The organism is Actinoplanes sp. NPDC049598 (assembly GCF_040675435.1).
Lineage (GTDB): Bacteria > Actinomycetota > Actinomycetes > Mycobacteriales > Micromonosporaceae > Actinoplanes.
This window is the reverse complement of the sequence record NZ_JBFAOX010000006.1, coordinates 395,880-453,371: the sequence shown is the minus strand read 5'-3', so window position 1 is coordinate 453,371 and position 57,492 is coordinate 395,880. Positions and strand designations below refer to the sequence as shown.

The 57,492-nt window shown below is 71.4% G+C and carries 51 protein-coding genes and 1 riboswitch (1 of these 52 cut by a window edge); of the genes, 27 read left to right on the top strand and 24 right to left on the bottom strand.

Features of this window, described 5'->3' with window-relative positions; all coding sequences use genetic code 11:
- Nucleotides 1–61 precede the first annotated feature (61 nt).
- The 8 genes from AB0J66_RS17580 (at nt 62) to AB0J66_RS17545 (ending at nt 9,255) form a co-directional block, all read left to right on the top strand.
- Nucleotides 62–844 (top strand): L-type lectin-domain containing protein, encoded by a 783-nt coding sequence (locus AB0J66_RS17580; RefSeq protein ID WP_364661174.1) that lies wholly within the window; start codon nt 62–64, stop codon nt 842–844.
- 85 nt (nt 845–929) lie between these two features.
- The gene (locus AB0J66_RS17575; RefSeq protein WP_364661172.1) at nt 930–1,760 is read left to right on the top strand and encodes a glycosyltransferase family 2 protein; all 831 of its coding nucleotides are present in this window, start codon (nt 930–932) and stop codon (nt 1,758–1,760) included.
- Nucleotides 1,757–2,860, top strand: coding sequence for a glycosyltransferase family 4 protein (locus AB0J66_RS17570; RefSeq protein ID WP_364661170.1), 1,104 nt, complete (start codon nt 1,757–1,759; stop codon nt 2,858–2,860). The genes AB0J66_RS17575 and AB0J66_RS17570 overlap by 4 nt, the downstream gene beginning before the upstream one ends.
- Nucleotides 2,857–4,764 (top strand): hypothetical protein, encoded by a 1,908-nt coding sequence (locus AB0J66_RS17565; RefSeq protein WP_364661167.1) that lies wholly within the window; start codon nt 2,857–2,859, stop codon nt 4,762–4,764. The genes AB0J66_RS17570 and AB0J66_RS17565 overlap by 4 nt, the downstream gene beginning before the upstream one ends.
- Complete coding sequence (locus AB0J66_RS17560) at nt 4,761–5,591, top strand: hypothetical protein (RefSeq protein ID WP_364661164.1); 831 nt, start codon at nt 4,761–4,763, stop codon at nt 5,589–5,591. Before AB0J66_RS17565 ends, AB0J66_RS17560 begins: the two co-directional genes overlap by 4 nt.
- Entirely contained in the window at nt 5,585–6,892 is a 1,308-nt protein-coding gene (locus AB0J66_RS17555; protein ID WP_364661162.1) for a sugar transporter, read from the top strand. The genes AB0J66_RS17560 and AB0J66_RS17555 overlap by 7 nt, the downstream gene beginning before the upstream one ends.
- Nucleotides 6,840–8,057: a glycosyltransferase family 4 protein gene (locus AB0J66_RS17550; RefSeq protein ID WP_364661159.1), complete on the top strand. Its 1,218-nt coding sequence runs from the start codon at nt 6,840–6,842 to the stop codon at nt 8,055–8,057. Before AB0J66_RS17555 ends, AB0J66_RS17550 begins: the two co-directional genes overlap by 53 nt.
- On the top strand, nt 8,038–9,255 hold the full coding sequence (locus tag AB0J66_RS17545; protein WP_364661156.1) for a glycosyltransferase: 1,218 nt from the start codon (nt 8,038–8,040) through the stop codon (nt 9,253–9,255). Before AB0J66_RS17550 ends, AB0J66_RS17545 begins: the two co-directional genes overlap by 20 nt.
- Here AB0J66_RS17545 and AB0J66_RS17540 read toward each other — a convergent pair.
- From AB0J66_RS17540 to AB0J66_RS17525, 4 genes are all read right to left on the bottom strand, one after another.
- Complete coding sequence (locus AB0J66_RS17540) at nt 9,189–10,754, bottom strand: glycosyl hydrolase (RefSeq protein WP_364661153.1); 1,566 nt, start codon at nt 10,752–10,754, stop codon at nt 9,189–9,191. The two genes, AB0J66_RS17545 and AB0J66_RS17540, sit on opposite strands and share 67 nt — an antisense overlap.
- 170 nt (nt 10,755–10,924) lie before the next feature.
- On the bottom strand, nt 10,925–12,418 hold the full coding sequence (locus AB0J66_RS17535; protein ID WP_364661151.1) for a precorrin-2 C(20)-methyltransferase: 1,494 nt from the start codon (nt 12,416–12,418) through the stop codon (nt 10,925–10,927).
- Between the two features lie 97 nt (nt 12,419–12,515).
- Nucleotides 12,516–13,136: a precorrin-8X methylmutase gene (locus AB0J66_RS17530; RefSeq protein ID WP_364661223.1), complete on the bottom strand. Its 621-nt coding sequence runs from the start codon at nt 13,134–13,136 to the stop codon at nt 12,516–12,518.
- A complete protein-coding gene (locus tag AB0J66_RS17525; protein WP_364661148.1) occupies nt 13,133–14,347 on the bottom strand; it encodes a precorrin-3B synthase in 1,215 nt (404 codons plus the stop codon). Before AB0J66_RS17525 ends, AB0J66_RS17530 begins: the two co-directional genes overlap by 4 nt.
- 129 nt (nt 14,348–14,476) lie before the next feature.
- Nucleotides 14,477–14,550: riboswitch (cobalamin riboswitch) on the top strand.
- Between the two features lie 52 nt (nt 14,551–14,602).
- Here AB0J66_RS17525 and cobN point away from each other — a divergent pair.
- Nucleotides 14,603–18,187, top strand: coding sequence for a cobaltochelatase subunit CobN (cobN, locus tag AB0J66_RS17520; RefSeq protein ID WP_364661145.1), 3,585 nt, complete (start codon nt 14,603–14,605; stop codon nt 18,185–18,187).
- On the opposite strand, the gene cobF is transcribed toward cobN, so the two are convergent.
- Entirely contained in the window at nt 18,184–18,933 is a 750-nt protein-coding gene (gene cobF / locus AB0J66_RS17515; protein ID WP_364661143.1) for a precorrin-6A synthase (deacetylating), read from the bottom strand. The genes cobN and cobF overlap by 4 nt on opposite strands.
- Nucleotides 18,934–18,998: 65 nt before the next feature.
- On the opposite strand from cobF, the gene AB0J66_RS17510 reads away from it, so the two are divergent.
- Together AB0J66_RS17510 and AB0J66_RS17505 are read left to right on the top strand one after the other, a co-directional pair.
- Complete coding sequence (locus tag AB0J66_RS17510; protein WP_364661140.1) at nt 18,999–19,391, top strand: hypothetical protein; 393 nt, start codon at nt 18,999–19,001, stop codon at nt 19,389–19,391.
- On the top strand, nt 19,388–20,797 hold the full coding sequence (locus AB0J66_RS17505; protein ID WP_364661138.1) for a caspase family protein: 1,410 nt from the start codon (nt 19,388–19,390) through the stop codon (nt 20,795–20,797). The genes AB0J66_RS17510 and AB0J66_RS17505 overlap by 4 nt, the downstream gene beginning before the upstream one ends.
- On the opposite strand, the gene AB0J66_RS17500 is transcribed toward AB0J66_RS17505, so the two are convergent.
- The 5 genes from AB0J66_RS17500 to AB0J66_RS17480 all read right to left on the bottom strand — a co-directional run bounded on the left by AB0J66_RS17500 (nt 20,794) and on the right by AB0J66_RS17480 (nt 26,388).
- The gene (locus AB0J66_RS17500) at nt 20,794–22,026 is read right to left on the bottom strand and encodes a hypothetical protein (protein WP_364661136.1); all 1,233 of its coding nucleotides are present in this window, start codon (nt 22,024–22,026) and stop codon (nt 20,794–20,796) included. The genes AB0J66_RS17505 and AB0J66_RS17500 overlap by 4 nt on opposite strands.
- Complete coding sequence (locus AB0J66_RS17495; RefSeq protein ID WP_364661134.1) at nt 22,013–24,733, bottom strand: bifunctional diguanylate cyclase/phosphodiesterase; 2,721 nt, start codon at nt 24,731–24,733, stop codon at nt 22,013–22,015. The genes AB0J66_RS17500 and AB0J66_RS17495 overlap by 14 nt, the downstream gene beginning before the upstream one ends.
- 155 nt (nt 24,734–24,888) lie before the next feature.
- Nucleotides 24,889–25,335, bottom strand: coding sequence for a hypothetical protein (locus AB0J66_RS17490; RefSeq protein WP_364661132.1), 447 nt, complete (start codon nt 25,333–25,335; stop codon nt 24,889–24,891).
- Nucleotides 25,332–25,904 (bottom strand): sigma-70 family RNA polymerase sigma factor, encoded by a 573-nt coding sequence (locus tag AB0J66_RS17485; protein WP_364661130.1) that lies wholly within the window; start codon nt 25,902–25,904, stop codon nt 25,332–25,334. Before AB0J66_RS17485 ends, AB0J66_RS17490 begins: the two co-directional genes overlap by 4 nt.
- A gap of 79 nt (nt 25,905–25,983) precedes the next feature.
- Nucleotides 25,984–26,388, bottom strand: a complete 405-nt coding sequence (locus AB0J66_RS17480) for a hypothetical protein (protein WP_364661128.1) — start codon at nt 26,386–26,388, stop codon at nt 25,984–25,986.
- Between the two features lie 319 nt (nt 26,389–26,707).
- Here AB0J66_RS17480 and AB0J66_RS17475 point away from each other — a divergent pair, with 319 nt between their 5' ends.
- The 6 genes from AB0J66_RS17475 (at nt 26,708) to AB0J66_RS17450 (ending at nt 32,689) form a co-directional block, all read left to right on the top strand.
- A complete protein-coding gene (locus AB0J66_RS17475; RefSeq protein WP_364661126.1) occupies nt 26,708–28,423 on the top strand; it encodes a discoidin domain-containing protein in 1,716 nt (571 codons plus the stop codon).
- Nucleotides 28,420–29,676, top strand: a complete 1,257-nt coding sequence (locus AB0J66_RS17470) for a DUF1996 domain-containing protein (RefSeq protein WP_364661124.1) — start codon at nt 28,420–28,422, stop codon at nt 29,674–29,676. Before AB0J66_RS17475 ends, AB0J66_RS17470 begins: the two co-directional genes overlap by 4 nt.
- A 29-nt stretch (nt 29,677–29,705) precedes the next feature.
- Nucleotides 29,706–30,728, top strand: coding sequence for a LacI family DNA-binding transcriptional regulator (locus AB0J66_RS17465; protein WP_364661121.1), 1,023 nt, complete (start codon nt 29,706–29,708; stop codon nt 30,726–30,728).
- A 35-nt stretch (nt 30,729–30,763) separates the two neighbouring features.
- Nucleotides 30,764–31,513, top strand: a complete 750-nt coding sequence (locus AB0J66_RS17460; protein ID WP_364661118.1) for a tetratricopeptide repeat protein — start codon at nt 30,764–30,766, stop codon at nt 31,511–31,513.
- A 30-nt stretch (nt 31,514–31,543) separates the two neighbouring features.
- On the top strand, nt 31,544–31,933 hold the full coding sequence (locus AB0J66_RS17455) for a hypothetical protein (protein WP_364661117.1): 390 nt from the start codon (nt 31,544–31,546) through the stop codon (nt 31,931–31,933).
- Nucleotides 31,934–32,014: 81 nt separating this feature from the next.
- A complete protein-coding gene (locus AB0J66_RS17450) occupies nt 32,015–32,689 on the top strand; it encodes a DUF6766 family protein (RefSeq protein WP_364661114.1) in 675 nt (224 codons plus the stop codon).
- Here AB0J66_RS17450 and AB0J66_RS17445 read toward each other — a convergent pair.
- The gene (locus AB0J66_RS17445; RefSeq protein WP_364661112.1) at nt 32,686–33,588 is read right to left on the bottom strand and encodes a GNAT family N-acetyltransferase; all 903 of its coding nucleotides are present in this window, start codon (nt 33,586–33,588) and stop codon (nt 32,686–32,688) included. The two genes, AB0J66_RS17450 and AB0J66_RS17445, sit on opposite strands and share 4 nt — an antisense overlap.
- A gap of 114 nt (nt 33,589–33,702) precedes the next feature.
- On the opposite strand from AB0J66_RS17445, the gene AB0J66_RS17440 reads away from it, so the two are divergent.
- The 7 genes from AB0J66_RS17440 to AB0J66_RS17410 all read left to right on the top strand — a co-directional run bounded on the left by AB0J66_RS17440 (nt 33,703) and on the right by AB0J66_RS17410 (nt 42,891).
- Nucleotides 33,703–35,367: an Hsp70 family protein gene (locus AB0J66_RS17440; protein WP_364661109.1), complete on the top strand. Its 1,665-nt coding sequence runs from the start codon at nt 33,703–33,705 to the stop codon at nt 35,365–35,367.
- 640 nt (nt 35,368–36,007) lie between these two features.
- Nucleotides 36,008–37,033, top strand: coding sequence for an ABC transporter permease (locus AB0J66_RS17435; protein ID WP_364661107.1), 1,026 nt, complete (start codon nt 36,008–36,010; stop codon nt 37,031–37,033).
- Between the two features lie 31 nt (nt 37,034–37,064).
- Nucleotides 37,065–38,810, top strand: a complete 1,746-nt coding sequence (locus AB0J66_RS17430; protein WP_364661104.1) for an ABC transporter substrate-binding protein — start codon at nt 37,065–37,067, stop codon at nt 38,808–38,810.
- 169 nt (nt 38,811–38,979) lie between these two features.
- Nucleotides 38,980–39,957, top strand: coding sequence for an ABC transporter permease (locus AB0J66_RS17425; protein WP_364661101.1), 978 nt, complete (start codon nt 38,980–38,982; stop codon nt 39,955–39,957).
- A 49-nt stretch (nt 39,958–40,006) separates the two neighbouring features.
- Nucleotides 40,007–41,098: an ABC transporter ATP-binding protein gene (locus tag AB0J66_RS17420; RefSeq protein ID WP_364661099.1), complete on the top strand. Its 1,092-nt coding sequence runs from the start codon at nt 40,007–40,009 to the stop codon at nt 41,096–41,098.
- 13 nt (nt 41,099–41,111) lie between these two features.
- Complete coding sequence (locus AB0J66_RS17415; protein WP_364661096.1) at nt 41,112–42,170, top strand: dipeptide ABC transporter ATP-binding protein; 1,059 nt, start codon at nt 41,112–41,114, stop codon at nt 42,168–42,170.
- A 4-nt stretch (nt 42,171–42,174) separates the two neighbouring features.
- Nucleotides 42,175–42,891 carry a carbohydrate-binding protein gene (locus AB0J66_RS17410; RefSeq protein ID WP_364661093.1) on the top strand — a complete coding sequence of 239 codons (717 nt, stop codon included), beginning with the start codon at nt 42,175–42,177 and terminating at the stop codon, nt 42,889–42,891.
- 29 nt (nt 42,892–42,920) lie between these two features.
- On the opposite strand, the gene AB0J66_RS17405 is transcribed toward AB0J66_RS17410, so the two are convergent.
- Nucleotides 42,921–43,319: an Hsp20/alpha crystallin family protein gene (locus tag AB0J66_RS17405; protein WP_364661090.1), complete on the bottom strand. Its 399-nt coding sequence runs from the start codon at nt 43,317–43,319 to the stop codon at nt 42,921–42,923.
- A gap of 208 nt (nt 43,320–43,527) precedes the next feature.
- Between AB0J66_RS17405 and dinB the strand changes: the two genes are divergently transcribed.
- Nucleotides 43,528–44,703, top strand: a complete 1,176-nt coding sequence (dinB, locus tag AB0J66_RS17400) for a DNA polymerase IV (protein WP_364661087.1) — start codon at nt 43,528–43,530, stop codon at nt 44,701–44,703.
- On the opposite strand, the gene AB0J66_RS17395 is transcribed toward dinB, so the two are convergent.
- The 4 genes from AB0J66_RS17395 to AB0J66_RS17380 are packed head-to-tail and all read right to left on the bottom strand — an operon-like array spanning nt 44,704 to nt 48,068.
- Nucleotides 44,704–45,774, bottom strand: a complete 1,071-nt coding sequence (locus AB0J66_RS17395; RefSeq protein ID WP_364661085.1) for a crosslink repair DNA glycosylase YcaQ family protein — start codon at nt 45,772–45,774, stop codon at nt 44,704–44,706.
- Nucleotides 45,771–46,292 carry an adenylate kinase gene (locus AB0J66_RS17390; protein ID WP_364661082.1) on the bottom strand — a complete coding sequence of 174 codons (522 nt, stop codon included), beginning with the start codon at nt 46,290–46,292 and terminating at the stop codon, nt 45,771–45,773. The genes AB0J66_RS17395 and AB0J66_RS17390 overlap by 4 nt, the downstream gene beginning before the upstream one ends.
- Nucleotides 46,293–46,297: 5 nt before the next feature.
- Nucleotides 46,298–46,948 carry a response regulator transcription factor gene (locus AB0J66_RS17385; protein WP_364661079.1) on the bottom strand — a complete coding sequence of 217 codons (651 nt, stop codon included), beginning with the start codon at nt 46,946–46,948 and terminating at the stop codon, nt 46,298–46,300.
- Nucleotides 46,949–46,958: 10 nt separating this feature from the next.
- The gene (locus AB0J66_RS17380) at nt 46,959–48,068 is read right to left on the bottom strand and encodes a histidine kinase (RefSeq protein ID WP_364661077.1); all 1,110 of its coding nucleotides are present in this window, start codon (nt 48,066–48,068) and stop codon (nt 46,959–46,961) included.
- 112 nt (nt 48,069–48,180) lie between these two features.
- Here AB0J66_RS17380 and AB0J66_RS17375 point away from each other — a divergent pair, with 112 nt between their 5' ends.
- Nucleotides 48,181–48,708, top strand: a complete 528-nt coding sequence (locus AB0J66_RS17375) for a hypothetical protein (RefSeq protein WP_364661075.1) — start codon at nt 48,181–48,183, stop codon at nt 48,706–48,708.
- A 210-nt stretch (nt 48,709–48,918) separates the two neighbouring features.
- Here AB0J66_RS17375 and AB0J66_RS17370 read toward each other — a convergent pair whose 3' ends face one another.
- Nucleotides 48,919–49,494: a TetR/AcrR family transcriptional regulator C-terminal domain-containing protein gene (locus AB0J66_RS17370; protein WP_364661073.1), complete on the bottom strand. Its 576-nt coding sequence runs from the start codon at nt 49,492–49,494 to the stop codon at nt 48,919–48,921.
- Nucleotides 49,495–49,513: 19 nt separating this feature from the next.
- Between AB0J66_RS17370 and AB0J66_RS17365 the strand changes: the two genes are divergently transcribed.
- A complete protein-coding gene (locus AB0J66_RS17365; protein WP_364661070.1) occupies nt 49,514–50,743 on the top strand; it encodes a beta-ketoacyl-[acyl-carrier-protein] synthase family protein in 1,230 nt (409 codons plus the stop codon).
- Nucleotides 50,744–50,752: 9 nt separating this feature from the next.
- Here AB0J66_RS17365 and AB0J66_RS17360 read toward each other — a convergent pair whose 3' ends face one another.
- The 7 genes from AB0J66_RS17360 to AB0J66_RS17330 form a co-directional block, all read right to left on the bottom strand.
- Nucleotides 50,753–51,724: an ATP-dependent DNA ligase gene (locus tag AB0J66_RS17360; protein ID WP_364661067.1), complete on the bottom strand. Its 972-nt coding sequence runs from the start codon at nt 51,722–51,724 to the stop codon at nt 50,753–50,755.
- 18 nt (nt 51,725–51,742) lie between these two features.
- Nucleotides 51,743–52,093 carry a hypothetical protein gene (locus AB0J66_RS17355; protein ID WP_364661064.1) on the bottom strand — a complete coding sequence of 117 codons (351 nt, stop codon included), beginning with the start codon at nt 52,091–52,093 and terminating at the stop codon, nt 51,743–51,745.
- Nucleotides 52,094–52,229: 136 nt separating this feature from the next.
- Entirely contained in the window at nt 52,230–53,123 is an 894-nt protein-coding gene (locus AB0J66_RS17350) for a carbohydrate ABC transporter permease (RefSeq protein ID WP_364661062.1), read from the bottom strand.
- Nucleotides 53,124–53,208: 85 nt separating this feature from the next.
- Nucleotides 53,209–54,105 (bottom strand): sugar ABC transporter permease, encoded by an 897-nt coding sequence (locus AB0J66_RS17345; protein WP_364661220.1) that lies wholly within the window; start codon nt 54,103–54,105, stop codon nt 53,209–53,211.
- A 59-nt stretch (nt 54,106–54,164) separates the two neighbouring features.
- The gene (locus AB0J66_RS17340; protein WP_364661059.1) at nt 54,165–55,475 is read right to left on the bottom strand and encodes an extracellular solute-binding protein; all 1,311 of its coding nucleotides are present in this window, start codon (nt 55,473–55,475) and stop codon (nt 54,165–54,167) included.
- Between the two features lie 128 nt (nt 55,476–55,603).
- Nucleotides 55,604–56,620 (bottom strand): LacI family DNA-binding transcriptional regulator, encoded by a 1,017-nt coding sequence (locus tag AB0J66_RS17335; RefSeq protein WP_364661056.1) that lies wholly within the window; start codon nt 56,618–56,620, stop codon nt 55,604–55,606.
- Between the two features lie 78 nt (nt 56,621–56,698).
- Nucleotides 56,699–57,492: the 3' portion of a DUF1932 domain-containing protein gene (locus tag AB0J66_RS17330; RefSeq protein ID WP_364661053.1), read on the bottom strand. It continues 226 nt past the right edge of the window; 794 of the gene's 1,020 nt are visible here — the last part of the coding sequence; its start codon lies beyond the right edge, outside the window; the stop codon is at nt 56,699–56,701.

Sequence of the window (57,492 nt, the reverse complement as noted above, 5' to 3'; positions counted from 1 at the left end):
TGCTGACCTACCGTGGCCACGTCCCACTTGGGGCAAATCATCCGATTTGGAGCGCAGAACCGTGTCTTCTTCACGTTCCACGAGAGTCGTTCGGGGAGGGTCGGTCGCCGCCTTCGCGTTGTCGATAGCGGCTGCCCTGTCCCCGACGGGGGCCTCGGCGGCCGCCGACGACCCGCTCATCGACTATCCGACCTTCAAGGGCGCGTCGACCTCGCTCGACCGCAACGGCAGCGCCGACCTGATCTGGTCGTCCGGCAGCCGCGTCGACCAGCGGGTGCTCCGGCTCACCGCCGGCGGTTTCAACCAGATGGGCTCGGCCTGGTCGACCACGAAGCTGGACGTCTCGCAGTCGTTCGAGTCGACCTTCAAGGTCTACCTGCACCACGGCCGGCCCGGCGCGGACGGCATCGCCTTCGTCGTGCAGTCGAAGGGGCCGCGCGCCCTCGGCGGCTGGGGCGGTGGCCTCGGTTACCGCGGCATCCGGCCCAGCGTCGCCGTCGAGTTCGACACCTGGCAGAACACGAACGACCCGAGCAGCAACCACCTGGCCGTCGTGCTGGGCGGCAACCCCGACCACCAGGCCGGTACGGCCGAGTCGGGGATCCCGCTGTTCGGCAAGCCGTTCGCGGCCCGGGTCGTCTACGACGCCGACGAGTCGCTGCTGCAGGTCTACGTCAAGTCGCTGAGCGCGGGCGCCGAGGAGCAGCTGGCGCTCGAGCAGGAAGTGAACCTGGCCGACGAGGTCGAGGACTCCGAGGCCTGGGTCGGCTTCACCGCCGGCACCGGCACGGCCCTGTCCAAGCAGGACGTCTACAGCTGGTCCCTCGACGGTTCAGGGGCCTGAACAAAAACACGAGCGCCGGTGCCGCCGGGCGTGAAAGGCGGCGCCGGTGCGCCAGGCAAGTACCACCGACCCTTGGAGAACAGACATGTCGACGGTCCCCTACGTCCGCCCCGAGGCCGGGACGGGAACCGAGCTGCCGCCGCCGGTGGTCGTGCCTGCGAGTGAGCCCCTGGTCAGCGTCATCATCCCCGCCCTGAACGAGGCCCGGAACCTGCCCCACGTGATGGCCCGGCTGCCCGAGGTCGACGAGGTGATCCTGGTCGACGGCGGGTCGACCGACGACACCGTGGCCACCGCGCGCCGGCTGATGCCCGGCATCCGCATCGTGACCCAGAACCGCAAGGGCAAGGGCAACGCCCTGGCCTGCGGTTTCGCCGCTGCCACGGGCGACATCATCGTCATGATCGACGCCGACGGGTCGACCGATCCCAAGGAGATCCCGGCCTTCATCGCCGCGCTGCGCTCCGGGGCCGACTTCGCCAAGGGCTCGCGCTTCAGCAGCGGCGGCGGCAGCGCCGACATCACCCGCCTGCGCAGCCTGGGCAACCGGTGCCTGAGCCTGATGGTCAACGTGCTGTTCCGGACCCGGTACAGCGACCTCTGCTACGGCTACAACGCCTTCTGGTCGCGCTGCCTGGACGTCTTCGACCTGGACAGCACGAGCCCGGTGCCGGTCAAGAGCCGCGACGGCCGGTTGTGGGGCGACGGCTTCGAGATCGAGACCCTGCTCAACCTGCGCGCGGCCCGGGCCCGCCTGCGCATCGTCGAGGTGCCCAGCTTCGAGCAGCAGCGCATCCACGGCGAGAGCAACCTGAACGCGCTCACCGACGGCCTGCGCGTGCTGCGCACCATCGCCCGCGAGTGGCCGCGCCGGCGTGCGACCGGGGCCCGGCGGGCGCCGGAGCGCGCGCGGTGAGGATCGGCGTCGTCACGAACGCCTACCACCCCGACATCGGCGGGGTGGAGACCCACGCGCGCCGGCTCTGCGCGGCCCTGGTCGCCGCCGGCGATCAGATCGAGGTGCTCACCCAGCACGCCACCGGCTCCGAGGAGGAGATCGACGGGGTGCTGGTGCGCCGCTTCCCGCTCACGGTGGCGTCGGCCAACTACCGCTTCTCGCTTCCGCTCTGGCGGTGGTTGCGGCGCAATGCCGAGCGGTACGACGTGTTGCACGCGCACAGCTATCACGCGCTGGCCGCCCTGCCGGCCGCCCTGACCAACAGCACGCCGCTGGTGTTCACCCCGCACTACCACGGCACCGGGCACAGCCGTCTGCGGGCCGCGCTGCACCCGATCTACCGCCCGGTCGGGCGCCGGATCATCGCGCGCTCGGCCCGGATCATCTGCGTCACCCGGGCCGAGCGGGAACTGCTCGTCAGCCACTTCCCGGAGGCGCGGGAGCGCATGGTGGTGGTGCCCAACGGCACCGACCCGGCGCCGATGGTCGAGGGCGAGCCCGAGGACGGGGTGTCGATCCTCTGCGTCGGCCGGCTCGAGCGCTACAAACGGGTCGACCGGGTGATTCGGGCCATGGCCCACCTGCCGGCCGACCACCGGCTGGACGTGGTCGGCTCCGGCCCGGCCCGTGACGAGCTGGAGCAGCTGGCCCGCCGGATCGGCCTCGGCCCGCACCGGGTCGCCTTCCACGGGCGGCTGCCCGACGACGCGTTCGCGGCCCGGATGGCGACCGCGGCCGCCCTGGTCTCGGCCTCGGAACACGAGGCGTTCGGGATGGCCGTGGCCGACGCGCTGACCGCCGGCCTCCCCACCGTGGCCTCGTTCATCCCGGCCCACCGCGAGCTGGCCGCGATGGCCGGCCCGGGTGTGCCGCTGTGGCTGGTCAACCCGGACGACGAGGCGGCCCTGGCCGAGGCGCTGGTGACCGCGGCCGAGGCCGAGCGGGCCACCCACGGCCGCAACCCGTTGCCGACCTGGCACGACGTCGTCGTGGCGACCCGGGAGGTCTACGCCGCGGTCGCCCCGCCGGTCCGCGTCATCCAACAGGCCGGCCGATGACCCTGACCCTGCTGGCCCGATCCGACGAGCAGACGCGCCCGGCGCCTGCTCCGGGGAGAAGCCGGGCGGAGCTGTGGTGCGCCGTCTCCCTGACCCTGGCCGGGGCGGCCGGGGCGGCGCTGCTGGTGGCCGCGAACCGGGCCGCCGAGTGGGACCGCGGCTCCCGGTTCGGCCTGTTCTGGCTGGGCATGCTGGTCTTCACGCTGCCCGCGGTGGCCTGGGCGGTGCGCCGGGCGACCGGCGCCCGGCTGCGGATCGCCGTGCTGGCCGGGTACGCCGGCTTCACGTTCCTGCCCAAGCTGCTGCGCAACCCGTTCGGGCCGCTTTACCACGACGAGTTCGCGCACTGGCGGCAGAGCAAGGAGATCCTGCTCGACGGCCGCCTCTTCGAGCAGAACCCGATCGTCAAGGTGGTCGGCGACTTCCCCGGTCTGCACTCGACGGTGGCCTCGGTCAGCGCGCTGACCGGCATCTCGATCTGGCACGCGGCGCTGCTCGTGCTGGCCGCCGCGCACGTGCTGGTGGTGCTGGGCGTGATGGTGCTGGCCGAGGAGATCTGGCAGGACGGCCGGATCGCCGCCGTGTCCGCGATCGTCTACAGCCTGAACAGCTCGTTCCTGTTCTTCGACACCCAGTTCGGCTACGAGTCGCTGGCCATCGCCCTGATGGTGTGGACGCTGGTGGCGCTGCACCGGGCCATGCGCGGGCCGGCCCGCCGCTCCCGGGCCGGCTGGGCCGCGGTGACCGTGATGCTCTCGGCCGCGACCATCGCCACCCATCACCTGACCGCGCTCGCGCTGATCGCCGTCATGATCATCATCTGCCTGGTCGTCACCGTGCGGGCCGTGCGCCGGGGCACCCCGGTCGCGGTGCCGATGACCGCGTGGGCGCTCACCTTCGCCGCGGCCGCGCTCGTGGTGGCCTGGCTCGCCCTGGTCGCCCCGCGCACCGCCGGCTACCTCGACCCGTACCTGGCCCGGGCCCTCGACCAGATCGCCGGGATGGCCGGCGACGGCGGCGGGGGCGGCCGGACGCTGTTCCGCGCGTCGATCACCCCCTGGTGGGAGCGGGTGGCCGCGTTCGGGGCGCAGGGCCTGGCGGCGGTCGCGATGGCGTTCGCCGCGCTGCGGCTGCGGCGCGGCACCGACTCCGAGCCGGTGGCCCGCAGCGGCGCCCTGGCCATGCTCGTGCTCGGCTCGTTCTACTTCCCGGCCGCGCTGCTGATCCTCACCCCGTCCGGGGCCGAGGGCGCGCGGCGGTCGTGGGCGTTCAGCTACCTCGGCATCGCGCTGGTCGTCGCGCCGCTGATCGTGGCGCTGCTGGACCGTGCCTCGACCAAGGCGGCCCGCGGAACAGTGGCCGGCCTGCTGCTCGGGGCGTGCGCGATCGCGCTGGTCGGCAACACCACGGCCGGGATGAACCCGTCCTACCGCTTCCCCGGGCCGCCGGCCTTCGGCTCGGACACCCGCTCGTCGATCCCCGAGGTGCGGGCCGCCTCGGCCTGGCTGCGGTCCACCCAGGGGCGCGAGCTGCGGATCGTGGCCGACCGCTACTCCGGGTTGATCTTCGGCTCGTACGGCGGGCAGAACCCGGTCACCGGCTCGGTCAGCTTCCCCACCTACGAGCTCTACCTGAAGCAGCCCGGCCAGGCCCCGCCGGCCCGGCTGATCGAGCAGCTCAGCTCGTGGCGGTTCGGCTACCTCATCGTCGACAAGCGGATGGCCCGGGAGGTGCCGGAGATCCAGATCTACTTCGAGACCAACGAGCCGATCGCGCACGACGGGCGGCCCGCGTTCACGCTCGGTCAGCTGACCAAGTTCGACCGCACCCCGTGGACCATCAAGATCTACGACAGCGGGAACGTCGCGATCTACCGCTTCGACTTCGCGCAGGTCCAGCGATGACCACCCTGCGCCTGGTGGCCGTGGCCGGGGCCGCGTTGGTGGTGCTGGCCTTCGGCCGCGGTCTGCCGCTGGTCTTCCCGGTCGTCCTGCTGGTGGCGCTGCTCGTGCTCGGCGAGCTGTGGCTGCGCGCGCTGGCCGGCGAGACCATGCCCGCCCTGGCCCGGCTCGGCCTGGCCACCGCGGCCGGGCTGGTCAGCCTGCCGTTCACCGCGATCGGCCTGCACGCGGCCGGGGTGCCGATCCAGGCCCGGTCGATCGCGGCCGGGCTGGCCGTGATGGTGCTGGTCGTGGCCCTCGTGGTGCTGATCCGCGAGCGGGCCGGCCGGGTGGCCGACGATCCCCGTCTGGCCCGCACGGCCGTCGCGGTCGCCGTCCCGGGGGTGCTCACCCTGATCGTGGGGGTGGCGGCGGTCCAGGTGTACGACCGGATGCCGCACCCGCCCGAGCCGGGGTACACGAGCCTCGCCCTCAACGGCTGGGCCGCTGACGTCACCGGCCCCGTGCCGATCCCGGCCGGCGGGCTGATGCTGCCGTTGCGGGTGAGCAGCGCCGGCACCCCCGCGGCGGTCGAGCCGCTCCGGGTGCGCGTCGGCGAGCGGCTCGTCTCGGCCCGCCCGCTGCGGGTCGCGGCGGACACGACCCGCGCCGTCGAGGTCTTCGTCCCGTCGCCGCCCGACGCCTGCCTGCACCGCATCGAGGTGAGCCTGGGCGGAGTGAGCACTGTCCTCTACGGCCGCGGCCCTGCGGTGAAGGGCGGCCCTGCGGCGAAGGCCGGCCCAGCCGTGAAGGGCGCGGCGGCGAGTGGGCGGGGGGCCCGCCCGTGCTGAGGGCCGTCGCGCGGGACTCGCTGGCCCGCAACAGCGTACTGATCATGGGCAGCACGGTCGGCACGGCCGGGCTCGGCTACCTCTACTGGCTGCTCGCCGCGCGGCAGCTGCCGCAGCCGGCGATCGGCACGGCGACCGCCCTGATCTCGGTCGCGACCGTCGTCAGCATGGTGTCCAACCTGGGCATCGGGCACATGTTCATCCAGCGGCTGCCCGGCGCCGGCCGGGCCGCCTGGTCGCGGATCGTGAGCGCCGGCCTGGCCGTCGGCTGCGCCTCGACCTTCCTCGCGTCGTTCGTCGCGGCCGCCCTGCTGTCCGCCGCCGATGCGAACTTCGGCTTCCTGGCCAGCGCCGAGGGCTCGGCCGCGCTGATCGCGACCGCGGTCGCGCTGACCGCGTCGACGCTGCTCGACTATGTCTTCATCGCCCACCGGGCCAGCCACGGGATGCTCGGGCGCAACCTCGGGGTGGCCGGCGGCAAGGTGGTGACGCTGGCCGCCCTGACGGGGGCCGGGGTCGGCGGATCGGGGGCGGTCCTGCTCGCCTGGACCCTCCCCTCGCTGGTCGTCACGGCGTACACCCTGGTTGTCAGCCTGACCCGGCTCCAACCCGGAGCGAGGCTGCGGGGCGCCGGAATCGGGGCCGAGCTGGGGCACGTGCGCCGCTCGGCGACCGGGCACCACCTGATCAATCTGGCCCAGGCCGGGCCCAGCGCGCTGCTGCCGGTGCTGGTCACCGCGCGGCTCGGGGCCGAGGCCAACGGGCACTTCTACGTGGCCTGGATGACCGCCTCGATGCTGTTCATGGTCTCGCCGGCGGTCGCCTCCGCGATGTACGCCGAGCGCAGCAACCAGGCCGCGGCCGGCCTGCCCCGGGCCGCCCTGGTCGTGCTGACCGTGATCGGGCTCCCGGCGCTGGCCCTGTTCACCGGCGGCGACCTGATCCTGGGCCTGTTCAGCGCCGGCTACGCGGCCGAGGGGGAGCTGCTGCTGCGGATCCTCGTGCTCGCCGCCGTGCCCGACGCGATCACCAACCTGGCCGTGGCGCACTGGCGCTCGCTCGGCGAATACCGCCGCTGCCTGCGCCTCAACCTGCTGATGGCGACCACCTGCCTCGCCCTGACCTGGCTCTGGCTGCCCGGCAGCGGCATCGAGGGGGCCGGGATCGCCTGGCTGGTGGGCCAGTCGGCGGGCGCCGTCGTGGTCGCCGTGCACGCCCTCCGCCACCGTCGTCCCCCTGGGAGCCGAGATGAGAATCCTGCATCTGTCCAACCTGTACGCGCCGGTCATCGGCGGTCTTGAGCGCAGCATCGCCACCAGCAGCGAGGAGCTGGTCCGGCGCGGCCACGAGGTCACCGTGCTGACTCTGGCCACGCCCCGGGCGGCGCACGACGAGGAGGTCAACGGGGTCCGGATCAAGCGGGTCCGCAGCGTCGCCACCAGCGTGCTGCCCGGCATGAACGCGGACGCCGCGAAGCCGTTCCACCCGACCGCGCCCGACCCGCTGACCACCGCGGCGATCCGGTCCCTGCTGAAGACCGGCGCGTACGACGTCGTGCACAGCCACGACTGGATGATGTACAGCTACCTGCCGCTGCGCTTCGGCCGCTACGGCCGCCCGCACGTGCACACCGCGCACGACTTCGGGCTGACCTGCGTCAAGAAGACGTTCTCCCGCAACGGCGGCACCTGTGGCGGGCCGCGGCTCGGCCGCTGTCTGCCGTGCGCCTCCGGCCAGTACGGCCGGCCCCGGGCGGCCCTGCTCACCACGGCGCTGCGGTCCCAGCGGCACCGCGGCATCGACGCCCTGACCGCGATCTCGCCGGCCGTGGCCCGGGCCGTCGCGCAGGGCCGGGTCCCGGGCGACCTGCCGGTCAAGGTGATCAGCAGCCTGGTCCCGGACGGGCTCGACGAGCTGGCCCGGCGTACCCCACGACCGTCCTGGCTGCCCGATCGGCCGTACCTGCTCTTCGTCGGCGCGCTCGGCCCGCACAAGGGCATCGACGTGCTCTTCGACGCGTACCGGCGGCTCGGCGACGACAAGCCGCCGCTGGTCTGCATCGGCACGCCCCGGCACGACACCCCGCCCGTGCCGGAGGGCGTGATCGTGCGGCACAACGTGCCCCACCACGAGGTGATGGCGGCCTGGCACGGGGCCGCGGCCGGGGTGGTGCCGTCCGTGCTCGAGGCGATGGGCCAGGTCGCGGTCGAGGCCCTGCTGGCCGGGGCTCCGCTCATCGCGTCCCGCACCGGTGGCCTGGCCGACATGATCCGCGACGGCGAGACCGGCCTGCACGTGCCGGTCGGCGACCCGGTCTGGCTGGCCGCCGCCATCGTCCGCGTGCTCACCCAGCCCGGCCTGGCCGACCGGTTGCGGGTGGCCGGTCACCAGCGCGGCCTCGACTACACCGCCGCGCGCGTCGTCCCGCAGATCGAGGAGGTCTACCGTGAGTGCATCGGATCCTGACGTCACCCGGGTCGTCGTCGTCGGCTCGGGCTGGCGCTTCCTCTCCGGGATCAGCTATTACACCTGCCGGCTGAGCAACGCGCTGGCCACCCGGTACGAGGTCGGCACGATCCTCATGCGCCAGTTGCTGCCGACCCGGCTCTACCCCGGGCGCGGCCGGGTCGGGCAGCGGCTCAACGACCTGGACTACGCCGACGGGGTGCGGGTCTTCGACGGCGTCGACTGGTGGGGCGTGCCCAGCCTGATCCGGGCCGTGCGGTTCCTGCGCTCGTTCCGGCCCGACGTGCTGGTGCTGCAGTGGTGGACCGGGACGGTGCTGCACTCGTACCTCGTCCTGTGCCTGACCGCCCGCCTCCTCGGCGTCAAGGTCGTGGTCGAGTTCCACGAGGTCCAGGACACCGGCGAGGCCGCGCACAAGTGGGCCTCGCTCTACTGCCGCAAGCTGATCCGCCCGCTGCTGCGCAGCACGGACGGGGTCATCGTCCACTCACGGTTCGACCGGGTCGCCCTGCGGCAGACGTACGATCTGACGGGCGTCCCGGACGAGATCGCGTTGCACGGTCCGTTCGACCACCACGAGCGGGCCGTCCCCGCCCCACGGCCCGCCTCGGGCCCGACGCGCTTGCTGTTCTTCGGCACCATCCGTCCGTACAAGGGCCTGGAAGATCTGATCGAGGCCTTCGGCTCGCTGCCCGCGGACTACGAGCTCACCGTCGTGGGGGAGACGTGGGAGGGGTGGACGCTGCCGGCCGAGCTGATCGCGGCGTCGCCGGCCGCCGCGCGGATCACCTTCGTCAACCGCTACGTCACCGACGCCGAAGTGGACGGGTTCTTCGCCGCGGCCGACCTGGTCGTGCTGCCGTACCGGCGCAGCTCGGCCAGCGGGCCGCTGCACATCGCGATGAGCCACGGCCTGCCCGTCGTCGTCACCGCGGTGGGCGGGCTGGTGGAAGCGGCCGAGGAGTACTCGGGCGCGGTCTTCGCCCCGGCCGCGTCGCCGGCGGCCCTGGCCCAGTCGATCGTCGCGGCCGCCGCCAGGACGGGAAGGCGGCACACCGATCCCTCCTCGTGGGAGCGATCGGTGGCCGCCTTCGAGCGCCTCTTCGTCCGGATGGGCGTGCTGCCGGTGGCTCAGGACGCGGTGATCACCGCGTCGTCGAACCAGACCGTGCCCTTGTTCTCACCCGACTTGATGTGAACCTGCATGCTGGCCGAGCCGGCCGGGGCGACCCCGTCGACCGCCAGCTTGGTCCAGCCCACGGTGCCGTTGGGCAGCCAGTTCGAGGAGACCCCGCCCAGCCACTTGTCGTTGATGTCGAACCAGCTCAGCGCGACCTGGGTGGTGCCGGTGGTCGCGTTGCCGCGGGCCCACACCTCGGCGTGCCACTTCTGGCCCGATTTGACCGGGGTGACCGGCGAGACCCGGTACGACGGCGAGCCGGCCGCCGTCTTGCCGGTGTTGACCATGGTCACCGACCACTTGCCGGTGCGGGCCACCGCCTGCGTCTTGGTCGCCAGGCCCAGCTCGGGCAGGTACTCGCGCCACGGGCCCTGGCCGGCGGCCGCCTCGAAGCTCGGGTCCATCAGGCTGGCCGGCATGGCCGCGTTGGCCCAGCCCGCCTTGACCACGGCGGCGGCCGGCTTGGCGGTGCCGTCGAGGCGGTAGAGGCCGAAGCTGTACTGCGCGGGCAGCTTGGCCACCTGCGAGGCCGGGATCGCGCCGGCGGCGAAGTCGGACAGCGTCCACGGCGCCACCGGCACCTGGGCGATCTCGGCCGCCTCGAACACCCGGCCCAGGAAGGCCGCCTGCTCACCCTCGGTGGAGGTCAGGGTGCTCAAGCCGGTCTCGCCGATCACCATGGGCGCCGGGGCCACGATGGCCTCGGCCTCGTTGATCATCGCGAGGGCGCGCTCGGAGTTGCCGTAGAAGTGGAAGTCGTAGTAGTCGATCGGGGTCGCCGTGAACGTCGACTTGATCTTGGCCATGCCCTTGGCCCCCCGGCCGCCGTCGACCGACATGGTCAGCGGCATGGCCGGGACCACGGCGCGCACGGCCGGGATCATCTTCTTGGCCCAGGCCACGGCGGCCGCGTTGTCCGGGTTGAACTCGTTCTGCAGCTCGACCGAGATGACGCGCTTGTCGTCCTGGTAGGGCTTGAGCAGCGTGGTCGCCCAGGCGGTGCTGCCCGCGAGGTCGCCGTAGCCGTCCCACCAGTCGAACAGGGTGAACTTCACGGTCAGGTTCCGGTTGCCGGCCATGGTGACGAACTGGTTGAGCCGGTTGGTGTAGGTGGCCGACGGAGCCGGGTAGCCGAAGGTCGTCGGGAAGATGATGATGCGGATGTTGTTGGCCCCGAGCGCGGCCGCCTTGGCCAGGTCGGCGTCGATCTTGTTGGCGTCCCAGCTGGTCCACATCTTCGACCAGCCGGCGGCCGACGGGTAGTAGTTCAGCGTCTTGGCCGACTTCACCGCGGCCAGACGGCCGGCCAGGGTCGGCGTGGTGACCGTCGTGGTGGCGGCCTTGACGGTCGTGGTGGCGGTCGTCTTGGTGGTCGTCTTGGTGGTCGTGGTCGTGGTCGTGGTCGTGGTGGCCTTGGCGGTGGCGGCCGCCTGGGCGAAAGCGGCGGAGTCCACCAGTCCGATGCCGAGCAGCAGCGAGCAAGCCAGCACGGCGGCGCAGTGGCGAGGGGAGATCACGTAGGTCTTGCCCTTCAGTCAGACGATTGGGGTGCGGAAGTGACCCTCAATTCGGCGGACTGCTGCCCGGGTGTCGCAGATTGCTGATTGCATCGAGGTTGCTCCCCGTTGCATCCCGGGTGTTAGGGCTCTGACCTGCGGTTTTGCCGTTTATCGAACGGCTTGAAAAGTCAGACCGGGTAGTGCCGGGGCGTGTAGACGACCGTTTCGCCGTCGGCGCGGGCCACCGCCCGGGTCTGCGACGACCCGATGATCAGAAGGCAGCGCATGTCGACCGTGGCCGGGTCGAGCTCGCCCAGCGTGGTCACCCGCACCGACTCGTCCGGGCCGCCCACGTCCCGGCCGACCACCACCGGCGTCTCCGGAGCGCGGTGCTCCAGCAGCACCTCACGGGCCCGCACCAGCTGCTCCCGGCGGGTCTTGGAAGCCGGGTTGTAGATCGCGATGACCAGGTCGGCCGCGGCCGCGCCGGCCAGCCTCTTCTCGATGACCGACCACGGCTTGAGCCGGTCGGAGAGCGACAGGACGCAGAAGTCGTGCCCGAGCGGGGCGCCGGCCCGGCTCGCCACGGCCTGGGCCGCGGTCAGCCCGGGCACGATCCGGACCGGGACGTCCTTCCACTGCGGATCCTCGGCCACCTCGAGCACGGCGGCGGCCATCGCGAACACCCCCGGGTCACCGGAGGAGACGACCGTGACGCGGCGGCCGCGCTTGGCCAGATCGAGGGCGAAGGCGGCCCGCTCGGCCTCGACCTGGTTGTCGGACGGGTGCAGGCGCTGGTGCGAGCCCTTGGTGACCCGCTTCAGATAGGTCACGTAGCCGATCAGGTCGTCGGCCTCGTTGAGCGCGGCCCGGGCCTCCGGGGTCAGCCAGCGCGGGTCGCCGGGACCCAGCCCGACCACGGTGACCTGCCCGGATTTCTGCTTCTCGCCCTCGACGAACGCGGTGGCGGCCGGGCTCGGCAGCAAGGCCAGCGAGAAGTACGGAACCGTCTCCGGATCCACGTCGGCTACCTTGGCCGAGCGCTCGCGGTCGGTGGTGGCGCGCTCGACATACCAGGCATCGTCCAGGCGGCCCGCCTTGTCCAGGGCCTCCCGCACGCCGTCGAAGGTGCGGCCCAGCTTCATCACGGCGGCCGACTCGGCGCCCTCCAGCCGGGCGGCCAGCTCGGCCGGGGGCAGCGTGCCGGGCAGCACGGTGAGGGACTCGTCGCGCTCCATCAACGGGCGGCCGAGCACGGCGCTCGCGGCGCTCACCGAGGTCACGCCGGGAACGACCTCGGTCTCGTACCGGTGGGCCAGCCGCTTGTGCATGTGCATGTAGGAGCCGTAGAAGAAAGGGTCGCCCTCGGCCAGCACGACCACCGTGCGGCCGGCCTCCAGGTGGGCGGCCAGGCGGGCGGCGGCCTCGGCGTAGAACTCGTCGATCGCGCCCTGGTAGCCGCCCGGATGGTCGGTGCCCTCGGTGGTCACCGGGTAGATCAGCGGCTCCTCGATCTGCTCCGCGCGCAGCAGGCCGGCCGCGATGGCCCGGGCGTTGCTGCGGCCGTGCCGGGCGGCGTGGTACGCGACCACGTCGGCCTGGCCGATCAGGCGCGCGGCCTTCACCGTGATCAGATCGGGGTCACCCGGTCCGACGCCGACACCGTAAAGCCGCCCTGCCATGGTCACTCCGCTTCCTTCTGCTCGGCCTTTCCGGCCTTTGCTTGCGGCCGTTGCCGGACCGCCGATTGCTCTTGCCGCTTGTTGCTCAGGCCGGTTGTCACTCGGCTTCCTGGGCCAGCGCGTTGATCGCGGCGGCCGTCATAGCGCTGCCGCCCCGGCGGCCGCGGACGATCAGATACTCCAGATCGGACTCGGCCAGCGCGTCCTTGGACTCGGCGGCCCCGATGAAGCCGACCGGAATGCCCAGCACAGCCGCGGGCCGCGGAGCCCCGTCAGCGATCATCTCCAGCAGCCGGAACAGGGCGGTCGGGGCGTTGCCGATCGCCACCACCGAACCCTCGAGCCGGTCCAGCCACAGGTCCAGCGCGGCGGCGCTGCGGGTGGTGCCCAGCTTGCCGGCCAGTGCCGGCACGGACGGATCGCGCAGGGTGCAGATCACGTCGTTGTTCGCGGGCAGGCGCTTGCGGGTGACCCCGGACGCCACCATCTGGGCGTCGCACAGAATCGGCGCGCCATCCAGCAGTGCCTTGCGAGCGGCCGAGGCCACCTGCGGGCTGTACGCGATGTCGCGCACCAGATCGACCATCCCGCAGGCGTGGATCATCCGCACCGCCACCTTGGCCACGTCATCCGGAAAACCACCGAGATCGGCCTCGGCCCGGATCGTGGCGAACGAGCGCCGGTAGATCTCCGCGCCGTCGCGCTCGTACTCCATCAGATCCTCCTCGCCGATGCGATCGCATCGAACGTCTCGTCCGACGGCTGCCTGGTCACGACGTAGCCGTCGGGGGTGGCTTCGACGCGCACATGCGGGACCGACGGGCTGCCGCAGCCGCGGGCGCAGCCGATCCAATGCACAGGGAGGCCCTCGGTGAACTCGGTGGTCGCGGCGGCGTCGGCGCGCACGTCGGCCAGGGCCTTGGCGCAGCCGGGGCGGCCGGCGCAGGCGGTGACGCCGGTCCAGCGGGAGTCGGCGGTGGTGGGTAGTCCGGCCTCGTTCAGGCGGCGCTGCCAGCGGCGGGCGGCCTCGGGGGTCAGGTCGGGCACGACGACGCCGCGCTCGGGGGTGACGACCAGGCGGCGGGCGGTCGTGAGCAACTGCAACGCCTCGCCGCCGAGCATGCCCAGCGGCACGAGAGCGCTGACCGCGACGAGACCGTCGGGCTGCTTGAGCACGCCGATCTCCGTTGTCGCGGGGGGACCGGTCACGGGGCGCGGCGGGCCGGGGGCGCCGAGGCGGGCGGCGACGCGGGCCGGGCCGTCGGGCATCTCGTGCAGGCGCCACGAGGTCACGTCGGGGCGTTCGTCGAGGAACGCGCGGGCGGCGGCCAGAAGCGTCTCGACCACCGCGCTTGCGGGGACGCGCAGGCCGGCGTCGTGCCCGGCGAAGAGGATGGCGAAGATGCCACCGCCGGCGGGCGTGGGCGAGCCGGGGGGTGTGGCGGCTGGGCCGGACGTGGTGGCCCGGCCCGGGCTGGGGCCGGCTGGGTCGGCGGTGGGGATGGCGGCCAGGTCGGCGGTGAGCGGGACGTGGCCGAGGGCGAAGAGGAAGCGGCCGGGCAGGGCGGCCAGGGCCGGGTCGGCGCACAGGCCGCGGTCGAGGTCGGTCACCAGAGCGCGCAGGGTGGCGTCGGCCAAGGGTGGGGCGGCGATGTTGCGTACCGTCTCGTGGGTTTCCGAGGGCAGCAAGCCGGCGGCCGCGAGATGGGTCGCGAGGGCCGTCGGGTCGTGGTCGGTCAGGCCTCTGAGCTGGACGTTTGCGCGGGAGGTGAGCTCCACCGGGCCGATCTCGGCCAGGGCGGCCAGCTGGGGGCCGGTGAGCATGCCGCCGGGGAGGCGGACGCGGGCCAGGGGGCCGTCGGCTGCGTGGTGCAGGCGTAGGGCGCCGGGGCAGGCGTCGACCTGGGTCTGGCGGATCGGGGGAGGCACGGCCCGGATACTACGTTCGCCCACCGACATGTCCGCATCCTCGGGTCGGGATCGTCACACCGGAGGGCCCGCCTTGACGCCGGGGCGGGGCGGCGGGAAGGGTGGGAGGTCACGAGCGGCGACGCCGCGGAGGAAGCCGGTGTGAGTCCGGCGCGGTCCCGCCACTGTCACCGGGTCTTCACCGGCCCGGGAGCCAGGAACTCCGGTCGCCGTGGATTCCTACGACCCGGGGCGCGGACCCCGAGGGGAGCGCGCGTGTTCCTGTTGCTGTCGACCTCCGACACCGACCTGCTCAGTGCCCGGGCCAGCGGCTCGGCCTGGCGGCTGGCCAACCCGGCCCGCACCGGCGTGGACGATCTTCCGGCGCTGCTCGACGGGGTCGAGCTGGTGGTGGTACGCATCCTCGGCGGCCGCCGTGCCTGGGAGGAGGGGCTCGATGCCCTGCTCGCCGGGCCGGTTCCGGTGGTGGTGCTCGGCGGGGAGCAGGCGCCCGACGCCGACCTGATGAAGCTGTCGACCGTGCCGGCCGGGGTGGCCGCGGAGGCGCACGCCTACCTCGCGCAGGGCGGGCCGGACAACCTGGCCTCGGTGCACGACTTCCTCTCCGACACGGTCCTTCTGACCGGTCATGGGTTCGCTCCGGCCCAGGCCGCGCCCGATTGGGGCCACCTGCCGTACGAGTCGTCGGCCACCGGCCCGACCGTCGCGATCCTGTACTACCGGGCCCACCACATGGCCGGGAACACGGCGTTCGTGGAGGCGCTCGGCCGGGCGGTCGAGGCCAAGGGCGGGCGTCCGCTGCCCCTGTTCACCTCGTCGTTGCGTACGGCCCCGGAAGAGCTCTTGACCGAGCTCCGCAAGGCGGACGCGCTGGTCGTGACCGTGCTCGCCGCGGGTGGCACCAAGCCCGCCACCGTCGGCGCCGGCGGGGACGACGAGGCATGGGACGTGGGCGTGCTGGCCGACCTGGACGTGCCCATCCTGCAGGGGTTGTGCCTGACCAGCAGCCGGGCCGCGTGGGAGGCCAGCGACGACGGGCTGTCCCCGCTGGACGCGGCCACCCAGGTCGCCATCCCCGAGTTCGACGGCCGGATCATCACGGTGCCGTTCTCGTTCAAGGAGATCGACCCGGACGGGCTGTCGGTCTACGTGGCCGACCCCGAGCGGGCGCTGCGGGTGGCCGGCATCGCGGTGGCGCACGCCCGGCTCCGGCACGTGCCGCCGGCCGAGCGGCGCATCGTGCTGATGCTCTCGGCCTACCCGACCAAGCACTCGCGCATCGGCAACGCGGTCGGCCTGGACACCCCGGCCTCGACCGTGGCCCTGCTCGCCGCCATGCGTGACCAGGGCTATCGGATCGGCCACTTCGACCAGTACGACGGCGACGGGCTGATCCACACCCTGATCGCGGCGGGCGGGCAGGACCCCGACTGGCTCACCGAGGAGCAGCTCAGCGGCAATCCGGTGCGCATCCAGGGTTCCGCCTATGCCGCTTGGTTCTCGTCGCTTCCGGCCGAGTTGCGGGAATCGGTGGAGCAGCACTGGGGGCCGCCGCCGGGTGAGCTCTACGTGGACAACGGCGACATCGTGCTGGCCGCCCTGCGCGACGAGAACGTCGTGGTCATGGTGCAGCCGCCGCGCGGGTTCGGGGCCAACCCGGTCGCCATCTACCACGACCCCGACCTGCCGCCGTCGCATCACTACCTGGCCGCCTACCGGTGGCTGGCCGACGACTTCGGCGCCCACGCCGTGGTCCACGTGGGCAAGCACGGCAACCTGGAGTGGCTGCCGGGCAAGAACGTGGGCATGTCCGCCTCGGACGGCACCGACGCCGCCCTGGGCGACCTGCCGCTGATCTACCCGTTCCTGGTCAACGACCCCGGCGAGGGCACCCAGGCCAAGCGCCGGGCCCACGCCACCCTGGTCGACCACCTGATCCCGCCGATGGCCCGGGCCGAGTCGTACGGGGACATCGCGCGCCTGGAGCAGCTCCTCGACGAGCACGCGACGATCGCCACCCTCGACCCGGCCAAGCTGCCGGCCATCCGGGCCCAGATCTGGACGCTGATCCAGGCGGCCCGGATGGACCACGACCTGGGGCTCTCCAACCGGCCCGAGGACGAGGAGTTCGACGAGTTCATCCTGCACATCGACGGGTGGCTGTGCGAGGTCAAGGACGTCCAGATCCGCGACGGCCTGCACATCCTGGGCGCCGCGCCGGTGGGGGAGGCCCGGGTCAACCTGGTGCTGGCCATGCTCCGCGCGCGGCAGATGTGGGCCGGGCAGGTGGCGGCGCTTCCGGGGTTGCGCGAGGCGCTGGGGTTGCCCGACGGCGCGTCGACCGCTGAGACCGATCGCGTCGAGGCTGTGGCGCATGCCCTGGTCACCGCGATGGAGGGGGCCGGCTGGCCGACCGACGCGGAGGCGATCGCCGGCATCACCGCAGCCCACCTCTCCGACATTTCGGAAATATCCGAAGTGGGGAGCTTCGTCGACGTGGGCCGGGTGCGGGACGTGCTGGCGTTCGCGGCCACCGAGGTGGTGCCGCGGCTCGACCGGACGACCGATGAGCTGGGCAATCTGCTGCACGCGCTCGACGGGGGCTACGTGCCGGCCGGGCCGAGCGGGTCGCCGCTGCGTGGGCTGATCAACGTGCTGCCGACCGGGCGGAACTTCTACTCGGTCGACCCCAAGGCGATCCCGAGCGCGCTCGCCTGGGAGACCGGTCAGGCCATGGCCGAGTCGTTGTTGCAGCGCTACCGGGCCGACTACGGCGAGTGGCCGCGCTCGGTCGGGCTCTCCGCCTGGGGCACCAGCGCCATGCGTACCGCCGGGGACGACATCGCCGAGATCCTCGCCCTGATCGGCTGTCGCCCGGTCTGGGACCAGGCCTCGCGCCGGGTCACCGGCCTGGAGCCGATCACGCGGGAGGAGCTGGGCCGGCCCCGGGTGGACGTCACCGTGCGCATCTCCGGTTTCTTCCGCGACGCGTTCCCGCACGTGGTGGCGATGCTCGACGACGCCTTCACGATGATCGCCGAGCTGGACGAGCCGGAGAACTACGTCCGCGAGCACGCCCTGGCCGACCACGAGCAGCACAGCGACTGGCGCCGGGCCACCACCCGGATCTTCGGGTCGCGCCCCGGAGCGTACGGCGCCGGGATCCTGCCTTTGATCGACAGCCGCAACTGGCGCGATGACAAGGACCTGGCCGAGGTGTACGCGGTCTGGGGCGGTTTCGCGTACGGGCGTGGCCTGGACGGCGTGCCGGCCCGGCCGGACATGGAGAACGCGTACAAGCGGATCGACATCGCGGCCAAGAACATCGACACCCGCGAGCACGACATCGCCGACTCCGACGACTACTTCCAGTACCACGGCGGCATGATCGCCACGGTGCGGGCGCTGACCGGGAAGGCCCCGGCCGCGTACATCGGTGACTCGACCAACCCGGACGCGACCCGGACCCGCAGCCTGACCGAGGAGACCGCCCGGATCTTCCGGGCCCGCGTGGTCAACCCGCGGTGGATCGCCGCCATGCGGCGGCACGGCTACAAGGGAGCGTTCGAGCTCGCGGCCACCGTCGACTACCTCTTCGGCTACGACGCCACGGCCGGGGTGGTCACCGACTGGATGTACGAGCAACTGGCCGCGACCTACGTGCTCGACGAGGAGAACCAGAAGTTCTTCCAGCAGTCGAACCCGTGGGCGCTGCACGGCATCACCGAGCGCCTGCTGGAGGCGGCCGACCGCAACCTGTGGGAGTCGCCCTCGCCCGAGACGCTGAGCGCCCTGCAGGAGCTTTACCTCGAGACCGAGGGCGACCTCGAGGACGCTTAGTCGTCCTTCTTCAGGATGTACGTGTCCATGATCCAGCCGTGCTGGTCGCGGGCTTCCTGACGGGTCTTCACGATCTCGTCGGCGACGTCCGCGACCCGGCCCGAGCGCAGGATCTCGTCCTCCGTGCTCACGTAGGCGCCCCAGTAGATCCGCGCGTCCGGGTGGGCGGTGAAGGCCTGCTGGGCGTCGAGCATCACGACCACGTCGTCCACGCCCTCGGGCCAGCCCTCGGCCAGCCGGCGCCCGGTGGTGACCTGGAACGGGCGGCCGACCCGGTTCAGCGGCACGCGGTGCTTGGCCGCGAGCGCGGAGACGCTGCTGATGCCGGGGATCACCTCCCACTCGAACTCCACATTGCCGCGGGCCAGCACCTCCTCGACGATGGCGATCGACGAGTCGTACAGCCCGGGGTCGCCCCAGACCAGCATCGCGCCCTGCTGGTCGTCCTTCAGGTGCTCGAGGATCAGCTCCTCGACGACCAGCGCGCGGCGGCTGCGCCAGTCGGCGATCGTGCCCTCGTAGTCGCTGGGCGTGCGGTCGCGGTCGGGGTCGCGGCCCTCGACCATCTTGCGGCTCGGCTTCGAGTAGGCGCGGATGATCCGCTCCCGCAGGTCGACCAGGCTCTGCTTCGCCTCACCCTTGTCGAGCAGGAAGAAGACGTCCGTACGCCCGATGGCCTTGGCCGCTTGCAGGGTGAGGTGGTCCGGGTCGCCGGCGCCGATCCCGATCAGACAGATTTTGCGCACCGCCCAAGTCTGCCGTAGCCGCGTGGGGGATACGCCTCGCGGGGGTCCGGGTGCATGTTGGTCTGATGGAGGACTTGCGGCTCTATCTGGGTGAGGACGGCGCGGACGCGGAACGGCTGGACCGGCTGACCGGCCAGGTCCGCGATCAGTTGCGGCAGCTCGACGTGGACGACGTCGCGCGGCTGGCCGCGGACGAGGTGCCGCCGGACGGCGCCCGCGCGATCGACGTCGAGACGGTCGGCGCGCTGTTGGTCATGCTGGGCAACTCGGCCTCGGCCTTGAACGAGGTGGTCGGTGTGATCCGCGGCTGGCTGGGCCGGGGCGACGGCACCCGCCGGACCGTGCGGCTGGAACTCGGCGGCGACGTGCTGGAGCTGTCCGAGGCCAGCGAGGCCGACCAGAAGCGGCTCATAGATCACTTCTTGAGCGAGCACAGGGTGAGCAGGCACGGGACATGACCCGCAAGGCCCTGATCGTCGCCAACGACACGTACGAGCACGAGGGTTTCCGCCGTTTGCTCGCCCCCGCGGCCGACGCCTCCGCGCTGGCCGAGGTGCTGGGCGACGAGAACATCGGCGACTTCGCGGTGGACGTGGTGAGCAACGAGCCGGCCCACGTCATCCAGGAGCGGATAGAGGACCTGTTCGCCGACAGCCGCCCCGACGACGTGCTGCTGCTGCACTTCTCCTGCCACGGCCTGAAGGGCGAGTCGGGCGAGCTGTTCTTCGCCACCACCAACACCCGCCCCAACCGGCTCGGCTCGACCGCGGTCTCGGCCGACTTCGTCCAGCGCTGCATGCGCGCCAGCCGCTCCCGCAGCATCGTGCTGCTGCTCGACTGCTGCTACGGCGGCGCCTTCAGCCGCGGCGTCCGGGTCCGCGCGGCCGGCGACGTCGACGTGCTCGACAACTTCCCCGGCGGCAGCCGCGGCCGGGCCGTCATCACCGCCTCCAGCGCCATGGAGTACGCCTTCGAGGGCGACCGGCTGGCCGACAACCACAGCCGCCCCTCGATCTTCACCTCGGCCCTGGTCGAGGGTCTGGCCACCGGCGAGGCCGACCGCGACCAGGACGGCTGGGTCTCGCTCAACGAGCTCTACGACTACGTCTTCGACCGGGTCCGCGAGCGCAACCCGCACCAGACCCCGAGCCGCGACATCGAGATGCAGGGCGAGCTGTACGTGGCCCGCAGCCGCCGCCCCATCCCGGAGGTGCGCCCGGCCGCGGCCGCCCCGCCCGCGGCGGAGCCCGCTCCCCGCCGCCGCCTTTACGTGGCCGCCGGCGCTGTGCTCCTCGCCATTGCCGTCGCCGTCGGCGCCTTGCTGTTGAACCGCTCCGGCGACCCGGAATCGGCGAACGCCCAGGACGGCCCGCTGCCCCCGGACAACTTCGAGGCGGCGGCCCCCTGGCGGCTGCTGATCCGCGACAACATCCAGGGCACCGACGTCGGCTGCACCATCAGCATGATCCACAACGACAGCGGCCAGCCCCTCCCGCTGCCCACCGGCATCTACTCCCCGATGCTGTTCCAGGTCCAGCGCGACGGCACCTTCAACTGGTCGGCCAGCGACCCGGGATGCCTGGCCACCCTGCAGTCCGGCGCGAGCCACGTCACCCTCCCGTTCGTGCAGACCACCCTGGGCGACACCGACGCCTTCCCGGTCTCCGGCCCGGTCGCCATCGAGGTGATCGATTTCAAGGGCAACCAGTCCTGCGACTTCACCCTGCGCGACGCCACCACCGGCCAGCAGCTCGACACCGGCACCGTCCCGAAAGGCGGCGGCCCCCTGACCCTCCGCCCGGGCAACAGCACCGAGGTCTACCTCTGGAACCAGTACTGCACAGCCCGCATGACCGCCGGCTAGTGGGCGAAGCGGCGGAACAGGCGGGGGGCGGTGGTCAGGCCGGCCCAGATGATGAGGGAGATGATGCCCAGGGCGAGGGCGCTCGTGCTGGCGGCCAGGCCGATGGCGGGGGCGGCGATCATCATGGGCAAAGCGCGTACGGCGACGGCGCCGCCCAGGGCGCGGACCGAGGCGCTGTAGGCCAGGTCGCGGGTGAGGGTGCCGGGGGTGGCCTCGGCGGCGACGCGGGCGTCCATGTCGCCTTCGAAGGCGGTGGTGGCCAGGCCGGCCGAGAACTGGGCGAAGAGCACGAACGGGGGCCAGACGGGGGCCAGGATCCAGCCCACCAGCATGCCGAGGCCCCACAGGGACCAGCGCAGCACGGCCGGCAGGCCGAGGCGTTCGACCCACCCGACGGCGCTGTCGGCGAGCAGGGTGCCGATGCAGAAGGCGATCGCGGCGCCGGCGACCCAGCCGCTTCCGAACAGTTCCTCGGTGACCGGGACGGCGAGCAGGGACGGGCCGGCTGCGAGGAGCATGACGGCGCCGCCGGCGAGCATGAGGCGGGGCATGGGCAGGCGCCAGCCGGGGCGGGCGTGCCGGCCCCGGTTCGGGGAGCGGGGGAAGACCGAGCCGGCGGGGACGATCCGGGCCCGGCGGGCGACGATCACGACCGGGAGCAGGGTGCCCAGGAAGACCACGAAGATCGCGTGCAGGAGCCAGCCGGTCGGGTGGCCGGGGAGCAGGGCGGCCAGGGCGGTGCCGCCCGCCTCGACGCCGACGATGCAGATGACGAAGCGGGTCATCGTGCGGGGCGACGCGTCGACCGCGGTCACCTCGGCCCGCAGCCCGGCGTACCCGGCCCAGGCGGCCGTGTGCATGATCAGGATGAAGACGGCGACCAGCCAGGCCGGGAAGCCGGCCACGACGCCGTACAGGACCAGGAAGCGCATCGGCAGTTCGACCGAGGCGGCGGTACGCAACAGGGTCCGGCCGTTCAGCCGGCTCGACATCCAGCCGGCGGCCGGGGCCGAGAGCACGGTGCCGACGAGCATGGCCGCGTTGTAGAGGGCGGCCTCGCCCAGCCCGCCCCGGGCGGTGCCCATGAGCACGACGAAGGTCCAGCCCAGGGCCATGCCGAACGAGTCGACGACACCGGTGACGAGCAGCTCGCGCAGCCGCCCGGCCCGGCGCAGGCCGCCGGGGCCGGTGGCGCGGTGCGTGCCCCGGTGGCGGTCAGCCAGTAACACGGGCGCCCTGGACGAACAGCTGACCGGCCTCGTCGGCCGGGACCGGGCGGGAGAAGTAGTAGCCCTGGGCGAAGTGGCAGCCCATCTCGCGCAGCGCCTCGAGCTGGACGAACTCCTCGATGCCCTCGGCCACGGTGTCCATGCCGAGGCTCTTGCCGAGCTGCACGATGGTGTCGGCCAGCGCGGTGTCGTCGGTCAGGGCGCCGAGGCGCTCCACGAACGAGCGGTCGATCTTCAGCGTGTCGACCGGGAAGCGCCGCAGGTAGGCCAGCGACGAGTAGCCGGTGCCGAAGTCGTCGATGGCCAGGGTGACGCCCAGCGCCTTGAGGCGTACGAGCTGCTCGAGGTTGTCGTCGGTGTCGGTCATCAGCACGCTCTCGGTCATCTCGAGGCAGAGCTGGTCGGCCGGCATGCCGGTCTCGGCCAGGATCGCGGCCACCACCTCGACCAGGTCGATCCGGTCGAACTGGCGGACCGAGACGTTGACCGCCATCTTCACCGGGCGGCCGCCCTCGCGGGACCATTCGACGGCCTGGCGGCACGCCTCGCGCAGCACCCACCGGCCCAGCGGCACGATCAGGCCGGTCGCCTCGGCGATCGGGATGAACTCGGCCGGCGGGATGAGCCCGCGGGTCGGGTGCGCCCAGCGGGCCAGCGCCTCGAAGCCGATCACCTCGCCGGTGGCCAGGTTGATCGTCGGCTGGTAGTGCAGGTGCAGCTGGTGACGTTCCAGGGCCAGGCGCAGGTCGGCCTCGAGCTCGAGGCGGGCCACCAGGCCCGAGAGCATTTCCGGGTCGTACGAGGCGTAGCCGCTCCCGCCGGCCGACTTGGCCTTGTACATGGCCAGGTCGGCGTTGCGCATGAGCTGCTCGGCACCGTCGGTGTCGCCGTCGCCGAGCATGCCGGCCGCGGCCAGGCCGATGCTGGCCTGCACGTGGATGTCGCGGGTCTCGCTGCCGAACGGGGTGTCGAGGGCGCCGATGATCCGCCGGGCGACCTGCTCGGCCTCGTCCGCGTCGCCGCCGGGGGCGGTCGAGATCAGCACGGCGAACTCGTCCCCGCCGAAGCGGGCCACGATGTCGCTGTCCCGGACCGAGGCCCGGAGCCGGTCGGCCACCTGGACCAGGAGCTGATCACCGGCCAGGTGCCCGAGGCTGTCGTTGACCTCCTTGAACCCGTCGAGGTCGAGGAAGAGGACCGTCACCTCGCCGCCGTCGGCCCGGGTCCGCAGCGCCTCGCCGACCCGCTCGCGGAACAGCGCGCGGTTGGCCAGCTGGGTCAGCGCGTCGTGGTACGCCTCGTGCACGAGCTGGTCCTGCAGCTCCTTGCGCTCGCTGATGTCGCGGGTGTTGAGCACGAGCCCGGCCACGCTGGGGTCGCTGAGCAGGTTCGTGATGGTCATCTCGGCCTGACGGAGCCGGCCGTCGCGGTGCCGCACGACGAGCTCGAGCACCGTGGTCGCGTACGGCCGGCCCGCGACCTGGCGCAGGGCCTGAGCCAGCCGCAGACCCGACTCGGGGTCGAGCATCTTGGTGAGCCGCCGCCCGGTGAAGACCCGGGCCGGGTAGCCGAAGACCCGCTGCACCGACTCGCTCTGGTAGAGCACGTCGGCCTCGGGGCTGACCACGGTCACCACGTCCGAGCTGTGCTGCACGAGGGCGTGGAAGCGCTGCTCGCTGGCGAACAGGTCGGCCGTGCGGTCGGCCACGCGGGCCTCGAGGGTGCGGGTGAGGTTGCGGTTCTCCCGCAGCGTGAGCAGCTGGCGCCCGACGATCAGCAGGATCAGCGCCGACCTCGTGTAGGCCACGAAGAGGTTGCTGTGCCCCGTCTTGGCGTACCAGACGACCGAGGTCAGAAGGGCGGCCAGGACGGCGACGTACGGAAGCAGGATGCCGACCGGCGGCCCGTTGCCGTCCGCCTCGTCGTCGCGGGCCGGCGGCACCGGCTTGGCCGCGGCGAGCAGGATCAGCAGGAAGCCGGCGAACCACCCGATGTCGGTCGGCCCGCCGCCGCTGTAGCGGTCGACCAGGTTGAGGTAGGCGTAGGCGATGTCGGAGACGGCGAACGCCGCGATGCCGGCTCCGACCAGCGCGAGCTGGACGAACGTACGGCCGCGCCGGCGCTGCTGGGCCAGCATGTAGAGCACTATCGTGATCGTCACGACGTCGCCCAGCGGGTAGGCCAGGCTGATGTAGAGCGCGAGCCCGCTGCTCTCGCCGTTCGCCAGCAGCGGGGCCACCACGAAGATCCAGGCGATCAGCACCAGCGAGGCGGCCACCATCAGGCCGTCGATGACGCTGCGGACCCGGTTGGCCACGCCCTGGGCCCGGCTCGGCAGCACCAGCAGGCCGATCGGGGTCAGCAGGGTCATGCCGAGGTAGCCGATGTCGCCGGTCGACGGGAACGGCTGCACCTCGCCCCGGGCCATCTCCAGGTACGACCACACACCCTCGCCGAGGCCCCAGCTGAGCACGCCGAGCCCGATGAGCGCCCAGCCGGCCCGCATCCGCCCGGTGAACGAGCGGGCCCGGGCCAGGCAGGCCACGGCGGCCAGCAGGGCCCCGCCGCACAGCGCGACGTTGGAGACGTCGTTGGCGACGCCGGCGCCGACGAGGCCCACGCCGACGATCACCGCGAAGACGGCGACGAGCGCGCCGGTCAGCGCACACGCCAACTGCCAGCGGCGTGTTTCGGTGCTGCCTGCCATCTGATCTCCGCCTCGTCCGGGTCGGGGGGGTTCCTACCGGTGATCGGGACGGGGGCGCGTGGCTTGAAGGTTTCGGCTGGGCCGCAGCTGTGTTCTCGGGTGCAAATCGGGTGCAACCCGCCGGCGCGGGCCGGGGCCGGAACGTTCGAGCAGGCTCAGCGTGGCGTGGGATCGACTGTCGGGCCGGGATCGGCGCCGGTGGCGGCGGGGTCAACGGTGGAGGGCGAGCGGGAGGGCCGGATGGAGCCGGTGGCGGTCGGGGTCGCGGCTGAGGAGGAAGGTGACGGCGTATCGGCGCGGGGTGGCTCGGTGGCCGGTGGCGTGGGGGAGGAGGTGGCCGGGGCCGGAGTGGGCGGGGAGGCCGGCGCGGTGGGAGAGGGTGGCGTGGCCGGTAAGGTCGGGGCCGGGTCGGTGGGGCGGAGCAGGACGAACATGGTGACGGAGACTGCCGCGGCGGCGAGGCCGGCGGTCAGGGGGAGCCACCAGCGGGCCGGGGCGGGCCGGGACGGGGCCCGGGCGGGGCTCAGGTCCTGGCTCGTGATGGTGGCGGCGCGGGCGGACAGGGCCACACGCAGGCGCCGTTCCACCTCGGTCTCGGTCATTTCTCCCCCAGCTGGGTGCGCAGGAGCGTCAGGGCGCGGTGGGCGGTCGACTTGACGGTTCCGGTGGTGATCCGCAGGGTGGCGGCGATCTCCCGCTCCGAGAGGCCGGACCAGTAGCGCAGGACGATCACCTGCCGTTGCCGGGTCGTGAGCCGGCTCAGGGCTCCGATGACCTCGCGGTCGCCCGCCCCGAGCAGGGCCTCGTCCTCGGCCGCGGGCGCCGGATCCGGCCGGGGCGGCAGGTAGGCCCGGGCGATCCGGCGGCGGCGCAGGGCCGAGCGGGCCGCGTTCATCACGGCCGAGACCAGGTAGGCGTTCGGGTCGCCGAGGGCGTCCAGCCCGTGGCCGTGCCGGCGGTAGAGGCGGGTGAAGACGTCCTGGACGATGTCCTCCGCGGTCGGCAGGTCGTCGACCATCAGCACGGCCAGCTGGACCAGCGGCAGCCGGCGCTCCCGGTAGAGCTCGTCGATCGCGGGCGCCGCGCCCACCGCCGCCACGACGGCGGGCCCGGAGGCGGCCCCGCGCCACCAGCGCAGCAACGACGTGGGCATCGGCAGCACGAAGATCACAAAGGGCCTCGCGGTGTGGGTCGAAGGGACGGGCGGACCAGAGGCGTGCCGGCCGCCCGGACGGCCGGCACGCATCAAATCAGGAGCGGGCCACGACGGTCGGTGACACGGTGGCGGGCCGCGTCGGCGCGGGGGTGGCCGCCCGGGTGGAGGCCGACGGGGAGGTGACCGGCGCGGGCGTGGCCGGTCGAGTGGAGGCCGACGGGGACGGTGCCGGCGCGGCGGTGGAGGACCGGGCCGGCTCGACGGCCGAGGCCGTAGGAGCGGGTGCGGCGGCCGAGGCGGACGGAGCCGGTGCGGCCGCCGAGGCGGAGGGAGCCGGCGCCGCGGTCGAGGCCGTAGGGGCCGGCGCGGCCGTGGAAGCGGAGGGGGCCGGCGCCGGAGGGGCGTCGTCGGCGAAGGCGGCCGCGGCGGCCACCCCGCCGATGGCCAGGACGGCCGCGGCTCCGGCGGCGACCGCGAGGGTCCGGGTGGATCTGCGCATCTCAAGCTCCAGCACTGTCAGTCGGTGCACTGTCGCCCGGAAGGACGCGCGGGCCCGGAAAAGGTTGGCGCCTGTTCAGTGACCCCCGCCACACCGTAATCGAACGGATCTTGGCCAGGTTCCGGAACCGTGAGGCGATCTGGGTGCTCACCTGCGTCGATCCTGGTTATGAAGATCAGAAAGCGCTTCCCGGCCCGTGACCAGGCATTGACAGCGATTGAAGCCGCGGTTCACAGTGGCGGCACGAAGAGCGCTTTCACACGGCGGTCCCCACGCCGAAACCTCTTCGACACATCCCCCATATCTCCGGAGTCGCCCCATGACATCCCCAGTCCTGGAGAGACCAGTTCGGGCTGCCGCGCTCGTGGCCAGCCTGGTCGGTCTGTTCGCCGCCTATCTCGTCACCACCGTGCAGCCGGCCCGCGCGGCCGAGGTGCTGGTCTCGCAAGGCAAGACCGCCACCGCGTCGTCGACCGAGGCGGCCGGCGCCTATCAGGCCGGCGAGGCCGTCGACGGCAACGCCGGCACGCGCTGGGCCAGCGCGTTCTCCGCCACCCAGTGGTGGCAGGTCGATCTCGGCGCGACGACGAGCGTGTCGCGCATCGCGATCAACTGGGAGGGCGCGTACGCCAAGGCCTTCACGATCCAGTTCTCCGCCGACGGCAGCAACTACACCCAGGCGTACGCCACCACGACCGGCGCCGGGGGTCAGCAGAGCATCGCGGCCACCGGCAACGCGCGGTACGTCCGCATCAACCTCACCCAGCGCGCCCTGGAGGCGTACGGCTACTCGTTCTGGGAGTTCCAGGTGTTCTCCGGGGGCGGGACCACCCCCACCGACCCGCCGCCGACCGGGGGCACGCGCCTGCTGTCCTACAACAAGCCGGCGCAGGCCAGCACCTGGCAGAACGACGTGAACTGCAACCCGTGCAGCCCGGACAAGGCGTTCGACAACGACCCGGCCAGCCGCTGGGCGACCAGCTCGACCAACGGCTGGGTCGACCCGGGCTGGATCTCGGTCGACCTGGGCGCCACGGCGCAGATCAGCCAGGTGGTGCTGCAGTGGGACCCGGCCTACGGGCGGGCGTACCAGCTGCAGACGTCGAACGACAACGTGAACTGGACGACCTTCTACTCGACCACCACCGGCGACGGCCTCAAGGACGTCATCAACGCCACCGGCACCGGCCGCTACGTGCGGATGTACGGCACGGCGCGCAGCAGCGCGTACGGCTACTCGCTGTGGGAGTTCAGCATCTACGGCACGGGTGGCAACCCGACCACGCCGCCGGCCAAGCCGGCCGACCCCACCTTCCCGGCCACCCGGCTGGTCTTCTCCGACGAGTTCAACGGCGCCTCGGGCGCCAAGCCGGATCAGGCCAAGTGGACGTACGACCCGGGCGTCCCGCAGAACGGCGAGATCCAGTACTACACCCCGAACAGCGAGAACGCGCAGATGAACGGGGCCGGCCAGCTCGTCATCGAGGCTCGTAAGCAGGACTACCAGGGCCGCCAGTACACCTCGGCCCGGATGAACACGAGCAACAAGTTCCACACCCAGTACGGCCGGGTCGAGGCCCGGATCAAGGTGCCCAAGGGCAACGGCCTGTGGCCGGCGTTCTGGATGATGGGCGCCGACTTCCTCACCGGCCGCCCGTGGCCGTACAACGGCGAGATCGACATCATGGAGGTCCTCGGCCGCAACACGAGCGAGGCCTACTCGACGCTGCACGCCCCGGCCTACAACGGCGCCGGCGGCTACGGCCAGAAGTACGCCACGGTCGACCTGTCGCAGGACTTCCACACCTGGGCCGTGGAGTGGGACAGCAAGGGCATGCGCTTCCTGCTCGACAACAACCAGGTCTTCTACGCCAGCAAGGAGACGGTGGAGAACACCCGCGGTCCGTGGATCTACGACCACCCGTTCTACATCATCCTGAACCTGGCCGTCGGGGGCGACTTCCCCGGCCCGATCGACGCCACCACCCCGTTCCCGGCTCGCATGCTGGTCGACTACGTGCGGGTGTACCAGTGAGGGCCCGGGCGTGGTTCGCCGCGGCCCTGCTGGGCGCCTCGATGCTGGTGGTCGCCTCGCAGGCGAACGCCGCCGACGCCCTGATCTCGCAGGGTAAGACGGCCACTGCGTCGTCCACCGAGTCGGCCGCCTTCCCGGCCTCCAACGCCGTGGACGGCAACCTCGGCACCCGCTGGTCCAGCGCGTTCAGCGACCCCCAGTGGCTCCAGGTCGACCTGGGCGCCTCGGCCACGATCTCCTCGGTCGTGCTCAACTGGGAGTCCGCGTACGCCCGGGCCTTCAGCGTCAAGGCCTCGGCCAACGGCTCGTCCTGGACGACTCTCTACAGCACCAACGCCGGTACGGGGGGCCGTCAGGCCCTCACCGTCTCCGGCGCCGGCCGGTACGTACGGCTGGAGACCACCGCCCGGGCCACCCAGTGGGGTGTGTCCCTGACCGAGTTCCAGGTGTACGGCAGCGGCGGCGGCACGACGACGCCGACGATCCCGCCGGGGGCCGTCCGGGTCGCGGAGTTCCTGGCCGACTGCCCGTTCAGCCACCGGCTGCCGGACGACCCGATCATCTTCCCGGGCCTGCCCGGCGCCTCGCACATGCACAGCTTCTTCGGCAGCGAGGTGACCAACGCGTACAGCACCACGCAGGATCTGATCAACGCCAACAGCAACTGCAACCCGTCGATCGACAAGTCGTCGTACTGGATCCCCACGCTCTACAACGGCGACACCCCGGTCGAGCCGACCACCGGCATCTTCTACTACCTGGGTGAGGGTGTGCGGGACGACCTGATCGCGCAGACCCAGCCGTTCCCGCTGGGGCTGCGGATCGTGGCCGGCAACGCCAAGGCCACCGGCCCGGCCGACAACACCATCGCGCGCTGGTCCTGCCTGCACGCGGGCGAGGTGGGCTCGTCGTCCAACTTCGTCACCTGCCCGGCCGGCACGATGCTGGAGTCGTACCTGGACTTCCCGCACTGCTGGGACGGGGTCAACCTGGATTCGCCGGATCACAAGAGCCACATGGCGTACCCGGTGAACAACGCCTGCCCGGCCAGCCACCCGGTGGTGGTGCCGAAGCTGCGTCAGGTGATGCGCTACCCGGTCAACGGCAACCCGGCGAACTTCCGGCTCGCCTCGGGACCGGGCTACACGATGCACGGTGACTTCTTCAACGCCTGGCCGGTGGACGAGCTGGCCCGGCGGGTCAACGACTGCATCCGCGTCATCGTCAAGTGCGGCACCGACGGGCGTCCGTGAGCATGGGCCGGGGTGTTATAACGAGCAGCATGACACCCCGGCCCCGCCATCCGACCATGGACCAGGTGGCCGAGGCGGCCGGTGTGTCCCGAGCGACCGTGTCCCGGGTGATCAATGGTGCGACCAGTGTCGACGCCAAGATCCGGGAGGTGGTGCAGCGGGCCGTCGCCGAGACCGGGTACGTGCCCAACGTGGCCGCCCGCAGCCTGGTCACCCGGCGCTCCAACTCGGTCGCGCTGGTGATCAGCGAGCCCGACCGGCCGGACAACCACTCGTTCCTCAACCGGATCTTCACCGATCCGTACTTCGGGCGGATCACCGCCGGCGCGACCGGCGCCCTTCGGCCGCACGACATCCACCTGGTGGTCATCCCGACCGACTCCACCGATCATCACCAAGTGATGCGCTACCTGCGGCAGGGCCATGTGGACGGGGTGCTGCTGATCAGCAGCCACGAGCAGGACACGCTGCCGCGCCAGGTGCACGAGCTGGGCATCCCGGCCGTGGTCTCGGCCCGGCCGACCTCGCCCATCCCGGTCAGCTACGTCGACGTCGACCAGCGGCTGGGGGCCCGGCTGGCCGCCGACCGGCTCCTGTCGCAGGGCCGGCGCCGGCTGGCCACCATCACCGGTCCGCTGGACATTCCGTCCGGGCTGGACCGCCTGGAGGGTTTCCGGGCCTATCTGGACGACGACGTCCCGGCCATCGAGGGTGACTTCACCCGGGCCGGGGGCGAGGCCGCGGCCCGGCGGCTGCTGGCGGAACACCCCGACATCGACGGGCTCTTCGTGGCCAGCGACCTGATGGCCGAGGGCGCGCTGCGCGCGGTGCAGGATCTGGGCCGGCGGGTGCCGGAGGACGTGGCCGTGGTCGGCTTCGACGACAGCTCGGCCGCGCTCGACTGCCGCCCGCTGCTGACCACCGTGCGCCAGCCGGTCGAGGAGATGGCGGCCGAGATGGCCGAGGTGCTCCTGGCCCACATCGGCTCGCCCGGACGATTGCCGCGCTCGGTGACTTTCCACCCCACTCTGGTCGTACGCGACAGCGGGTAACCACAGAGCGTTCCCGACCGGTAACGTACCGTCCCATGGGGAGCGAACCCACCGCTGGGGCGCTGCTCGCCGCGGGGAACGAGGCCATGCTCGAGGCCGCCTTCCGCACCGGCGACTTCCTGCCCGCGCGGCAGATGCTCGAGGCCGCCCGCGACCGGGCCCGGGCCGAGCGCAAGCGGGCCGAGGAGGCGACCGCGCTGACCCGGCTCGGCATGCTCGCGCACTTCGCCGCCATCTCAGGCGACCTGACCCGGGCCGACTGGGCCGGTGAGCAGCGGCTGTTCGCCGAGGCGCTGCTGATCCAGCGCGAGGTCGACGACCCGGCCGGCGCGGCCGAGTCGTTGTTCGGCCTCGGCCTCGTCCACCAGGTGCTGCGCGGCGACTGGGGCACCGCCATGCCGTTCTACACCGAGGCGCTGACCCTGGCCGAGCGGTACGCCGACGAGATGGTCCGTTCCGAGGTGCACCGGCACATCGGCTTCTTCCACGTCTTCGTCTCCGGCGACACCGAGCGCGGCCTGCGGCACCTGCGCATGTCGCAGGTGCTGCGCGAGCGCTTCGGCGACCCGCGCCGGGTGGCCACCGGCACGCTGGCGCTCGGCGAGGCCGAGATGGCCGCGGGCAACCTGGCCGAGGCCCTGCGGCTGCTGCGCGAGGCGGTCCACCAGGCCCGGATGGCCGGGCTGAGCGCGCAGCGCATCGGCTGGGCCGAGCACGCCCTGCACGACTGCGAGCGGGCCGGGGCCCGACCCGACCGGGGGTCTTCGCGGCTCGATCATGCTTAACGGCGGCTGAATCGGGGCATGCTGGGCCCCGTGCGCCGATCCGCAGCATTACTGATCCTCGTGGGCGCCCTGGCCGGGTGCAGCACGGTCGGCAGCCGGGAGGAGGCCGCCGCCGGGGTGGCCACGCGACTGCTCACCGCGGCCGGCGCCGGTGACGGCGACGCCGCCTGCGCCGTCCTGGCCCCGGCCACGGTCAAGACGGTGGCCGAGGACGAGCCGTGCCCCGAGGCCATCCTCGGCAAGAGCCTGCCCAAGCCCGGCACGGTCGTCGAGACCTCGGTCTACGGCCAGTGGGCCCAGGTGAAGCTGGACGACGACACGATCTTCCTGGCGGCCTTCCCCGAGGGCTGGCGGGTGGTGGCGGCCGGGTGCACGCCGCAGGCCTCGCGGCCCTACGACTGCACGGTGGAGGGCGACTGACATGCGCGCGCTCTTCGTCCTGCTGTTGCTGATCGTCGGCGCCGGCCTGGCCTACGTCATCACGCTCGGGGTGGTGCACCGTTGAGGAAGTTCCTCCGCGAGAACGGCATCGGGCTGGTCTTCGGGCTGCTCTTCCTGCTCGTGCTGGTCGGGCAGGCCTTCGCCGGCCTGGCCCAGTTCAACGACGCCCAGCGCGCCTCGGGACTGCCCGACATCGCGTTCTGGCGCTACGTCACCTCGGCCAGCTTCGGCGTCGACGTGGCCGAGAACTGGCAGTCCGAGTACCTGCAGTTCTTCCTGTTCATCCTGCTGACGGTCTGGCTGCTGCAGAAGGGCTCACCCGAGTCGAAGTCCCTCGACAAGCCCGGCCGCGAGACCGACCAGGAGCAGAAGATCGGCCCGTACGCGGACGCGGACTCCCCGAAATGGGCCCGCGTGGGCGGCTGGCGCACCGCCGTCTTCTCGAACTCGCTCGGCCTGGTGATGGGCCTGATCTTCGTGGGCTCCTGGCTGGCCCAGTCGATCGCCGGCGTCGCCGCGTTCAACGAGGAGCAGCTGAGCGAGCGTGAGGACCCCGTCTCCTGGGCCCGGTACCTGCTCGAGGCCGACTTCTGGAACCGCACCCTGCAGAACTGGCAGTCCGAGCTGCTCGCCGTGGCCTCGATGGCCATCCTGGCGATCTTCCTGCGCCAGCGCGGCTCCTCCCAGTCCAAACCGGTCGGCTCCCCGCACCACGCCACCGGCGTCGAGGGCTAAAGGTCCTTCACCAGCTGCTCGGAGACGACCGGGAAGGCCAGCCGGTCGGCGAACGCCTCGGCCCCGGGGGTCGAGGCCGAGACGAAAAGACCCACTTGCGGTACGCGGTGATGCGCGACCGTCGCCTCGGCGGCGGCCACGATGCCGCGGGCCAGCCCCTGGTGGCGGTACGGCTCGTCGACCGCCAGGTAGCGGATGATGCCGGCGCCCGGGCGGCCCGCGGTCGGTTTGGCCAGCCAGACCCAGCCCACCGGCCGGCCGTCGGCCACCGCGGTGTGCAGCTCGTCCGGGCCGATCGCGGCGGCGCGGGTCCGGGCCCGTTCCGGCCGCTCGCGGACGAGCACCATCGGGTCGGCCGTGACGAGCTCGTCCAGCCGGCGGGCGTACTCCCCGGGCGTCATCGGCACCAGGGTGACCGGACTGCCCGTGGGCGAGGCGGAGCGAGCCCGGATCTGGGTGAGGACGCGGTAACCGAGGCGGCGGTAGAGGCGCCGGGCCCCGGTGTTGTGACCGAAGACGTGCAGCCCGACCCGGCCGATGCCCCGGGCGGCCAGCTCGGCCTCACCGGCCCGCAGCATGGCGCTGCCGTAACCGCGCGAGCGGTGCTCGCCGGCCACCTCGATCTCGGAGATCCAGGCCATGGTCTCGAAGGTGGTGCCGGGCAGCGAGATCCACAGGAAGCCGACCTCCGCGCCGTCCACCACGCCCTTGCGCAGCAGCTGGCCCGCGGTGGCGACGCCGTCGGGCAGCAGGTCGCGGGTCTGCCGTTCGGACTCGCGGGCCGCCTCCTCGGGGGTGAACCCGTGATCACCCACCAGGGCGTCCGCGAACAGGGCGATCATGGCCGGCATCCGCCGCTCCAGGTCGGCCGAGGTGAGCGGGCTCAGTTCGATCGTCATCTTGGTTGTCCAGCCTTCGTCGGATGTACGACGGATCGATCGCCGTCTGTTCTGTCGGCTCCGGGGCCGATGTTAATTTGACGGCCAGAAACACTGCGGTCACAGGGGGCGGCCTTGACCGATGCGCATCAGGCTTTCCACGGAGTGGTCGGCATCGACGTCGGCACCAGCTCGTGCGCCGTGTCCGTGTGGGACGGCACGAAACTCGCCGTGGTGCCCGGCCCCACCGGCACCCCGACCATGCCCGCGGCCGTCGGCCAGGGCGGCGCCGGCCAGGTGATGGCCGGGCTGCCACCCGCGTCCGGCCCCGAGACGGTGATCGCCGGGATCAAGCGCGAGCTCGGCAGCGGCGACCGCATCCGGTTCCGCGGCCGCACCTATCAACCTCGCGAGATCTGCGCCTTCCTGCTGCTCGAGCTCAAGCGCCAGGCCGAGACGTTCGTCGGCGGGGCCGTGCACGACGCCGTGATCACCGTGTCGGCCGCGGCCGGCGAGGCCCAGCGGCGGGCCCTGCGCGAGGCGGCCGGCCTGGCCCAGCTCAACGTGCGCCGCCTGGTCGAGGACCCGGTGGCCGCGGCCATGGCGCTGGCCGCCGACGCCGACCCCGGCACGTACGCGATCTACGACCTGGGTGGCGGCACCTTCGACGCGTCGATCGTGCGGATCGGCCCCGACTCGGTCGAGGTGCTCGGCTCGGCCGGCGACCCCCGGCTCGGCGGCGACGACTTCGACGCCCGCATCGTCGAGTTCACCCTGCGGCAGATCCGCGAGCGGCACCACGTCGACCTCAGCCAGGACGCGAGCATCCGCCGGCGGATCCGCTGGGAGGCCGAGATCCGCAAGCGGGAGCTCTCGGTCACCGACAGCACCACCCTGGAGCTGCCCCGGCTCACCGCCACGGTCAGCGCCGCCGTGCCGCTGACCCGCCGCGCCTTCGAGGCGATGATCGAGCCGGACGTGCAGCGCTCGCTCGACCTGCTCACCGAGGCCATCGCGGCCGCGCACGCCGCCCACGGCATCGGCTGGGGCGACATCGACCAGGTGGTGCCGGCCGGCGGCTCGACCCGGATCCCGGTCGTCCGCGAGCGCCTCGCCGCCTACTTCGGCTTCGGCCCGGCCGGGCTCCGCGACGACCTCGACCCGGACGAGCTGATCGCCCGCGGCGCCGGCCTGGTGGCCCGCGACTACGAGCCGGCCCAGCTCTTCGAGGGCTCCCCGGTCGGGCTGCTCAGCGCCAGCCTGCGCCTGCGGGCCGAGCTGGCCGGCACCCCGGTCGTCCCGTCGGCCACCGGCCCGCCCGGGACGACCGGGCCGCCCGAGATCTCCGGGCCGCCGGCCGAGACCCCGGCCGACTTCCGCCCAGCCGCCGTCGCCGCGTACCTCCTGCTCGTGTCCCCGTCCGACCACCCCGCCACCGCCCTTGACCAGACTGAAGGCTTCCCGTCCGACCACCCCGCCGCCGCCCTTGACCGGACTGAAGGCTTCCCGTCCGACCACCCCGCCGCCGCCCTTGACCGGACTGAAGGCTTCCCGTCCGACCACCCCGCCGCCGCCCTTGACCAGACTGAAGGCTTCCCGTCCGACCACCCCGCCACCGCCCTTGACCAGACTGAAGGCTGCCTGTTTCCGACCCCTTCCCCCGACGGCCGTCGCGCCCCATTGCGCACCGCCTACCTCGACTTCATCGCGGCCGTGCACGCCGCCGCCCCGGACACCCGCCTGGCCGAGCTCGGCGCGGCGCTGACCGAGGAGTACGAACGCGCCCGGGCCGCGGGCTGACGGGTGACCCCCTCATCTGGGGGTCATACCTTCCCGGGGGATGACGGACTTCGAACTCCGTATTCGACCGCGAATGGCGCCCCATTCGTTATCGGAATGGCCGTCGTCTCCGTCCGGGGCGCTTTCCCGGGTCTACAGCGCGTGATCCCGGAAGCACGGAGATCATCCGCGAACCCCGTCCCGGTGGGCGGGATGACCGTCGATACGGCCCCGTCTTCACACTTGTACCGAAGATCTTGCGCCCGTACCCCCTTGACACCGGAGAAAAGAACGGTCCAGGAAGGCCAAGATCGACACTCTCGCGAAACTGTCGTGAAACAGCGGTCTGTTGCGCCGTGGCCAAGACTTCCATAACTTTGCGCAACAGTACAGTTGCCCTCTGGCGCTCCAAACCGGACATAGGAGTCAAACATGAGAGGTATTACGGGTGTTTTGCCCGTGCAAGGGGCACTTCTGCCGTACTACCGGTTGGACCGGATGTGACATGGGCCATGCGAGGCTTTCAGCGGGCCGTTATTCATTCGATGCGTCAACTCATTTCCTACGGGCCGAGTTCGAAGTACCTTGCCAACCGCAGCATCCGAATACCTCTCACGCACGGCGCATGTGAGGTGTGTCGTTCGAAGGAGGTGACCGACGCGTGGAACCGCTGATCGAGGAAGCCGAACTGACCCGGACCGGCGCCTCGACCGAGGCCATGAGCGCACCCACGGGTGATCAGGGCGCGAAGGTGAACACCCGGCGCAAGTCGCCCACCCAGATCGCCCTGGCCCGTCTGCGCAAGGACAAGGTCGCGGTGATCTGCGGCAGCATCTTCCTGTTCTTCGTGCTCATCGCGATCCTCGCGCCGCTGCTGGCCAAGCTCGAGGGCCAGAGCCCCACCGAGTACCACCAGGACCTGATCGACCAGTACGGCTACCCGACGATCGCGCCCAACGGCGAGCACTGGTTCGGCGTCGAGCCGCGCCTGGGCCGCGACCTGTTCGCGCGTTTCGTCTACGGCGCCCGGCCGTCGCTGATCGTGGCCGGCTCGGTCACGATCATCACGACGATCATCGGCGTGGTCGTCGGCCTGCTGGCCGGCTTCGTGGGCGGCTGGCTCGACCGGATCATCTCCTGGGTCATCGACTTCGTCCTGAGCCTGCCGTACCTGTTGTTCGCCATCGCCGTCCCGGCCGTGCTGCTGTCGATCTTCGTCGGCACCTCGGAGGACGCGGCGGCCGACGACGTCGCCTCGGCGCGTTTCTACTCGCTGATCATCGTGCTCTCCTTCTTCGGCTGGGCCAGCCTCGCCCGCCTGATCCGGGGCGAGGTGCTCTCCCTGCGCGAGCGGGAGTTCGTCTCCGCCGCGAAGGTGCTCGGCGTGCCGACGCACAAGATTCTCTTCAAGGAACTGCTGCCCAACCTCGTGGCGCCCATCGTCATCTCGGTCTCGATGGCGCTGCCGACCTACATCGTCACCGAAGCCGGCCTGACGTTCCTCGGCGTCGGTCTCACCGAGCCCACGCCGTCCTGGGGCCTGACGATCGCCGCAGCACAGAATTTCTACCGGGTCGATCCGCTCTACCTGTGGATCCCGGTAGCGGCCATCACGATCCTCGTGCTCGCGCTGAGCCTGCTCGGCGACTCGATTCGTGACGCATTCGATCCCCGCACCCGACGGTGACGTGGTGACGCCCAGTATGAGAAGAGGAGAAATGGCAAGGCGATTTAATGTTGCCGTGGCGGCCACCGCCGCCGTGGCGCTAGGCCTCGCGGGCTGCAGCAGCCCGTCGTCGAACAACGACTCGTCGAACGGCGGCTCATCCGACGCCGGCAAGATCACGACGCAGGCCAACGCGCTCGACCCGAGCGCGAAGGGCCCGGCCAAGGAGATCGAGGGTGCCCGCAAGGGTGGCATCCTCAACGTCCAGGCGCAGACGACCCCGAACACGTTCGACCCGACGGACATCTACTACGTCGACTCGAACGAGATCGGCAAGCTCCTGTTCCGTACGCCGACCCAGTTCGACATCCGTGACGGCAAGCCCACCCTCGTCCCGGACCTCACCGACCTGGGCACCGTGTCGGCCGACAAGCTGACGTGGACCTTCAAGATGCAGCAGGGCATCAAGTACGAGGACGGCACCGACGTCAAGGTCGAGGACCTGGCGTACGCCATCAAGCGCTCGTTCGCCCACGACATCTACGTCAACGGCCCGACCTACCAGCTGTCCTACTTCAAGGACGGCGACAAGTACAAGGGCCCGTACAAGGACGGCCAGAACTACTCCGGCGTGGAGACCCAGGGCACCGACACCCTGATCGTCCACCTGAAGACGCCGTTCCAGGACCTGCCGTTCTTCATGACCTTCCCGATGTTCACGCCGATCCCCCAGGCGAAGGACACCAAGCAGGAGTACAAGAACAAGCCGCTGGCGACCGGCCCCTACAAGTTCAAGTCCTACGCGGCCGGCACCTCGCTGGTCCTGGAGAAGAACACCAACTGGGACCCGAACACGGACGCCGCCCGTCACCAGTACCTGGACGGCTACAACTTCCAGTGGGGCGTCGACGCGGTCAAGTCGCAGACGGCCATCCTGAACAGCAACGGCCAGGACGCCAACGCGATCAACTACGACGTCCTCGACGCCACGCTGATCCCGCAGCTGGCCAACAAGAAGTCGCAGCTGGTCCAGGGCGAGAGCCCCTGCACGATCGTGTGGCAGCTCGACAGCCGCAAGATCCCGCTGGAGGTTCGTAAGGCGATCGCCAAGGCGTACCCGAACGACGCCCTGTGGAAGGCCGCGGGCCTCAACGACTACGTCGCCGAGCCCGCCAGCACCGTCATGCCGCCGTCGGTTCCCGGCTACGAGAAGTACGCCGCCGTCCCCGACCTGACCGGCACCGGCGCCGGTGACCCGGCCGCCGCCAAGGCCATGCTCGAGGCCGCCGGCAAGGCGAACTTCGAGGTCAGCTGGTACTACGACAACCAGAAGCCGCTGACGCAGCAGATCAGCCAGATCCGCGCCGACGCACTCACCAAGGCCGGCTTCAAGGTCAAGCCGATCGGTGTCGCCACCGCCGACCTGCGGACCAAGAAGGGCGACTACGACGCCCCGGTGAACATGGGCCAGAGCCCGGCCGGTTGGTGCTCGGACTGGCCCGCCGGTGGTTCGTGGTTCCCGGTCCTCTTCCGCTCGCAGAGCGTGGGCGAGGGCCAGAGCTGGGGCATGCTGGCCGACCCGGCGCTCGACAAGGAGATCAACGACGTCGCCAACCTCCCGGCCGACCAGTCGACGCCGAAGTGGGCTGCTCTGGACAAGAAGATCATGGAGCAGTACATCGCCATCCCGACGTACTACGACAAGCTGGCCGTCGTGCAGGGCACCAACGTGGGCACCACCCCCGGCGACCCGACCATGGGCATGCCGAACTTCGGCTCGATGTACCTCAAGAGCTGACGTAACACGCACTGAGCAGTAGTAACTCGCAGTACCCCGGGGTGGTCCGGTCCGCTGATCCGGCGGACGGGACCACCCCGGGCGCAAAATCGAACCCGGCGTCACGGGCGCCGCAGTAGATAACTCCGGGAAAACCCACCCGGCGCCGTGAAGGAAAGAGGAGCAAGCGGTGCTGCTGTACATCCTGAAACGCGTCCTGAGCGCGATCTCCGTCGTGATCGTGACGCTGGTGGCCAGCTTCGCGTTGTTCTTCCTGGCGCCGACCGACCCCGCCGGCGTCATCTGCGGCCCCCGATGCACCCCCGAGCGCGTGGCCGACATCAAGGCCAGCCTCGACCTCGACGAGCCGCCGCTGCAGCAGATCGGCGCCTACATGAAGGGCATCGTGGTCGGCCGCGACTTCGAGGCGGGCGGCACGACGCAGCACTGCGCGGCGCCCTGCCTCGGCTACTCGTACACGCTGGGCCAGCCGGTCACCAAGCTCCTGGCGGCGGCGCTGCCGGTCACCGTCTCGATCGTCATCGGCGGTGCGGTCGTCTACCTCATCGTGGGCGTCCTCGCGGGCACGATCGCGGCCCAGGTACGGGGCACGACGCTCGACAAGGCCGTGGTCGGCACGACGCTGTTCGTCCAGTCGATCCCCTACTTCGTCGTCGCCCTGCTGGTCGCCCTCTACGCCACCTTCCTGCCGCAGTCGGGCTACCACCCCTTCTTCGACAACCCGTTGACCTGGGCCAGCGGCCTGCTCGCGGCCTGGCTGTGCGTGGGCCTGACCAACGCCGCCGCGTACACCCGGTACTCGCGAGCCTCCATGATCGAGACGCTGGGTCAGGACTTCGTCCGGACCGCGACCTCCAAGGGCATCAGCCGCCGGCGTGTCGTCTACCGCCACGGCCTGCGGGCCGGTCTCACCCCGGTCGTCACCATCTTCGGCATCGACCTCGCGTTCCAGCTCACCGGCGCGATCTTCACCGAGAGCATCTTCGGCCTGCCCGGCCTGGGCCAGCTCACCCTGCGCGCCTTCGGCCAGTACGACCTGCCGGTGCTGCTGGGCGGCGTTCTGGTCGGCTCGGTGGTACTTGTTGTGATGAACCTCGTGGTGGACATCGCGTACACCTTCCTCGACCCCCGGGTCCGGCTCGGATGATCCCGGCGCGCGTTCCCGTTCCCCCACTCCGCAGCACGAAGGCGGCAGCATGAGCGACCAGACCAGCCCCGCAGCACCGCACACGGTGACCCGCGTGGCCCGCACCCCCGCGGCCAACGAGGAGCCGTACCTCGAGGTCAACGACCTCCACGTGCAGTTCCCGACGGCCGACGGCGTGGTCAAGGCGGTGCAGGGCCTGAGCTACTCGGTCCCGCTGCGCCGCACGCTCGCGATCGTCGGCGAGTCCGGCTCCGGCAAGAGCGTCTCCAGCATGGCCGTGCTCGGCCTGCACGACCGCCGCGTCGCCCGGATCACCGGCTCGATCAAGGTCGGCGGCCAGGACGTGGTCAGCATGAGCGACAAGGAGCTGGAGAAGTACCGCGGCGGCGACGCCTCGATGATCTTCCAGGACCCGCAGTCCTCGCTCCACCCGTACTTCACGGTCGGCGACCAGATCATGGAGTCGTACCGGGCGCACCACAACGTCAGCAAGCGCAAGGCCAAGGAGCGTGCGGTCGACATGCTCGGCCGGGTCGGCATCCCCAACCCGCGCCGCCGGGTGGATCAGTACCCGCACGAGTTCTCCGGCGGCATGCGCCAGCGCGCGATGATCGCCATGGCGCTGGTCAACGACCCCAAGCTGCTGATCGCCGACGAGCCGACCACCGCCCTCGACGTGACGGTCCAGGCGCAGATCCTCGACCTCATCGCCGACCTGCAGCGCGACTTCGGCTCGGCGGTCGTCTTCATCACCCACGACCTCGGCGTGGTGGCCGAGATCGCCGACGACATCCTCGTGATGTACGCGGGCACGGCCGTCGAGCACGGCCCGGTCAACAAGATCCTGGGTGAGCCGCTGCATCCGTACTCCTGGGGTCTGCTGGAAAGCATCCCGGCCCTGACCGGCGAGCCGGCCCCGCTGCACCCGATCCCCGGCTCCCCGCCGAGCCTGCTCGCGGTGCCCAGCGGCTGCCCGTTCCACCCCCGGTGCGAGTTCAAGGACCGGGTGCCCGACGACCTGTGCCGCACGCTGAGGCCCGAGCTCATCTCGCGGACGGCGGACCTCGGCCGCACCTCGCGGTGCCACCTGAAAGACCCCGACCGGGTCTTCGAGACCGACGTCCTGCCCCGGCTGCCGTAAGAGGACCCAGATCATGACCGCTGCTACCACCCCCGCCCGGTCCGGCGTCAAGTCGGTCGAGGGCGCGCCGCTGCTCGAGCTGGACAACGTCAAGATGCACTTCAAGACCAAGGGCGAGGGCTTCCTCTCCCGCGGCACGAAGTGGGTGCAGGCCGTCGACGGCGTCGACCTGACCCTCAAGCCGGGCGAGACCCTCGGCCTGGTCGGCGAGTCCGGCTGTGGCAAGTCGACCACGGCCCGGCTGATCACCCGGCTGCTCGAGCCGACCGGCGGCGAGATCCGCTACCAGGGCGTCGACATCGCCCACATGAACGAGCGGCGCCTGCGGCCGTACCGCCGCGAGATCCAGCTGATCTTCCAGGACCCGTACTCGTCGCTGAACCCGCGGCACACGGTCGGCACGATCGTCGGCACCGCGCTGCGCACGCACGACATGGTCGACAAGAAGGGCGAGCTGGCCCGGGTCCAGGAGCTGCTCGAGCTGGTCGGCCTCAACCCCGAGCACTACAACCGCTACCCGCACGAGTTCTCCGGCGGCCAGCGCCAGCGCATCGGCATCGCCCGCGCCCTGGCGGCCCGCCCGAAGATCATCGTGGCCGACGAGCCGGTCTCCGCGCTCGACGTGTCGATCCAGGCCCAGGTCATGAACCTGCTGGAGAACCTGCGCAAGGAGCTCGGCATCGCGTTCGTGTTCATCGCGCACGACCTCGGCGTGGTGCGGCACTTCTGCGACCGGGTCGCGGTGATGTACCTCGGCCGGGTCGTCGAGGAGGGGCCGCGCGACTCGCTCTACAACGCGCCCCAGCACCCGTACACCCAGGCTCTGCTCTCCGCCGTGCCGGACATCGCGGTGGTCCGGGGCGTGCCCCCGAAGAACCGGATCCGCCTGGTCGGCGACGTGCCCTCGCCGGTCGACCCGCCGTCGGGCTGCCGCTTCCGCACCCGCTGCTGGAAGGCCCAGGACATCTGCGCCACCAACGACCCGGCCCTGGAGGAGAAGGCCCCGGCCCAGCGGGTGGCCTGCCACTTCGCCGAGCCGCCGGTCGAGTCGATCGTCGCCGAGGTGGTCTGAGCAGTTGGTCGCTCCACCGCCCTTCGACAACCCCGGCGGACCTGTCGGCTTCGACAGTCGCGGCAGCTTTGACGGTTCCGGCGGCTTCGACGGTTCCGGCGGGACCCGGGTCTACCGCACGCGGTCGCACCGGCTGCGGCAGCGCACGCTTTTCGCGCTGGCCGCGGTCGGTCTGCTGCTGGTGGGTTACTTGATCGGCCGATGGCAGGATTCCCCAGCGCCGGCCGCCGCGCTGCCGCCGGTCGCGCCGGCCTCAGCGGCCGCTTCCTCCTCGTCGGAGCCGGAGCCGGCGCCGACCACCAGCCCGCCGCCGACGCCGACGGTCTATCCGACCCTGCAGGCGGAGGCGGCCGACGGGAACGTCGGCATCCAGTCGCAGGACACCGAGGACCAGGGTGGCGGGCAGAACGTGGGATGGGTCGCCAACGGCGATCAGCTGCGCTTCGACAACTTCGAGTTCGGCGAGGTGCCGGCGACCAAGGTGGACGTGCGGGTCGCCTCGGACGCCCAGGACGGCGGCCGGATGGAGATCCGGCTGGACAGCGCGGACGCCCCGGCCATCGGCACGATGCGGGTGACCCGTACCGGTGGTTGGCAGTCCTGGCGTACCGACGAGGTCACCATCAAGCCGACCACCGGAAAGCACACGGTCTATCTGGTCTTCGTCCGCGAGGACGGCGCCGAGTTCATCAACATCAACTGGCTGTTGTTCGGGCACTGAGAGGGCCCCGCGGCGCGGGGCCCTTCGTCTCAGACGGTCACTTCCACCTTGCGGGGCCGGCTCTTCTCGGCCACCGGGATGTCCAGCACCAGCACGCCCTGCTCGTAGCGGGCCTCGAGCCGGTCGGTGTCGAGGGTGTCGGACAGGAACACCTGACGGCTGACCGGGCCGGCCGGCCGCTCGGCGACGACGGCGTCGGCGTTCTCACCGTCGGCGTTGCGCCGGCGCTCGGCCCGGACGGTCAGCACGTTGCGGTCGACGGTGATGTCGATCCCAGCCGGGTCGACACCGGGCAGGTCGATGTCAATGTAGAAGTGGTCGTCGATGCGGTAGGCATCGAGGCGCGCGCCGGAGCTGCGGGTAGCAGTGTCGAACACGCGAGCGGTGAGCCGGTCCAGGTCACGAACCGTCGCGCTACTGAGCAACATGGGTGGTTCCTCCAGCGGAACTCTCTGTAAAAGTTGAGCGTTGTGCGCTCAAGTCTGAATGCGACAACAGAGATTCTCGTCGTGGAATTCCCCGAGGGACATGACCAGCGTCACGATCGGACGTAAAGCTTCGTTACATTCTGTTGTCTGTCGGCTGAAAACGACACTATGGGTGACGGATTCGAACACTTGTTCTAGACTCGCTCGCGTGGCCATTCTGCATGCCGACCTGGATGCCTTCTACGCGTCGGTCGAGCAGCGCGACGACCCGGCCCTGCGCGGCCGGCCGGTCCTCGTCGGCGGCGGCGTGGTCCTCGCGGCCAGTTACGAGGCCAAGGCCCGCGGGGTGCGCACCCCGATGAGCCTGAGCCAGGCCCGGGCCCTCTGCCCCGGCGCGATCGTCGTGCCGCCCCGCATGAGCGCGTACTCCGAGGCCAGCAAGGCCGTCTTCGAGATCTTCCGGGACACCACGCCGCTGGTCGAGGGCATCTCCATCGACGAGGCGTTCCTCGACGTGAGCGGCCTGCTGCGGGTCAGCGGCACCCCGCGCGAGATCGCCGGCCACCTCCGGGCCCGGGTCCGCGAGCAGGTCGGCCTGCCCATCACGGTCGGCATCGCCGGCACGAAGTTCCTGGCCAAGGTGGCCAGCGCCGTCGGCAAGCCGGACGGGCTGCTCGAGGTGCCGGCCGGCGGCGAGCTGGCCTTCCTGCACCCGTTGCCGGTCGAGCGTCTCTGGGGCGTCGGCCCGGTCACCTCGGCCAAGCTGCGCGAGCGCCACATCGACACGGTCGGCCACGTGGCCCGGGTCGGCGAGGCCGCCCTGATCGCCCTGCTCGGCCCGGGTGCCGGGCGCCACCTGCACGCGCTGGCCCACAACAAGGACCCCCGGCGGGTACGGGTCGGCCACCGCCGCGGCTCGATCGGCGCCCAGTGCGCCCTGGGCCGCCGCCCCCGCCCCTTCAGCGAGGTCGAGGCCACCCTCGACGCCCTGGTCGACCGGGTCAGCCGCCGCATGCGCCGGGCCAAACGAGCGGGCCGCACCGTCACGGTCCGCCTGCGCTTCGACGACTTCGGCCGGGCCACCCGCTCCCGCTCGCTCCTGAAGGCCACCATGCAGACCCGCACCATCGCCGACACGGCCCGCCACCTGCTCACCGAGGCCCGCCCCCTGATCGACACCCGCGGCCTGACCCTGGTCGGCGTCGCCGTGAGCAACCTGGACGGCGACGGCCACGTCCAGCCCTCCCTCTTCGACGACACCGACGACGACGGCCTCGACCTGGCCATGGACGCCGTCCGCGACCGCTTCGGCTCCGCATCCCTGACCCGCGCCGCCACCCTGGGCCGCGCCCTCGGCCCCTCCGTCCCGATCCTTCCCGACTGATTACAGGTCGTCGGGGAGGTCCAGGTCGAGGCCGAGCCAGGCGGCCAGGTCTCGGAGCTCGCGGAGGACCGCGGTGTGGGTGGCGGGGGTGAACGGGGCGTCCTCGTGGATGGCGTCGACGCGGAAGGTGTTGGTGCGGCGGTCGGTGGTGGCGTCGAGCTTTCCGATCAGGCGGTCGCCGCGCAGGATGGGCATCGCCCAATAGCCCCATTTGCGGGCGTGGGCGGGCTTGTACATCTCCAGGGCGTAGTCGAACTCGAAGAGGTCGAGCATGCGCTTGCGGTCGAAGATGAGGCGGTCCAAGGGGGAGAGCAGTGCGGTGCGGCCGGCGAAGGGCTGGTCCAGCTGGGCCGGGTCGACGCGCCAGGTGCCGCGCAGGCCCTTGACGGTGGCTTTCTCGCCGGCCTCGAATCCGGGGCGGGCGCGGAGCAGGCCCTGGGAGCGGAGCAGGCGTTCGTCGCGGATCCGGCGGGCGGCCGGCTCGGGGATGATCTCGGACGGGTAGACGCGGTGGGCCAGATCCCACAGCTTCTCGCGGCCGTCGCGGTCGGCGATCGCGATCTCGCCGCGGGCGGCGAGACACTCCAGCATTATCGTCAGGTTGCGGTTGTTGTTCCAGCCGGAGGAGCCCCAGGCGACCTTGCACGTGTCGGGCAGCTCGGACTGGGGGAGCGGGCCGCCGTTGTCGAGGCGGCTGAGGATGTCCCGACGGCATTCGGGGTTGGCGGCCACGAAGGCGTGGGCCTTCGGATGGCTGAACTGGTCGTCCGGGTCGTCCCAAGCGGCCATCCGCGCCTTGTACAGCGAGATGTCGGCGTACGGCCGGATCATGCCTTTGAGCTCGATGAAGGTGCGGTCCTCGAGGGCCTCGGCCAGCTGCGAAGGATGGTACGAGGAACCGAGGCGGCTCCAGGCGACGAGGTCGGCGCTGGGGGCCACGGCGCTGGTCTGGTCGTACTGGAGGAGCGTCAGATGCTCGACCAGGGCCGGCAGATCACCCGAGAAGGAGCGCGTGAGCAGCTGGGCGCGGACGGCGATCCGGCGCGCCTCCTGGCGGGGGAGGACGATCAATGGATTTGTCCGGCCAGCCAGGCCTCGACCTCGGCCGGGGAGCGCAGCAGCACGGTCTCCGGGAACTCCGGGCTGTCGTGCCACTGACGCATCCGGTCGCGTTTGCGCTGCCACGACCGGAAATGCAGATAGAGCAGCGACTGACGGTCGAAGAACAGGGCGCGGAGCGACTCCCGGTTGCCGTTGCAGATCTCGGTCCGCCGGACCAGGCGGCTCAGCGAACGCCACACCAGCCGTCGGTACGAGACCCACCGCGGCATGTCCAGCCCGACGATCAGCTCGACCCGGTCCATCACGATGTCCACCCACTTCTGGTACGCCGCGTCGATCACCCAGGCGTCGCCGGCGCACACCGCCCGGACCCTGTCCCGCTGCACCTCGTCGGGCACCTCGACCCAGCCCGGCTCCCAGGTCAGGTCGTCCATCGCGTGATAGGGCAGCCCGAGCCGCTCCCCGATCCGCGCCGCCAGAGTCGACTTCCCGGCGCCGGTCACGCCGTACACCAAGATCCGCTTCATCGCCCCTACCCCGCCAGGCCGTCCTCGAAGGCGATGATGACAAGCTGAACGCGGTCCCGGACACCCAATTTCGCGATCGCCCGGGTGATGTGGGTCTTGGCGGTGAGCGGGCTGATCACCAGCTCGCGGGCGATCTCCTCGTTGGACAGGCCGGCGGCGACCATCCGGACCACCTCGCGCTCGCGATCGGTCAGCACGGCCAGCCGGTCCTGATCCCTGGCCGCGGCCACCGGGCGGTGCGCGAACTGCCCGACCACCCGCCGGGTCACGCTCGGCGACAGCAGCGCGTCGCCCGCGGCCACCACCCGGACCGCCTGCCGCAGGCCGTCCGGCGCGATCTCCTTCGTCAGGAAGCCGCTCGCGCCGGCGGCCAGCGCGGCGAAGACGTACTCGTCCGTCTCGAACGTGGTCAGGATGATCACCCTGGTGTCCGGATTGTCGGCGAGTACCGCCTTGGTCGCGGCGATGCCGTCCAGGCCCGGCATCCGGATGTCCATCAGGATCACGTCGGGGCGCAACGAGCGGGCCGTACGCACGGCCTCGTCCCCGCTGGCGGCCTCGCCGACGACGTCGATCTCCTTGTCGCGGCGCAGCAGACTGCGAAAGCCGGCCCGCACCAGATGCTGGTCGTCGGCGAGCAGAACCGAGATCGTCATCGTCCTCTTCCTAGGCCGCGATCGGGATGGTGGCTCGTACGGCGAAGCCGCCCTTGCCCGCGCCGGCGGTGAGGGCGCCGCCCAGGGTGGCCACCCGCTCCCGCATGCCGGCGATGCCGTTGCCGTCGATGACCGTGCCGGGGGCGGCGCCGTTGTCCTGCACGTCGACGACCACGCTGGCCGGGGCGTAGCGGACGGTGACCGCGACGCGGGTGGCGCCGGCGTGCCGGACGGTGTTGGTCAGGGACTCCTGGACGACGCGGTAGACGGCGGTGGCCACGGGGGCGGGGACGAACGCCCGGTCGCCGAACTCGTTGAGGGACACGGCCAGGCCGGCCGCGCGGACCTGGTCGGTGAGACGCACCAGGCCGTCCAGCCCGTCGGCCGGTTCGCCGATGGCCGGGGTCTCGCCCTCGCGGAGCACATCGACCAGCGACTTGAGATCGGTCATGGCGCGCCCGCGTACCTCCTGGGCCAGAAGCAGCGAGGAACGAGCCTCGTCGGGGTCGCTGTCGAAGGAGTCCAGGGCGACGTTGAGGTGCACGCCGACTACGGCCAGGGTGTGCGAGACGACGTCGTGCAGGTCGCGGGCGATGCCGACGCGCTCCTCGGCCCGGCGGCGGCGGGCGTCGAGCGCACGCTCGTGCTCGTCCTGTTCGAGGCGGCGGGCGACCTCGGACTGCCAGCGGACGGTGTTGCGGTAGGCGGTGGCGGCGGCCAGCACGGCGGCCAGCCAGAGCGTCTCGCCGCCGACGTGGGCGAGGGTCCACGTGCCGCCGTGCTCCTGGACGACGTAGCCGTCCCACGAGAACCCGTACAGCAGGGCCAGGCCCCCGGCGATGATCGCCGTGCGGAGATGCCCGGCCAGCACGACGGCGACCAGGGCGGCGGTGGCCGGCCAGACCCAGCCCGAGTCGATCAGGTAGGAGCCGCGGAGACCGGCGATCACGGCCAGCGAGAGGATCAGGACGAGGCGCGGGGCCCTGGTCACGAAGAGCGCGGCGATCGCCAGGGCGATGGCGAGCGACAAGGTCATGACGGTGTCGGCGTTGCCGCCGGTGATGGCCAGGCCGGCCGGGACGCCGACGAGAGTCAGGACGGACGCCAGATATTTGTTCATGACCGGGACGCTATTTTCGCCGGGCGCCCCACCGCGTCGTCCGGCCGCCGTCACCTGCACGGACGCCTCCCGACTACTTCCTTACACCAAATGGAGTACATAAGGTATCCGGGTGACCGCCGCGGAACTACTGGCCGCCTCCGGCCGCTTCCCGATCGGCCCCGGCCTGACCGATGCCGAGTTCGCGTCCCTCGAGCGGGAGTTCGGCTTCACCTTCGCCGACGATCACCGCGAGTTCCTGGCCGCCGGCCTGCCCTCGGGCCGCAGCTGGCCCGACTGGCGCGGCCCCGACCGGGCGGCCCTGCGCGAGCGGCTGGCGTGGCCGGTCGAGGGGGTGCTCTTTGACGTCGGCACCAACAACTTCTGGTACGAGGGATGGGGCGCCCGGCCGCCGACGGCCGAGGACGCCGTGGTCGCGGCCCGCAGCTATCTCCTGACCGCGCCGAGACTCGTGCCAGTCCATGGGCACCGTTTCCTGCCCGCGGGCGTTTCCGCCCACCCCGTCCTGTCGGTGTACCAGACCGACATCATCTACTACGGCGTGGACCTCGCGGACTGGCTGAACCACGAGTTCGGCCTGGGTACGGCCTCCTCGGCCCAACCCCGGGCGACGGTCCCGTTCTGGCGCGATCTCGTGTAGGTCAGCCCTGGACCGTGTGGCCCCCGCCAGGTACGGGTACGCGTCCACGCGGCCGTCGTCAACCCGCTCGAGCGCGGTCTCGTGAAGCCGGTCGTCGGCGCGACTCTTCCGCTCGCCCGCATGGGCGAGGCTTACGAGCTCCTGGAGAACAGGCGGTCGCACGGCCTCCGCGGCAAGGTCGCGATCGAGGTGATCCCTCGTCGATAAACCCTAAGCGTCGCGGACGGTCAGGACGCCGGCCAGGTCGACGTCGGCCGACTCGCCGCCGTAGCCGCTCTCGGAGATCAGGCGGGCGCCGAAGACGGTGGTCCAGAACGTGCGGGCCTCGATGGCGGGCGGGCGGTCGATGGCCCAGCCGCGGCGGTCCAGCACGTCGAGCAGGTAGCGCTCGGCCAGCCGGAACAGCACGGCCAGGCTCTGCTGGACCGAGGCGTGCAGCTCGGGCCGTAGCCGGCTCACGGACATCGCGTGGACGGCGACCGGCACAGCCGGCAGGGCCAGGGCGGTACGGGCGAGAGCGATCCGGAACGACTCGGGCGTGCGCCGGCGCAGGCCGATCGGCTCGAGCCGGCGCGCCTGGTGCAGGAGCAGACGGAACGCGGCCTCGACGAAGAGCGCGTCCTTGGAGCCGAAGTAGTAGGTGATCTGGTGCGGGTGGGCCCCGGCCGCGCCGGCGATGTCGGCCACGCTCACCGCGGCCAGGCCGCGCTCGGCGAACAGCGCCTCGGCCGCCTGCAGGATCGCTTTTCGGGTGCGTCGGCCGCGTGCGCGTGGGGGCTCGCTCATAGTTGTATGCTATACAACTATGACGGACGTGGTGATCACCGGACTCGGCGCGACGACCCCGCTCGGCGGCGACGTCGACGCGCTGTGGCAGGGCATGCTGGAGGGCCGCTCGGGCGTGCGGCGCATCGACGATGTGCTGGCCGGCTACGCGCATCTCGACGAGCTGCCGACGAAGATCGGGGCGCCGATGGCGGTCTCGCCCGACACGGTGCTCGAGCGGGTGCAGGCCCGGCGGATGGACCGGTGTCAGCAGGCGGCGCTGGTCGCGGCCCGGCACGCCTGGGCCGACGCGGGCACGCCGGGGGTCGAGGGCGAGCGCCTGGCCGTGGTCATCGGCACCGGCATCGGCGGCGTCAACACCCTGCTCGACCAGGACGACGTGATCGAGGAGAAGGGGCCGCGGCGGGTGTCGCCCCTGACCGTGCCCATGCTGATGCCCAACGGCGCCGCCGCCTGGATCAGCATCGAGCTCGGGGCCAAGGCCGGCGTCTACACGACCTCGGCCGCGTGCGCGTCCGGGGCCGAGGCGATCGCCCAGGGCGTCCGGCTGATCCGCTCGGGCGAGGCCGACGTGGTCATCGCCGGCGGGGCCGAGGCGTGCATCGCGCCGATCACGGTGGCCGGGTTCGCGCAAGCCCGTACGCTCTCCAAGCGCAACGACGAGCCCACGCGCGCCTCCCGGCCCTTCGACGTCGACCGGGACGGCTTCGTGCTCGGTGAGGGCGCCGGCGTGGTGGTGCTCGAGCGGGCCGACTTCGCCGCCGCCCGCGGGGCCCGGCCGGTCGCCCGGGTCGCGGGCTTCGGGGTCACCGCCGACGCGTACCACATCACCGGTCCCGAGCCCTCCGGCGAGGGACAGATCCGGGCGATCCGGGCCGCCCTGCGCTCGGCCGACCTGGCCCCGGGCGACGTCGGCCACCTGAACTGCCACGCCACCTCGACCGTGGTCGGCGACACCGGCGAGGTGGCGGCGATCCGGGCCGCCCTGACCGACGACGTGGTGCTCACCGCCCCCAAGGGCGCGATCGGCCACCTGGTCGGCGCGGCCGGCGCGGTGGAGAGCATCATCACCGTGCTCTCCGTGGCCGAGGGCCTGATCCCGCCCACGCTCAACCTGGAGAACAAGGACCCCGAGGTCACCCTGGACGTGGTCACCGGCGAGCCCCGCAAGCAGGCGATCGACGCCGCCATCTGCAACTCGTTCGGCTTCGGCGGCCAGAACGTCTCGCTGCTGTTCACACCGGCCTGACCGCGCGCGTCAGCCCGCCTCGCGGCGGGCCTTCGCGCGGCGCTTGCCCTCGTGCATGGCCTGCACGCGGGCGACCGGAATGGTCCGGCCCTCCTCGATCAGACCCGGGTCGAGGGTCTGGGGCTCGGGCATGGCTTCGGTCCACGATCGGTGACCGGCGGCCAGCAGCCCGGGCGCAGTGTGCACGGTGAAGTCGGCCGGCGTGACGTCGTCCAGCTCGTCCCAGCCGAGCGGGAACGAGACGGGCACGCCGGGGCGCACACGCGGGCTGTAGGCGGCGGCCACCGTAGCGCCGCCCGCGCGGGTGGCGTCGAGAAAGACCTTGCCGTGCCGGTCCTCGCGGATGAAGGCGGTGGTGGCCAGGGCCGGGTCGAGCCGCTCGGCCCGCGCCGCCACCGCCCGGGTCGCGGCGGCGACCGTCTCGGCGTCCGCCTTGCCGTCCAGCGGCACGAAGACGTGCACGCCCTTCGAGCCGCTGGTCTTCACGGCCCCCGCCATGTTGATCTCGGCCAGGGCCGCGCGGACGAGACGGGCGGCCTGGACGGCCTTCTTGAAGCCGTCCGCGAGATCGTGGCCCTCGGGCGGGTCCAGATCCATGATCAGGTGGGTGGGGTGGTGATCGCCGGCGAGCATCAGGGCCGGGTGGTACTCGATGGCCCGCTGATTGCCGAACCACAGCAGCGTCCGGTGATCGTTGCAGAGCGCGTACGTCACCTCGCGATGCGACGCCTCGGCCCACACCGCCGTCCGCGGCACCCACTCCGGCGTGTATTTGGGCAGGTTCTTCTGCATGAACTTGTCCTGGCCGCGCAGCAGCCTGATCACCGACAGCGGCCGGTCGCGCAGCACCGGCAGCATGCGCTCGCTGACCGCGTCCAGATAGTCGATCAGGTCGCGCTTGGTCGCCCCGGCCCCCTCGAACAGTTCCTGATCGAGGTTGGTCAGCTTGACGCCGTCGCGTTCCTCACCCTTGTCGGCCATGAGCACATGGTGCCCTAGTCAGCCCAGCTGAGCGATGCCCGCCGCCGGAAGGGCCATCAAGAGCGTCAGGACGATGTACGCTCCGCCGAGCCCGAACCGGCCGTGGCGGGTGGCGAGCGCGGCCGCCGTGAACGGCAGCGCGACGATGAGCACGGTGGCCAGGCTGAAAGCGCCGCCGGAGTCGGTGATCAGCCCGTAGACGACCACGAGCGGGACGACGAACAGCCAGGCCAGCGTGACCGCGATGATCCACAGGTGCAGCGTCGTACGGCGTACGTCGTCGGCCGGGTCCTTGTGCAGGGCGTAAGCCATGCGGGCGGCGAAGCCGTCCTCCGACGTGGTCGGGGCGCTGACGTCCTCGGTGGTCACGACCCCAAACCTTAGGGCCACCGGCTGCCGCGCGCCTCGTCTCGAACGAGTGAGAGACCAAACCTTCACCGGAGCTTGTTACAAAGGCTTCCCGGCGGGCCGTGGTGGGGACCGCGCCGGGAAGCCTGCGCCGGGCTCAGCTCTTGACCGAGCCGGCCATGAGGCCGCCGATGAACCAGCGGCCGAGCAGGACGTAGACGATCAGCGTGGGCAGCGAGGTGATCAGCGCGCCCGCCATCGAGGCCGCGTAGTCGGGGGACTGCGCGCCGGCCAGCGCGTTGAGCGCGATCGTGATCGGGCCGTTGCGCGTGTTCGACAGGAAGATCGCGAACAGGTAGTCGTTCCAGGCCGAGGTGAACTGCCAGATGACCGTCACCACGAAGCCGGGGATGGAGATCGGCAGGATGATCCAGGCGAACGTCCGCAGCAGACCCGCGCCGTCGACCCGGGCCGCCTCGACGAGCTCCTCCGGGACGGTGGTCGCGTAGTAGTTGCGGAAGATCAGCGTGCAGATCGGGATGCCGTAGACGCAGTGCACGAAGACCAGGGTCGGGATGCCGGGCGGGATGCCGATCGTGGTGACGATCTCGCGCAGCGGGATCATCACGGCCTGGTACGGGATGAACATGCCGAACAAGATGAGCGTGAAGACCACGTCGGCGCCGGGGAAGCGCCAGCGCGAGAGCACGAAGCCGTTGGCCGCCCCGATCACCGAGGAGATCAGGGCGACCGGGATGGCCAGCTCGAACGTGCGGATGAAGGACGCGTGCAGGGAGTCCCACGCCTTCTCCCACGACGCGAGGGTCCACTTCTCCGGCAGGTTCCACTGGCTGGTGACGCCGATGTCCGAGCCCGACTTGAAGCTGGTCACGATCAGCACGTACATCGGCATCAGCACGATGATCAGGAAGAGCAGGACCAGGGCGTACTTGACGATCGAGCCGGGACCGAAGGCCCGGCGCGGCTTGGACCGCGGCGTGAGCGTCTCGATGCTGGTCGGCGGCGGGGCCGGGATCGACGTGGTCGTCATGCTGAGCCTTCCTCTCGCATGCCCTTCTGGCCCTCGCCTGCGAGGCCGTCCTTCGGTGCGGCTGGGTGCCGCTCGGTGCAGGCGGTCATGCGTTCTTCTCCGCCCGGTTGGTGTAGATCAAGTACGGGACGATGACGACGGCCACTAGCAGCAGCAGAATGATCGAAATGGCTGCGGCCTTGGCGTAATCGCTGGTCAGCAGCGTCTGCCAGACGTAGACGGCGGGCACCTCGGTCAGCCACTGCGGGCCCGAGACGCTCATGATCAGGTCGAACATCTTCATCGACATGTGGCCGAGGATGATCAGCGCCGACAGCGCGACCGGCGTGAGCTGCGGGAAGATGACGTTGCGGTAGAGGCGGTACGTCGAGGCGCCGTCCATCGCCGCCGCCTCGCGCAGCTCCTGCGGGATGCCGCGGAAACCGGCCAGGAACAACGCCATCACGTAACCCGACAGCTGCCAGATGGCGGGCATCGCCATCGCGGCCATGCCCCAGTTCGGGTTGGTCCACCACTTGTTCTCGAGGAAGTCGAGCCCGAGCCCGCCGAAGACGGCGTTGAGACCGCCGGCGTTGTCGCCGGTGTTCGGGTTCATCAGCCAGCGCCACACGACGCCCGAGGCGACGAACGACACCGCCATCGGGAACAGGTAGACCGTACGGAAGAAGCCCTCGCCGCGGACGCCGCGCTCGAGCAGGAAGGCCCACAGCAGACCGAAGAACATCGCGCCGATCAGGAACACCACCGTGAAGATCAGCAGGTTCTTCAGCGAGTGGGTGAAACGGTCGTTGATGTCGTCGGTGAACAGCTTGGTGTAGTTCTCCAGGCCGACGAAACCCTTCGACCCCAGGGCGTTGTGCTCGTCGGACACCGAGACCTTGGTGGTCCAGGCGATCAGGCCGTACACGAAGACGGCGAGCAGGATGAGCGAGGGGGAGAGCAGGAGCAGTCCCGGTCCCCATTGCCGGAGTCGGCGCATCAGGGCTCCTTGTCGGAAAGGGCGGGACGGCTTTTCGCCGTCCCGCCCCGACTACCTAAGACTTACTTCTTGACGAACTGCGACGCGGCGGAGGCGAGGGCCTTCTGCAGCGCGGCCGCGTCCTGGTTGGTGCTGAAGGCGCCGAGGGCCGAGTTGGCCGCGCCCTGCCAGCCCTGCGAACAGGCCGAGCCGTGCGCGCACGACGGGACCTGGGTCGCCGACTTCCAGTCGGCCATGGCGGCCTGCTGGTACTTCGGGTAGTCGGCCGGGCTCGCGTCCGTACGGGCCGGGATCGAGCCCTTCTTGGTGTTGAACGCCTTCTGGCCCTCGGCCGAGCCGACCGTCTTGAGCCAGCACTTGGTGCCGTCGGCGTTCTTCGCGCCCTTGGGCAGCACGAACGAGTCGGCCAGCCACTGGAAGGTCGTGCCGTTGCCCGGGAACGTGAAGTAGCCGTAGTCGGCGAACTTCTTGGCGTCCAGGTCGGCCGCCTCCCAGTCACCCATCAGCTGGTACGCGGCCTTGCCGTCCATGACCAGCTTCTCGGCGTCGGTCCAGTCGAGCGCGTCGCGGTCGGTGTTGGTGTAGGTGAGCAGCTTCTTGAAGTCGTCGATCGACTTCGTGACGCCGGCGTCGTTCCAGTCGGTGCTGCCGTTCCACAGGCCGGTGAACTTCTCCGGGCCGAGGTCGGTGATCAGCACGGACTCGAACAGCATCAGCTGCGTCCAGTCCTTGCCGATGGCCAGCGGCGCCTTGACGCCCTTGGCCTTGACCTTGTCCAGGTCGGCGAAGAAGCCGGCCAGGTCGGTCGGGTCCTTGGTGATGCCGGCGTCGGCCACGACCTTCTTGTTGGTCCAGACGACGTTGGCCCGGTGGATGTTGGCCGGCACCGAGTAGATCTTGCCCTCGACCGTCAGGTTGTCGATCAGGCCCTTGGGGAACGCCTGCTTGAGGCCCCACGAGTCGTAGTCGGCGCTGAGGTCCTCGACCTGACCGGCGTTGATGTAGTCCTGCAGCTCCGCGCCGGCGTGGGCCTGGAACGTGTCCGGCGGGTCGCCCTGCTGGAGCCGGGACGCGAGCACCGACTTGGCGTTCGCCCCCGCGCCGCCGGCGACGGCGCCGTTCTCGAAGGTCTGCCCGGCGCACGAGGTGCCGAACTGGGCCACGAGGCCGTCGAGGCCGGCCTTCTCACCGCCGTCGGCCCACCAGGTGAAGACCTCGACCTTCTTGGAGCCGGAGTCGCCGCCGCCGTCGTCACTGGACCCGCAGGCCGTGGCCGTCAGGAGCGCGGCGACACCGACAGCCGCAATGACGGCCTGCCGAGTGAAGCCCGTCCGACCACCCCGCCCGCCGCCCTTCACAAGACTGAAGGCCATCCTATTCGTCTCCCATCGAGATATTGACATCGTTGTCACGCGATCGGGAGTACGGTGCCGCCTGAACCGCACAGGTGTCAACGACTGTTTCCGTGTCGTTACGTGCGGACACTGTGGATAGTTGATCGCTACCGTGGTGAACGTTCACCCGACCCTCTGGCAATGATGGATGTCGAAATAACGATCGTGCGAGCGGGACCGGTATGGCCGCTGATGCGCTCGTGCGCGAGCCGCGCCGCCTCCCGCCCGAGAGCAGTCATGTCATGTGCGACAACGGTCGTGCCGAGCACGTCCGCGAGATCGAAATCGTCGAAACCGATCAGCGCCGGCTTCTCCACGACGTCCCGCAGCCCGCGCAGGGCGCCGGTGGTCAGCCGGTTGTTCGTCGTGAAGATCGCCGTCGGCGGCGAATCAAGAGCGAGGAGCGCCCGTACGGCTTGCTCGGCGTGCCGGACATCATGCACATCCGTACGGACGTAGGGCTCCCACTCGTCGTTGCCCGCGGCCGTCATCGCCTTGACGAAGCCGTCGATGCGCCCCTTCTGCGGGGCCATCCGCTTGAGATCGGCCACCAGCGCGATCCTCCGGTGCCCGCCGGCGAGCAGATGCTCGGCGGCCGACCGCGCCCCACCCGCGTTGTCGATCAGCACGGCGTCCGCGGCCAGCCCGTCCGGCGGCCGGTCCAGAAAGACGAACGGAACCCCACGGTTGCCCTCGATGGACAGGTATTCGTGGTCGTTGCCGCTCGGGATGACCAGCAGCGCCCGTACCCGCCGCTCCAGGAACGCGTCGACCAGGCTGCGCTCCAGCGCCGCGTCCTCGTCGTTGTTGGCGGTGATCAGCAGCAGTCCGTGCTGGCGCAGCTCCCGCTCGATGCCGCTGGCCACAGCCGAATAGAAGGGATTGGTCAGATCACCGCTGACCAGCCCGACCAGGGCCGAGGTGGCCCCGCGCCGCAACTCCCGGGCGATCCCGTTGAGCCGGTAACCGAGCAGGTCGGCCGCGTCCAGCACCCGCCGCCCGGTCGACGGGGCCACGTTGGGCTCCCGGTTGAGCGCCCGCGAGGCTGTCTTGAGACTGACCCCCGCCAGAGCCGCAACCTGAGTCAACGTAGGCCGGCGCACACTCGCATCGTCGGCGGACATAAGGCTCCGAGCTCTCGACCAGCGGGGACAGCCCAGTATGCCATCGACAAAGGTGCCCACCACCGCCCGAACGGCGGCTCACCCGGTCCGGTGCTCGGCCAGGCGGGCGACGATCTCGGTGGCGGTGAGGTCGCGGGCGGTCTCGGGGTCGCCGTCGGCCAGGCGCGTCGCGGCGATGTCGGCGTAGACGGCGGCCATCGCGGCGAACAGATCCGGCGTCAGCCCGGCCCCGGCCTGCGTGGCCGACACCTCCCGCATCTCGCCGACGTAGCGGTGCGCCTTCGTCGCCGCCTGCGCCACCCCGGCGGTGTCGGCCAGGCCGTTGCGCTCGAGATCGGCCAGCACGGGGTCGAGCACCCCGTGCGCCCCGGCCGTGCGCATCGCTTGCGTGATCAGCGCGACCATTCCCTTGTAGACGCTGCCCGTGCACATCTTGAGCGCGCTGGCCGCCCCCACCCGATCCCCGAGAACGACCGGCTCGATCATCCCCGCCCACGGCAGCCCGGCGACGACCTCCGCGCCGGCCCCGGCGAGATAGACCCGAGCCCCCGGCCTCACACTGGGCGGCGGCCCCGAGATCGACCCATCCACGACCCGCAGGCCGTCAAGCTCCCGAGCCACCCGCGCCATGGTCTCCGGCGACACCGCATTCAAGTCAGCCACCACCGGCCCCTCCCCGCGACCGGCCACCCCAGCCGCGCGACCGGCCACCCCAGCCGCGCGACCGGTCACCCCAGCCGCGCGACCGGTCACCCCAGCCGCGCGACCGGTCACCCCAGCCGCGCGACCGGTCACCCCAGCCGCGCGACCGGCCACCCCAGCCGCGCGACCGGCCACCCCAGCCGCGCGGCCCGCCGCAGCGATCGCACGGG

Excerpts from the sequence above, each read along its gene's own strand:
- AB0J66_RS17575 (WP_364661172.1), top strand. The coding sequence starts at position 930 with ATGTCGACGGTCCCCTACGTCCGCCCCGAGGCCGGGACGGGAACCGAG.
- AB0J66_RS17565 (WP_364661167.1), top strand. The coding sequence starts at position 2,857 with ATGACCCTGACCCTGCTGGCCCGATCCGACGAGCAGACGCGCCCGGCG.
- AB0J66_RS17560 (WP_364661164.1), top strand. The coding sequence starts at position 4,761 with ATGACCACCCTGCGCCTGGTGGCCGTGGCCGGGGCCGCGTTGGTGGTG.
- AB0J66_RS17550 (WP_364661159.1), top strand. The coding sequence starts at position 6,840 with ATGAGAATCCTGCATCTGTCCAACCTGTACGCGCCGGTCATCGGCGGT.
- AB0J66_RS17535 (WP_364661151.1), bottom strand. The coding sequence starts at position 12,418 with ATGGCAGGGCGGCTTTACGGTGTCGGCGTCGGACCGGGTGACCCCGAT.
- AB0J66_RS17510 (WP_364661140.1), top strand. The coding sequence starts at position 18,999 with ATGGAGGACTTGCGGCTCTATCTGGGTGAGGACGGCGCGGACGCGGAA.
- AB0J66_RS17505 (WP_364661138.1), top strand. The coding sequence starts at position 19,388 with ATGACCCGCAAGGCCCTGATCGTCGCCAACGACACGTACGAGCACGAG.
- AB0J66_RS17495 (WP_364661134.1), bottom strand. The coding sequence starts at position 24,733 with ATGGCAGGCAGCACCGAAACACGCCGCTGGCAGTTGGCGTGTGCGCTG.
- AB0J66_RS17490 (WP_364661132.1), bottom strand. The coding sequence starts at position 25,335 with ATGACCGAGACCGAGGTGGAACGGCGCCTGCGTGTGGCCCTGTCCGCC.
- AB0J66_RS17480 (WP_364661128.1), bottom strand. The coding sequence starts at position 26,388 with ATGCGCAGATCCACCCGGACCCTCGCGGTCGCCGCCGGAGCCGCGGCC.
- AB0J66_RS17475 (WP_364661126.1), top strand. The coding sequence starts at position 26,708 with ATGACATCCCCAGTCCTGGAGAGACCAGTTCGGGCTGCCGCGCTCGTG.
- AB0J66_RS17465 (WP_364661121.1), top strand. The coding sequence starts at position 29,706 with ATGACACCCCGGCCCCGCCATCCGACCATGGACCAGGTGGCCGAGGCG.
- AB0J66_RS17460 (WP_364661118.1), top strand. The coding sequence starts at position 30,764 with ATGGGGAGCGAACCCACCGCTGGGGCGCTGCTCGCCGCGGGGAACGAG.
- AB0J66_RS17445 (WP_364661112.1), bottom strand. The coding sequence starts at position 33,588 with ATGACGATCGAACTGAGCCCGCTCACCTCGGCCGACCTGGAGCGGCGG.
- AB0J66_RS17430 (WP_364661104.1), top strand. The coding sequence starts at position 37,065 with ATGGCAAGGCGATTTAATGTTGCCGTGGCGGCCACCGCCGCCGTGGCG.
- AB0J66_RS17420 (WP_364661099.1), top strand. The coding sequence starts at position 40,007 with ATGAGCGACCAGACCAGCCCCGCAGCACCGCACACGGTGACCCGCGTG.
- AB0J66_RS17415 (WP_364661096.1), top strand. The coding sequence starts at position 41,112 with ATGACCGCTGCTACCACCCCCGCCCGGTCCGGCGTCAAGTCGGTCGAG.
- AB0J66_RS17405 (WP_364661090.1), bottom strand. The coding sequence starts at position 43,319 with ATGTTGCTCAGTAGCGCGACGGTTCGTGACCTGGACCGGCTCACCGCT.
- AB0J66_RS17390 (WP_364661082.1), bottom strand. The coding sequence starts at position 46,292 with ATGAAGCGGATCTTGGTGTACGGCGTGACCGGCGCCGGGAAGTCGACT.
- AB0J66_RS17385 (WP_364661079.1), bottom strand. The coding sequence starts at position 46,948 with ATGACGATCTCGGTTCTGCTCGCCGACGACCAGCATCTGGTGCGGGCC.
- AB0J66_RS17380 (WP_364661077.1), bottom strand. The coding sequence starts at position 48,068 with ATGAACAAATATCTGGCGTCCGTCCTGACTCTCGTCGGCGTCCCGGCC.
- AB0J66_RS17370 (WP_364661073.1), bottom strand. The coding sequence starts at position 49,494 with ATGAGCGAGCCCCCACGCGCACGCGGCCGACGCACCCGAAAAGCGATC.
- AB0J66_RS17365 (WP_364661070.1), top strand. The coding sequence starts at position 49,514 with ATGACGGACGTGGTGATCACCGGACTCGGCGCGACGACCCCGCTCGGC.
- AB0J66_RS17360 (WP_364661067.1), bottom strand. The coding sequence starts at position 51,724 with ATGGCCGACAAGGGTGAGGAACGCGACGGCGTCAAGCTGACCAACCTC.
- AB0J66_RS17350 (WP_364661062.1), bottom strand. The coding sequence starts at position 53,123 with ATGACGACCACGTCGATCCCGGCCCCGCCGCCGACCAGCATCGAGACG.
- AB0J66_RS17340 (WP_364661059.1), bottom strand. The coding sequence starts at position 55,475 with ATGGCCTTCAGTCTTGTGAAGGGCGGCGGGCGGGGTGGTCGGACGGGC.
- AB0J66_RS17335 (WP_364661056.1), bottom strand. The coding sequence starts at position 56,620 with ATGTCCGCCGACGATGCGAGTGTGCGCCGGCCTACGTTGACTCAGGTT.